Annotated in this window: 47 protein-coding genes, 1 pseudogene and 1 other annotated feature (1 of these 49 running past the window's edge); of the genes and pseudogenes, 34 read left to right on the top strand and 14 right to left on the bottom strand. The window is 53.8% G+C overall.

Features of this window, described 5'->3' with window-relative positions:
* The first annotated feature begins 157 nt into the window (after nt 1-157).
* Nucleotides 158-1,384, top strand: coding sequence for a DUF3748 domain-containing protein (locus ACLJQJ_RS19890; RefSeq protein ID WP_023231605.1), 1,227 nt, complete (start codon nt 158-160; stop codon nt 1,382-1,384).
* 1 nt (nt 1,385) lies between these two features.
* Here ACLJQJ_RS19890 and ACLJQJ_RS19885 read toward each other — a convergent pair whose 3' ends face one another.
* Nucleotides 1,386-1,718, bottom strand: a complete 333-nt coding sequence (locus tag ACLJQJ_RS19885; RefSeq protein ID WP_001675643.1) for a YceK/YidQ family lipoprotein — start codon at nt 1,716-1,718, stop codon at nt 1,386-1,388.
* A gap of 242 nt (nt 1,719-1,960) precedes the next feature.
* Nucleotides 1,961-2,034: a sequence feature (ROSE (Repression Of Heat Shock gene Expression) occurs in the 5'-region of heat shock genes and acts as an RNA thermometer to modulate expression.), on the top strand.
* Here ACLJQJ_RS19885 and ibpA point away from each other — a divergent pair.
* The 6 genes from ibpA to ACLJQJ_RS19855 all read left to right on the top strand — a co-directional run bounded on the left by ibpA (nt 2,028) and on the right by ACLJQJ_RS19855 (nt 6,498).
* Nucleotides 2,028-2,441: a small heat shock chaperone IbpA gene (ibpA, locus tag ACLJQJ_RS19880; protein ID WP_001532742.1), complete on the top strand. Its 414-nt coding sequence runs from the start codon at nt 2,028-2,030 to the stop codon at nt 2,439-2,441. Its footprint overlaps the feature before it by 7 nt.
* Nucleotides 2,442-2,549: 108 nt before the next feature.
* Nucleotides 2,550-2,978 (top strand): small heat shock chaperone IbpB, encoded by a 429-nt coding sequence (gene ibpB, locus ACLJQJ_RS19875; RefSeq protein WP_001246919.1) that lies wholly within the window; start codon nt 2,550-2,552, stop codon nt 2,976-2,978.
* Between the two features lie 188 nt (nt 2,979-3,166).
* Entirely contained in the window at nt 3,167-4,828 is a 1,662-nt protein-coding gene (locus tag ACLJQJ_RS19870; protein WP_001279793.1) for a putative transporter, read from the top strand.
* A gap of 443 nt (nt 4,829-5,271) precedes the next feature.
* Complete coding sequence (locus ACLJQJ_RS19865; RefSeq protein ID WP_000703964.1) at nt 5,272-5,619, top strand: YidH family protein; 348 nt, start codon at nt 5,272-5,274, stop codon at nt 5,617-5,619.
* Nucleotides 5,609-5,971: a DUF202 domain-containing protein gene (locus tag ACLJQJ_RS19860; RefSeq protein WP_001113452.1), complete on the top strand. Its 363-nt coding sequence runs from the start codon at nt 5,609-5,611 to the stop codon at nt 5,969-5,971. The genes ACLJQJ_RS19865 and ACLJQJ_RS19860 overlap by 11 nt, the downstream gene beginning before the upstream one ends.
* Nucleotides 5,968-6,498 carry a radical SAM protein gene (locus ACLJQJ_RS19855; RefSeq protein ID WP_000147833.1) on the top strand — a complete coding sequence of 177 codons (531 nt, stop codon included), beginning with the start codon at nt 5,968-5,970 and terminating at the stop codon, nt 6,496-6,498. Before ACLJQJ_RS19860 ends, ACLJQJ_RS19855 begins: the two co-directional genes overlap by 4 nt.
* An 81-nt stretch (nt 6,499-6,579) precedes the next feature.
* On the opposite strand, the gene dsdA is transcribed toward ACLJQJ_RS19855, so the two are convergent.
* Nucleotides 6,580-7,902, bottom strand: a complete 1,323-nt coding sequence (dsdA, locus tag ACLJQJ_RS19850) for a D-serine ammonia-lyase (protein ID WP_000427991.1) — start codon at nt 7,900-7,902, stop codon at nt 6,580-6,582.
* A gap of 17 nt (nt 7,903-7,919) precedes the next feature.
* Nucleotides 7,920-9,257 (bottom strand): D-serine transporter DsdX, encoded by a 1,338-nt coding sequence (gene dsdX / locus ACLJQJ_RS19845; RefSeq protein ID WP_000543314.1) that lies wholly within the window; start codon nt 9,255-9,257, stop codon nt 7,920-7,922.
* 225 nt (nt 9,258-9,482) lie between these two features.
* Here dsdX and dsdC point away from each other — a divergent pair, with 225 nt between their 5' ends.
* Entirely contained in the window at nt 9,483-10,406 is a 924-nt protein-coding gene (gene dsdC / locus ACLJQJ_RS19840) for a DNA-binding transcriptional regulator DsdC (protein ID WP_001541637.1), read from the top strand.
* 63 nt (nt 10,407-10,469) lie between these two features.
* The gene (locus ACLJQJ_RS19835) at nt 10,470-11,555 is read left to right on the top strand and encodes a cellulase family glycosylhydrolase (protein WP_063809625.1); all 1,086 of its coding nucleotides are present in this window, start codon (nt 10,470-10,472) and stop codon (nt 11,553-11,555) included.
* On the opposite strand, the gene emrD is transcribed toward ACLJQJ_RS19835, so the two are convergent.
* From emrD to ACLJQJ_RS19815, 4 genes and pseudogenes are all read right to left on the bottom strand, one after another.
* Nucleotides 11,482-12,666 (bottom strand): multidrug efflux MFS transporter EmrD, encoded by a 1,185-nt coding sequence (gene emrD / locus ACLJQJ_RS19830; protein ID WP_000828737.1) that lies wholly within the window; start codon nt 12,664-12,666, stop codon nt 11,482-11,484. The two genes, ACLJQJ_RS19835 and emrD, sit on opposite strands and share 74 nt — an antisense overlap.
* A gap of 202 nt (nt 12,667-12,868) precedes the next feature.
* Entirely contained in the window at nt 12,869-13,729 is an 861-nt protein-coding gene (locus ACLJQJ_RS19825) for a DMT family transporter (protein ID WP_020437762.1), read from the bottom strand.
* Between the two features lie 92 nt (nt 13,730-13,821).
* A complete protein-coding gene (gene tisB / locus ACLJQJ_RS19820) occupies nt 13,822-13,911 on the bottom strand; it encodes a type I toxin-antitoxin system toxin TisB (RefSeq protein ID WP_000117642.1) in 90 nt (29 codons plus the stop codon).
* A pseudogene (locus tag ACLJQJ_RS19815) lies at nt 13,908-14,022 on the bottom strand (hypothetical protein). The gene tisB and the pseudogene ACLJQJ_RS19815 overlap by 4 nt, the downstream one beginning before the upstream one ends.
* Nucleotides 14,023-14,544: 522 nt before the next feature.
* Here ACLJQJ_RS19815 and ivbL point away from each other — a divergent pair.
* From ivbL to ilvN, 3 genes are all read left to right on the top strand, one after another.
* A complete protein-coding gene (gene ivbL, locus ACLJQJ_RS19810; protein WP_001541152.1) occupies nt 14,545-14,643 on the top strand; it encodes an ilvB operon leader peptide IvbL in 99 nt (32 codons plus the stop codon).
* 106 nt (nt 14,644-14,749) lie between these two features.
* Nucleotides 14,750-16,438, top strand: coding sequence for an acetolactate synthase large subunit (gene ilvB / locus ACLJQJ_RS19805; protein ID WP_000168439.1), 1,689 nt, complete (start codon nt 14,750-14,752; stop codon nt 16,436-16,438).
* Between the two features lie 3 nt (nt 16,439-16,441).
* On the top strand, nt 16,442-16,732 hold the full coding sequence (ilvN, locus tag ACLJQJ_RS19800; RefSeq protein WP_001171826.1) for an acetolactate synthase small subunit: 291 nt from the start codon (nt 16,442-16,444) through the stop codon (nt 16,730-16,732).
* Between the two features lies 1 nt (nt 16,733).
* Here the strand turns inward: ilvN and ACLJQJ_RS19795 are convergent, their stop codons facing one another.
* Nucleotides 16,734-17,519: a DeoR family transcriptional regulator gene (locus tag ACLJQJ_RS19795; RefSeq protein WP_000448638.1), complete on the bottom strand. Its 786-nt coding sequence runs from the start codon at nt 17,517-17,519 to the stop codon at nt 16,734-16,736.
* A gap of 324 nt (nt 17,520-17,843) precedes the next feature.
* On the opposite strand from ACLJQJ_RS19795, the gene rbsK reads away from it, so the two are divergent.
* The 8 genes from rbsK to ACLJQJ_RS19755 all read left to right on the top strand — a co-directional run bounded on the left by rbsK (nt 17,844) and on the right by ACLJQJ_RS19755 (nt 26,899).
* Nucleotides 17,844-18,764: a ribokinase gene (rbsK, locus tag ACLJQJ_RS19790; protein ID WP_000350272.1), complete on the top strand. Its 921-nt coding sequence runs from the start codon at nt 17,844-17,846 to the stop codon at nt 18,762-18,764.
* A gap of 30 nt (nt 18,765-18,794) precedes the next feature.
* Complete coding sequence (fucP, locus tag ACLJQJ_RS19785) at nt 18,795-20,111, top strand: L-fucose:H+ symporter permease (protein WP_000998359.1); 1,317 nt, start codon at nt 18,795-18,797, stop codon at nt 20,109-20,111.
* A gap of 11 nt (nt 20,112-20,122) precedes the next feature.
* Complete coding sequence (locus tag ACLJQJ_RS19780) at nt 20,123-21,136, top strand: aldose 1-epimerase family protein (protein ID WP_000213203.1); 1,014 nt, start codon at nt 20,123-20,125, stop codon at nt 21,134-21,136.
* Between the two features lie 153 nt (nt 21,137-21,289).
* Nucleotides 21,290-21,880 carry a transcriptional regulator UhpA gene (gene uhpA / locus ACLJQJ_RS19775; RefSeq protein WP_000633672.1) on the top strand — a complete coding sequence of 197 codons (591 nt, stop codon included), beginning with the start codon at nt 21,290-21,292 and terminating at the stop codon, nt 21,878-21,880.
* The gene (gene uhpB / locus ACLJQJ_RS19770) at nt 21,880-23,382 is read left to right on the top strand and encodes a signal transduction histidine-protein kinase/phosphatase UhpB (RefSeq protein ID WP_001091262.1); all 1,503 of its coding nucleotides are present in this window, start codon (nt 21,880-21,882) and stop codon (nt 23,380-23,382) included. The genes uhpA and uhpB overlap by 1 nt, the downstream gene beginning before the upstream one ends.
* 9 nt (nt 23,383-23,391) lie before the next feature.
* A complete protein-coding gene (locus ACLJQJ_RS19765) occupies nt 23,392-24,720 on the top strand; it encodes an MFS transporter (protein ID WP_063809626.1) in 1,329 nt (442 codons plus the stop codon).
* Nucleotides 24,721-24,862: 142 nt separating this feature from the next.
* The gene (gene uhpT, locus ACLJQJ_RS19760; protein WP_063809627.1) at nt 24,863-26,254 is read left to right on the top strand and encodes a hexose-6-phosphate:phosphate antiporter; all 1,392 of its coding nucleotides are present in this window, start codon (nt 24,863-24,865) and stop codon (nt 26,252-26,254) included.
* A gap of 192 nt (nt 26,255-26,446) precedes the next feature.
* Nucleotides 26,447-26,899, top strand: a complete 453-nt coding sequence (locus tag ACLJQJ_RS19755) for a DUF1198 domain-containing protein (RefSeq protein WP_063809628.1) — start codon at nt 26,447-26,449, stop codon at nt 26,897-26,899.
* Between the two features lie 432 nt (nt 26,900-27,331).
* Here ACLJQJ_RS19755 and ACLJQJ_RS19750 read toward each other — a convergent pair whose 3' ends face one another.
* Complete coding sequence (locus tag ACLJQJ_RS19750; protein ID WP_001274842.1) at nt 27,332-27,655, bottom strand: helix-turn-helix domain-containing protein; 324 nt, start codon at nt 27,653-27,655, stop codon at nt 27,332-27,334.
* A complete protein-coding gene (locus tag ACLJQJ_RS19745) occupies nt 27,639-27,998 on the bottom strand; it encodes a type II toxin-antitoxin system RelE/ParE family toxin (RefSeq protein WP_063809629.1) in 360 nt (119 codons plus the stop codon). The genes ACLJQJ_RS19750 and ACLJQJ_RS19745 overlap by 17 nt, the downstream gene beginning before the upstream one ends.
* 215 nt (nt 27,999-28,213) lie before the next feature.
* Between ACLJQJ_RS19745 and nepI the strand changes: the two genes are divergently transcribed.
* On the top strand, nt 28,214-29,407 hold the full coding sequence (gene nepI, locus ACLJQJ_RS19740) for a purine ribonucleoside efflux pump NepI (RefSeq protein ID WP_063809630.1): 1,194 nt from the start codon (nt 28,214-28,216) through the stop codon (nt 29,405-29,407).
* 59 nt (nt 29,408-29,466) lie between these two features.
* Here nepI and ACLJQJ_RS19735 read toward each other — a convergent pair whose 3' ends face one another.
* A complete protein-coding gene (locus ACLJQJ_RS19735; protein ID WP_063809631.1) occupies nt 29,467-30,849 on the bottom strand; it encodes a glycoside hydrolase family 1 protein in 1,383 nt (460 codons plus the stop codon).
* 105 nt (nt 30,850-30,954) lie between these two features.
* Nucleotides 30,955-31,248: a YicS family protein gene (locus ACLJQJ_RS19730; RefSeq protein ID WP_000824217.1), complete on the bottom strand. Its 294-nt coding sequence runs from the start codon at nt 31,246-31,248 to the stop codon at nt 30,955-30,957.
* Nucleotides 31,249-31,444: 196 nt separating this feature from the next.
* Here ACLJQJ_RS19730 and dagR point away from each other — a divergent pair, with 196 nt between their 5' ends.
* The 8 genes from dagR to ACLJQJ_RS19690 all read left to right on the top strand — a co-directional run bounded on the left by dagR (nt 31,445) and on the right by ACLJQJ_RS19690 (nt 40,155).
* Nucleotides 31,445-34,243, top strand: a complete 2,799-nt coding sequence (dagR, locus tag ACLJQJ_RS19725; RefSeq protein ID WP_023137574.1) for a transcriptional regulator DagR — start codon at nt 31,445-31,447, stop codon at nt 34,241-34,243.
* A 218-nt stretch (nt 34,244-34,461) separates the two neighbouring features.
* A complete protein-coding gene (locus ACLJQJ_RS19720; RefSeq protein ID WP_000214106.1) occupies nt 34,462-34,887 on the top strand; it encodes a PTS sugar transporter subunit IIA in 426 nt (141 codons plus the stop codon).
* A gap of 10 nt (nt 34,888-34,897) precedes the next feature.
* The gene (locus ACLJQJ_RS19715; RefSeq protein ID WP_001284295.1) at nt 34,898-35,383 is read left to right on the top strand and encodes a PTS system mannose/fructose/N-acetylgalactosamine-transporter subunit IIB; all 486 of its coding nucleotides are present in this window, start codon (nt 34,898-34,900) and stop codon (nt 35,381-35,383) included.
* A gap of 145 nt (nt 35,384-35,528) precedes the next feature.
* Nucleotides 35,529-36,278, top strand: a complete 750-nt coding sequence (locus tag ACLJQJ_RS19710) for a PTS mannose/fructose/sorbose/N-acetylgalactosamine transporter subunit IIC (RefSeq protein ID WP_000380259.1) — start codon at nt 35,529-35,531, stop codon at nt 36,276-36,278.
* Nucleotides 36,275-37,135 carry a PTS system mannose/fructose/sorbose family transporter subunit IID gene (locus ACLJQJ_RS19705; RefSeq protein ID WP_001526325.1) on the top strand — a complete coding sequence of 287 codons (861 nt, stop codon included), beginning with the start codon at nt 36,275-36,277 and terminating at the stop codon, nt 37,133-37,135. Before ACLJQJ_RS19710 ends, ACLJQJ_RS19705 begins: the two co-directional genes overlap by 4 nt.
* Nucleotides 37,136-37,138: 3 nt before the next feature.
* On the top strand, nt 37,139-38,248 hold the full coding sequence (gene dgaE / locus ACLJQJ_RS19700; protein ID WP_063809632.1) for a D-glucosaminate-6-phosphate ammonia lyase: 1,110 nt from the start codon (nt 37,139-37,141) through the stop codon (nt 38,246-38,248).
* On the top strand, nt 38,235-38,978 hold the full coding sequence (dagF, locus tag ACLJQJ_RS19695; protein ID WP_063809633.1) for a 2-dehydro-3-deoxy-phosphogluconate aldolase: 744 nt from the start codon (nt 38,235-38,237) through the stop codon (nt 38,976-38,978). The genes dgaE and dagF overlap by 14 nt, the downstream gene beginning before the upstream one ends.
* 235 nt (nt 38,979-39,213) lie before the next feature.
* Entirely contained in the window at nt 39,214-40,155 is a 942-nt protein-coding gene (locus tag ACLJQJ_RS19690; protein WP_000749539.1) for an Rpn family recombination-promoting nuclease/putative transposase, read from the top strand.
* Between the two features lie 42 nt (nt 40,156-40,197).
* Here ACLJQJ_RS19690 and ACLJQJ_RS19685 read toward each other — a convergent pair whose 3' ends face one another.
* Complete coding sequence (locus tag ACLJQJ_RS19685; protein ID WP_074182085.1) at nt 40,198-41,100, bottom strand: EamA family transporter; 903 nt, start codon at nt 41,098-41,100, stop codon at nt 40,198-40,200.
* A 506-nt stretch (nt 41,101-41,606) separates the two neighbouring features.
* On the opposite strand from ACLJQJ_RS19685, the gene ACLJQJ_RS19680 reads away from it, so the two are divergent.
* The 5 genes from ACLJQJ_RS19680 to cigR all read left to right on the top strand — a co-directional run bounded on the left by ACLJQJ_RS19680 (nt 41,607) and on the right by cigR (nt 46,042).
* Nucleotides 41,607-42,302 (top strand): MgtC family protein, encoded by a 696-nt coding sequence (locus tag ACLJQJ_RS19680; protein ID WP_000392700.1) that lies wholly within the window; start codon nt 41,607-41,609, stop codon nt 42,300-42,302.
* 219 nt (nt 42,303-42,521) lie between these two features.
* The gene (gene mgtA / locus ACLJQJ_RS19675; protein WP_063809635.1) at nt 42,522-45,248 is read left to right on the top strand and encodes a magnesium-translocating P-type ATPase; all 2,727 of its coding nucleotides are present in this window, start codon (nt 42,522-42,524) and stop codon (nt 45,246-45,248) included.
* 21 nt (nt 45,249-45,269) lie between these two features.
* Nucleotides 45,270-45,362: a protein MgtR gene (gene mgtR / locus ACLJQJ_RS19670; protein ID WP_001082118.1), complete on the top strand. Its 93-nt coding sequence runs from the start codon at nt 45,270-45,272 to the stop codon at nt 45,360-45,362.
* A gap of 12 nt (nt 45,363-45,374) precedes the next feature.
* Nucleotides 45,375-45,461, top strand: coding sequence for a magnesium transporter protection protein MgtU (mgtU, locus tag ACLJQJ_RS19665; protein ID WP_252515021.1), 87 nt, complete (start codon nt 45,375-45,377; stop codon nt 45,459-45,461).
* Between the two features lie 101 nt (nt 45,462-45,562).
* Complete coding sequence (gene cigR / locus ACLJQJ_RS19660; protein WP_001065325.1) at nt 45,563-46,042, top strand: anti-virulence regulatory inner membrane protein CigR; 480 nt, start codon at nt 45,563-45,565, stop codon at nt 46,040-46,042.
* A gap of 228 nt (nt 46,043-46,270) precedes the next feature.
* Here the strand turns inward: cigR and ACLJQJ_RS19655 are convergent, their stop codons facing one another.
* A protein-coding gene (locus tag ACLJQJ_RS19655; protein WP_000106464.1) for an isochorismatase family protein crosses the window boundary here: on the bottom strand, nt 46,271-46,789 show its 3' portion. It continues 162 nt past the right edge of the window; 519 of the gene's 681 nt are visible here — the last part of the coding sequence; its start codon lies off the right edge, out of view — the gene reads right to left on this strand; the stop codon is at nt 46,271-46,273.

Genomic DNA, 46,789 nt, shown 5'->3' with positions numbered 1-46,789 from the left:
ATAGAGCGCAGTATCCGGCTGGCGCAGGAGAAATAAGACCCTGACGGCCCGGTGGCGTGGCGCCACCGGGCCTGGCTATCCCAACGATACGCTAAAGCCTGAAAGTGAAGCCCGTGTGCAGTATGATGACGAGCATCGTCTCTTATCAGGACATCCCATGAAACAAATCACCTTTACGCCGCGCCATCACCAGCTTACCAACACCAATACCTGGACACCTGACAGCCAGTGGCTGGTCTTTGATGTGCGGCCTTCAGGCGCGTCATTTACGGGCAAGACTATTGAGCGTGTCAATGTGCATACCGGCGACGTGGAGGTGATTTATCGCGCCGTGCAGGGCGCGCATGTCGGTGTGGTGACGGTGCATCCTGCCGACAATCACTATGTGTTTATTCATGGCCCTGAAAACCCTGATGAGACGTGGCATTACGATTTCCACCACCGTCGGGGCGTTATTGCAACGCCGGGGGGCGTGACTAACCTCGATGCGATGGATATTACTGCGCCGTATACTCCCGGCGCGCTGCGCGGCGGCAGCCACGTCCATGTGTTTAGCCCGAACGGCGAGCTGGTGAGTTTTACCTATAATGACCACGTTCTGCATGAGCGAGATCCGGCGCTGGATCTGCGTAATGTCGGCGTGGCCGTGCCGTATGGGCCGGTTACGGTGCCGGCTCAGCATCCGCGCGAATACAGCGGTAGCCACTGGTGCGTACTGGTTAGCCGCACGACGCCTGCGCCGAGACCTGGCAGCGATGACATTAACCGCGCCTATGAAGAGGGCTGGGTGGGCAACCGCCAGATCGCCTTTATTGGCGATACGCTGTCGCTGACGGGCAAAAAAGTCCCGGAGCTGTTTATTGTCGATTTACCGTGTCATGAAAACGGCTGGAAACAGGCAGGCGACACGCCGCTGACGGGAACCGAATCAACAATGCCATCGCCGCCGTTGGGCGTAGTTCAGCGGCGTCTTACCTTTACTCACCAGCGTGTTTATCCTGGACTCACTAACGAACCACGCCACTGGGTACGCAGTAATCCGCAGGCGACGGCGATCGCCTTTTTGATGCGGGACGATAACGGCGTAGCGCAACTGTGGCTGATATCGCCTCAGGGAGGCGAGCCCCGGCAGTTAACGCATCATGCGACCGGCGTACAGTCAGCGTTTAACTGGCATCCGTCGGGTAAATGGCTGGGACTGGTGCTGGAAAATCGGATTGCCTGCTGCGACGCACAAAGTGGGAAGATCGACTTCTTAACCGCCAGGCACGACAACCCGCCGTCTGCGGACGCCGTCGTTTTTTCACCGGATGGGCGACACGTCGCATGGATGGAAGAGGTGAAAGGGTTCCGTCAGCTATGGGTGACGGAAACCGGGCGATAAATCAGGGAGGAGGCATCTTCGCCGGGGGGATGACGGCATTGGTCATTTTCGTCTCCTCCTCGCTTTTCTCTACGCGCGATCTTACCGAACTGTCTTTGCGGAAGATGTCCCACGGCAGAAGGATCGTATCCATCACGGCGGTAAACGGCATATCCAGGATGGCCAACGATTTGGTGCCCCAGTTTGTCTCATCGTTACCGATCATCGTAGCGCTGGCGCGCGTGCCAGGATAAGTACCCTCTTTACCGCCGGTGTGCGACATGACGCTTGAACAACCGCCTAATAAAAGCATCCCATTCCATATTATCAGCGTTAACCACACGTTTTTTATCATCACTCATTCATCTGTTGGTTGTCGTTATTTGCATGATGAGTTATAGCGATCCGTTGCTAAAAATAACATCACCAGTACGTGGCACTGTGGCGGTAATCGCACTTTAACAATCAGTGCTGTCCCAACCAGTCTATGCAATAGCCAATAAACTGCAAAAAAAAGTCGGATTAAAATACTTGAAAAGTACGTATTCAGACCCATTTATAAGACGTAGTGAATAGAAGGGCACGCCTGATGGGTGTTCTGGCAATCCTGGCCTGTCCATGATGGAAGGTCTGACATTCTCGCTGATTTCAGGAGTTTATGATTATGCGTAACTTTGATTTATCCCCGCTGTACCGTTCTGCCATTGGTTTTGACCGTCTGTTTAACCTGCTTGAAAATAACCAAAGCCAAAGTAATGGCGGCTACCCTCCGTACAACGTTGAGCTGGTAGACGAAAACCACTACCGCATCGCCATTGCCGTTGCCGGTTTCGCGGAAAGCGAACTGGAGATTACTGCCCAGGATAATTTACTGGTGGTAAAAGGCGCTCATGCGGACGAGCAGAAAGAACGTACTTACCTGTATCAGGGCATTGCCGAGCGTAACTTTGAGCGTAAGTTCCAGTTAGCGGAGAACATTCACGTTCGCGGCGCAAACCTGGTCAACGGGCTGCTGTATATCGAACTGGAGCGCGTGATTCCGGAAGCGAACAAACCGCGCCGTATCGAAATTAACTGATTCCGTCGGGTCGCGTTGCGCGGCCTGTCATCCCATGCTCGCCGTCAGGGAGCATATTCGCACGTAAAGTGTGAAGGTAATACTCGCTTCTTAGAAGGAGAAATGATTATGCGTAACTACGATTTATCCCCACTGCTGCGTCAATGGATCGGTTTTGACAAGCTGGCCAATGCGCTGCAAAACAGCGGCGAAAGCCAGAGCTTCCCGCCCTATAACATCGAAAAAAGCGACGATAACCATTATCGCATTACCTTAGCGTTAGCCGGTTTCCGTCAGGAAGATCTGGATATTCAACTGGAAGGCACGCGCCTGACGGTGAAAGGCACGCCGGAACAGCCGGAAAACGAGCCCAAATGGTTACATCAGGGCCTGGTCATGCAGCCTTTTAGCCTGAGCTTTACGCTGGCTGAGAATATGGAAGTTTCCGGCGCGACGTTTACCAACGGCCTGCTGCATATTGATTTAACCCGCAACGAGCCGGAAACCATTGCGCCGCAGCGTATCGCCATTAACGAACGCTCCGCATTAAATAGCTAATGAGCTCCTTGCCTTGCCCCGCCAGAGATGGCGGGGCTTTTTTGTGCCACGAAAAAGGGTAAGACGCTGCCGAAGTCAGGACGTCTGGGCGGTTTTGTAACATGAGAATGTGCGCCATGCTGTATATATGCCTTAACGGTTCAGTCATAATCCCTATAAATTGAAATGTTACTCACAGGGAAGAAAAGATGAGTGATATCGCATTGACGGTCAGCGTTCTGGCGTTGGTGGCGGTTGTCGGTTTATGGATCGGCAACATTAAAGTGCGCGGTGTCGGCTTTGGTATTGGCGGCGTTCTGTTCGGCGGTATTATCGTCGGCCACTTCGTCGATCAGGCTGGGGTGACGCTGAGCGGCGATATGCTGCACTTTATCCAGGAATTCGGCCTGATCCTTTTTGTTTATACCATCGGCATACAGGTGGGGCCGGGGTTTTTCGCCTCGCTGCGCGTTTCCGGGCTGCGTCTCAATCTGTTTGCTGTTTTGATTGTGATTATGGGCGGGTTGGTCACCGCGATTCTGCATAAAATTTTCGCTATTCCGCTGCCGGTGGTGCTGGGGATTTTCTCCGGCGCAGTCACCAATACGCCTGCGTTAGGGGCGGGTCAGCAAATCCTGCGCGATCTGGGAACGCCAGTGGATCTGGTGGATCAGATGGGGATGAGCTATGCGATGGCGTATCCGTTTGGCATCTGCGGTATTTTGCTCACCATGTGGCTGATGCGGCTGATTTTTCGCGTTAACGTCGAGGCGGAGGCGCAGAAGCATGAATCCTCTCTCGCTAACGGTCATTCATTAATTCAAACAATGAATATCCGTGTCGAGAATCCGAACCTCAATAATATGGCTATTCAGGATGTGCCGATCCTGAACAGCGATAAAATCATTTGCTCACGCCTGAAACGCGACGACACGCTGATGGTGCCGTCGCCGGGGACGATTATCCAGGCAGGCGACCTGCTGCACCTCGTCGGCCAATCTACCGACCTGCATAACGCGCAACTGGTGATCGGCAAGGAAGTGGACACCTCGTTGTCGACGCGCGGCACGGATTTACGCGTCGAGCGTGTGGTCGTCACCAACGAAAAAGTGCTCGGCAAACGTATCCGCGATTTGCACTTTAAAGAGCGTTATGACGTGGTTATCTCCCGCCTTAACCGCGCGGGCGTTGAGCTGGTCGCCAGTAGTGACGCTAGCCTGCAGTTTGGCGACATTCTCAATCTGGTGGGGCGTCCAGCCTCGATTGATGCGGTAGCCAATGTGGTCGGCAACGCGCAGCAAAAACTCCAGCAGGTGCAGATGCTGCCGGTGTTTATCGGCATCGGATTAGGGGTTCTGCTTGGGTCAATCCCGTTGTTTGTGCCGGGATTCCCGGTCGCGTTAAAACTGGGGCTGGCCGGCGGGCCGCTGATCATGGCGCTAATTTTGGGGCGTATCGGCAGCATCGGTAAGCTGTACTGGTTTATGCCGCCGAGCGCCAACCTCGCGCTGCGTGAGTTAGGCATCGTTTTGTTTCTGGCGGTCGTTGGGCTGAAATCCGGCGGCGATTTTGTCGATACGCTGACGCAGGGCGAAGGATTAAGCTGGATTGGCTACGGTATTTTCATCACCGCTATTCCGCTGATTACCGTCGGTTTGCTGGCGCGGATTTTTGCCAAAATGAACTATCTGACGCTGTGCGGGATGCTGGCCGGTTCGATGACCGATCCGCCAGCGCTGGCATTTGCCAACAATCTGCACGCCACCAGCGGCGCGGCGGCGCTCTCTTACGCGACCGTCTATCCGTTAGTGATGTTCCTGCGTATTATCACGCCACAACTGCTGGCGGTGATTTTTTGGGGAATGGGTTAGCGCCTGATGGCGCGTTGCTTATCCAGCCTACGCACTGTGTTAAATCCAGGCTGGATAACGCGCGCCGCACCGGCCACACTTCTGCTCTTCTTCTTATCTCTTTCCTCAATGAACGCGCTAATCAGCGTAATGCCAACGAACATAATTCCAATTTTTTTCAGTTAGTTATCAATCTTCTTCGCCTTTTTTTTCGTCGCGACGGGTAGTTTTTCAGCTTTTAATTCGGCAATAATGCCTTTCCTGGCGGTGGCGTTGAAAAAGGTCGCAACTGAAATGAAAAATAGCGGCAATGAGCGCGGTTGCGCCAAAACGCATCACCAGTGAACTACAGTTATTTTGCAATAAGATTCCCTTGCTGCGGGATAATGTGAAGCATATCAGCAACAACGTGAGTGGTATTCTGAAAACGAACGGGAATACATAAGAACGTAAAAGGAGTCGTCATGAAGATTTCCCGCCTCGGAGAAGCGCCGGATTATCGCTTCTCACTGGCAAATGAGCGCACCTTTCTGGCGTGGATTCGCACCTCGCTGGGATTTCTGGCGGCAGGCGTCGGTCTTGATCAGCTCGCCCCGGATTTTGCCACGCCGGTGATCCGTGAACTGCTGGCGCTACTGTTGTGTCTGTTTGCGGGCGGCCTGGCGATTTATGGCTATCTACGCTGGTTACGTAATGAAAAAGCGATGCGTCTGAAAGAGGATTTGCCCTATACCCATAGCCTGTTGATCATCAGCGTTATTTTGATGATTGTCGCGGTGATAGTGATGGGGCTGGTACTGTATGCCGGATAGTCGTAAAGCCCGTCGGCAGAACGATCCGGGACTGCAACCGGAGCGTACGTCGCTGGCCTGGTTTCGCACGCTGCTGGGATACGGGGCGTTAATGGCGTTAGCCGTCAGGCACCACTGGCATCAGGCGGGGTTCTTGTTCTGGGTGTCAATCAGCGTTCTGGCGATAGTGGCGGTGATTCTTTGGCGTTATACCCTGAGTCGTAATTTGATGGATGTCGCGCATAGCGATTTTTCCGAAACTCATGTCATGCGTGACAAATTTTTGATCTCCCTCGCGGTGTTGTCGCTCGCAATCCTGTTTGCTGTTACCCATATTCGCCAACTTATTGCATTTATCGGGAATTTTATATGACAGGACGTCAGGACATTGTCGTGAGTGATGACCAGATTCAGGTCGTCGTAAATCGCCAGAATAGCCAGCGCCCTCAGCAACTGTACCGTAACTTACAACGGCTCGGCATTCGCAATGTCCATTTTATCCCATTGTTGGAACATGACCGGAACGGAATGTTGACCGAGGATTCATTGTGTTCAGCAGACTGGGGGCGGTTTTTAAATAGCGTATTTGATATTTGGGTACGTGAAGATATTCAGCGTATCTCGGTCCGCCTTTTTGATGAGACGCTACAGCAGTGGTGCGGCGGCAGGAATGGTGCTAAAACGCCGGACAAGGCGCCGCTAAGCGCTGAATGTCAGAAGTGTTCTTTATTACGATTTTGCGGCGGCGGATGCCCTGAGCATCGTGATAGCCAGGGGAAAAATCAGCTTTGCGAGGGCTACCAGACCTTTTTTAACTACTCCTCGCCGCATATGCGGGTGATGCGGGATTTACTGAAACAGCATCGCTCGCCTGAGGAGTTGATGGCGATGCTGCGTTAACGTTACAGGCCTGATAAGCGTAGCGCCATCAGGCGATGGCGTGCCGGATGGCGCAGCCGTCTTTCCGGCACTGAGCGAGTATTAGCGTCCTTTCGCCAGGTATTGTTCCATTTCATCCTCCGGCACCATGCCGCCCCCGGTTGCCCATACCAGATGCGTCGCGTTGCCGAGCTGCGTCTGACTGAATCCATGCCTTTGCTGATACGCGACGGAGGCGCAAATGCGCTGTGGCCCGGCCATCCCCGCCAGAGCTGATGGCTCCAGTCGAATTCCTTCCTCCTGCGCCAGCCAGCCCAGCATGTCATACATTGTTTGATCGTCTAAGGTATAGAGGCCGTCAAGCAGACGCTCCATTGCCCGACCAACAAAGCCCGAAGCGCGACCTACCGCCAGGCCGTCAGCCGCCGTCAGGTTATCAATACCGATATCTTGTACTGAGATGGCATCGTGCAGACCGGTATAAACGCCGAGTAACATGCAGGGTGAATGGGTCGGTTCGGCAAAGAAACAGTGGACGTTGTCGCCAAACGCCAGTTTCAGGCCAAAGGCGACGCCGCCAGGGCCGCCGCCAACGCCGCACGGTAGATAAACAAACAGTGGGTGACTGGCGTCAACGACGCGTCCCTGTTGAGCGAATTGCGCTTTCAGACGCTGACCCGCTACCGCATAGCCCAGAAATAGCGTGCGAGAGTTTTCATCGTCGATAAAGAAACAGTTTGGATCGGATTGCGCTGCTTTACGGCCCTGCTCAACCGCCACGCCGTAATCATCTTCGTATTCCACGACCGTCACGCCGTGGCTACGCAGCTTCGCTTTTTTCCAGGCGCGGGCGTCGGCAGACATATGTACCGTCACTTTAAAACCGATGCAGGCGCTCATGATACCGATCGATAGCCCCAGATTGCCGGTTGAACCGACGGCGATACTGTACTGGCTGAAGAATTGTTTAAATTCCGGCGAAAGCAACACGCTATAGTCATCGTCGGTGGTTAACAGACCCGCCTCCAGCGCCAGTTTTTCCGCGTGCGTTAGCACCTCGTAGATGCCGCCGCGCGCTTTAATGGAACCAGAGATTGCCAGGTGACTGTCTTTTTTTAACAGCATTTCACCGTCGATCGTTTGCCCATACTCTTTTTCCAGCCGCTTTTGCATGGCCGGAATAGCGACCACGTCAGATTCGATCATGCCGCCAGCGGCGGCGGTTTGCGGAAACGCTTTCGCCAGATACGGCGCAAAGCGCGCCAGACGGTCATGGGCGGCGTTTACGTCCTGCTCCGTCAGGCCGACATACGGTAGACCTTGTGCAAGAGAGGTGGCGCCCGGGTTAAACCAGGTGGTTTCTTTGAGGGCGACCAGATCCTCGACCAAAGGATACCGGGCGATGAGCTTTTGTATGTTTTCCATAGTACGTCTCTTTACGATCAGATGATAAAGGAAAGCAGGAATGTGCCAGCCAGTGCAACGACAGATGCGATAAACGTGGCCGTCGTATAGTATTTAAACGTTTCATTCAGCGTAGCGCCGCAATACTGCTTGACCAGCCAGAACAGGGAATCGGTCACGATCGTGCAGCCAATGGCGCCGGAACCAATGGCAATCGCAATGATCTCCGGGCTGACGTCAGGATAGAGCGGCAGCATGGGCGCAACAATCGCGGTGGCGCCCATCATCGCCACCGTCGCAGATCCGACCGCCGCGTGCAGAATCAGCGCTACCAGCCATGCCAGCAGAATCGGGTGCATATGCATATTTGAGAGGATCACCGCCAGCGTGTCCGCCAGCCCGCTACTTTTGAGAATGGCGTTGAACGCGCCGCCCGCGCCGATAATCAGCAGGATGTTCGCAATGGCGCCAAAGCCGTTTTCGGTGTGGGTAAGTAGTGTGCCCATACCCATATGCTGGCGCAGACCGAGTATGTAATACGCCACAAAGACAGCGATAAACATTGCGGTGATCGGATTACCGATAAACTCCAGCAGCGTATACAACGTGCCGTCTTTCGCCATATTCAGTTCAGCGACGGTTTTCACCAGCATCAGGCCAATCGGCAGCAGAACGGTAAACAGCGTTGCGCCCAGCGACGGCAGGGTGTTTTCGGCGCGCACTTCAAGATCCGCAAACTCTGTCGGTACGGGCTTGAACGGCAGACGATTACCCAGAAACTTTAAGAACAGCGGGCCGCCGACCAATGAGGCCATCAGTCCGACCAGCAGACCGTAGACAATCACCGAGCCGATATCCGCCCCCAGTTTATTTGCGACAAACAGCGCAGCCGGATGCGGCGGTACCACGCAATGGACGGCCATCAGCGCGGTACACAGCGGAATGGCCAGCTTCAGCAGCGAGGTATGGGTCTTTTTAGCGATAGAAAACGCCAGTGGGATGAGCAACACGACGCCCACTTCCACGAACAACGTGATACCGCAAATCAGCCCCACCAGTACCATGATCACGTCAGCAGAGAGCCAGCGGCAGCGCTGGAGCGTAAGCCCGATGCGTTCCGCCGCGCCGGAAACCTCCATCATTTTGCCGAGGATGGTGCCAAGACCGATAACGGCGGCCAGAAAACCGAGCGTACCGCCTATTCCGTTTTCTATCGCCGTGACCATCTCCAGCGGCCCCATGCCCATCATCGCGCCGACAAAGAAACTGGCGAGCAGTAACGCCAGGAAGGGGTGGAATTTAAACTTCACGATGGTCAATACGATTAACACGATGCTGATCAGCAGCGTGCTCACTACCCAGATTTGAGCGTGCATATCTCACCTACCCTGTGATTAATCTGTTCTTATTGGACAGAAAAACAGCACCCCCTGACAAACGATATAATTTGCCATTCACATGATGTAAATTGAATCAACTATGTGATTTCCATCTAATATTGCTTTTATTTTGCGATATGGTTCATTTTGCTTCATCTATGTGCGGATTTTTTCAGCGTGTTTTTTTACACTTCGGGAAATTAAAAGATGACTGAGGTTGCCATGGAACCCCTTCGCGATACCCGAAACCGCTTACTCAACGGCTGGCAGTTATCCAAACTCTATACTTTTGAAGTCGCGGCCAGACACCAGTCCTTTGCTCTGGCGGCAGATGAGCTGTCGTTAAGCCCCAGTGCGGTAAGCCATCGTATCAATCAACTGGAAGCCGAGTTGGGAATCCAGCTATTTGTCCGCTCTCACCGTAAAGTGGAGCTTACCCATGAAGGCAAACGGGTATTCTGGGCGCTGAAATCGTCGCTGGATACGTTGAATCAGGAAATCCTCGATATCAAAAATCAGGAACTGTCCGGCACGCTGACCGTGTATTCACGTCCCTCTATCGCCCAGTGCTGGCTGGTGCCTGCGCTGGGGGACTTTACCCGTCGCTATCCGTCAATTTCTCTCACTATGCTGACCGGCAACGATAACGTTAACCTACAGCGTGCCGGCATTGACCTGGCTATCTATTTTGACGATGCGCCGTCGGCGCAGCTCACGCACCATTTTTTAATGGATGAGGCAATTTTACCCGTTTGCAGCCCGGATTATGCCCGTCGTTTCGCCTTGCAGGATAACCTGAATAACCTACGGCACTGTACGCTCTTACACGACAGACAGGCGTGGAGTAACGATTCGGGCACCGATGAGTGGCACAGTTGGGCGCAGCATTTTGCAGTAAATTTGCCGGATTCATCCGGCATTGGCTTCGATCGTTCTGATTTAGCGGTGATTGCCGCGATGAACCACATTGGCGTGGCGATGGGGCGTAAACGGCTGGTGCAAAAGCGTCTCGACAGCGGAGAACTGATTGCGCCTTTTGGTGACATGAGGCTGAAATGTCATCAGCATTATTATGTCACCACTCTGCCTGGCAGGCAGTGGCCGAAAATCGAGGCATTTATTCGCTGGTTGCAGGAACAGGTGTGAAGATTTATTACGCTTTGTCGCTACACCTGCCGGGAGTGAATATGCTAAATACGTGCTATCACCGTGGTAAAAATTTTAGGGGGCGTCGTGTTTAAACCGCTTATTGCCTCTCTCATGCTGACCAGCGCGGTCGTCTATGCGAAACCGATGCCTTTGACGGCGGCGCGCTATGCGCAGCAGCTTGGCGTTGGGATGGATGTTGACTGGGCGCGAACGGAACGGGGTATCCGCGAGTTTGATCCGCTGGTCGTGCGGGATTTTAAGGCAAAAGGGTTAACGCATGTCCGTATTCGTGTGGCAGGCGCGCCGACGGAAGCGCGCCTCATCCATTTGCGTAAGCTGGTAGAAGCCTGCGAATACTATGGCGTCATACCCATTATTGCCTATCAGGCGGATGCGTATAAAACCGATCCCAGCGCCAGCCATGAAAAGGAGCTGATCAACTGGTGGAGCGTGGTCGCGCGCTATTTTGGTCAGACATCCCCGCTTCTGGGGTTCGATCTCATTTATGAGCCTGCCGACAAACTCAATCATAATATGGCGTCGCTGAATCGCGTATATGACAAAACCATCCGCCTGATTCACGCCATTGACCCACAGCGGATGATTTTCGTTGCCCCCCGCATGCGCGCCGCGCCGGAGGATTTGTCGGCGCTTAAACTGCCGGCGCAAAGCCAGAACTATGTACTGGCGGAGTGGCACATCTTCCCGTGGGGGCCCCTGAAAAGCGGCGGTAAATATCCGTGGACGTCAGGCACGACGGCGGAAAAAGCGGCGATTCGGGCACGGATTAACGCTGCGGTTCGCTGGCAGCATAAGACCGGCCATGCAAGCTGGGTGGGAGGATGGGCGCCGGGAGAGTCGATAAAAATGACGCCGGTCGCTTCACAGTTCGCGTTTGCCCGTTTTATGGCCTGCGAGCTGAAAAAAGCGCATATCCCGTATGCGATAAACGCGGATACTCAGTTTTATGACGGCGAAGAAGGAGCGTGGCGTCCGGCGCAGGAGCCCCTGCTCAATGCGATGATCGCGCCGGAATGTGAAACGCCCGGCAAAAAGCCGGGCGAGGGGAACGTTAAACCGTCTGTCCCTGATGCGATATCCGTGACGCCAGCGGCAGCCAGCACGCCAGGATCAGCAATCCCATAAGGGTCATCAACAGTCCCAGACTGCCCTGACCGGTTTGCGGCAGCATTGCCGAAAGCCACGCCAGTACGCCGGAACCAATATTTTGCAGCCCGCCGACCAGCGCGCCAGCGGTGCCTGCGAGGAACGGAAACGGCTCCATCGCGCCGCTGGTGGCCAGTGGAAATAACATCCCGGCGCCGAAGAAAAACAGCGCAGCGGGGATGAGTAGCGTCCAGACGTTCATCACGCCAAACCAGCCGGGAATCCACATCATAAGGCCTGCCAGCAGACAGCAAATAACTGACTGCCACATCAGGGTTGAGAAGCGTTTATTTGGGCGTCCGGCAAACCAGGCGCCGAAGAACGCCGCCGGAATCGGCAGAATAAACAGAATGCTTACCACCATACTGCTGAGACCTAATACTGCCCCCATCAGCACGCCGGAACAGGCTTCAAAGACCGCAATGCCAGCCAGCCCGCCGATTAGCATCAGCAGGTAACAGTTAAATGCGCCGTTGCCAAACAGCGTTTTATAGCTGGCGATCAGCCGTGTGCGCGGCGCGCCGGCGGGGCGGGTTTCCGGCATCCAGCGCGCCATGCTGAAGGTGACGCCAGCGCAAAGCACCAGCAGGAAAGCGTAACACGCGCGCCAGTTCCATAGGGTATCCAGCAGGCCGCCAATCAGCGGCGCTAACAGCGGGCTGACCAGAATCCCCATATTTAACAGGCTATTGGCGTGACGAAGTTGCGTTCCTTCATACAGATCGCGCGGGAGCGTTCTCGCCATTACTCCGCCAACGCCGGTTCCCATCCCTTGCATGGCGCTGGCGGCAATCAACACCGTCAAACTATGCGTGGTCATGGCGAACAGGGTCGCTACCATAAAAATAGACATGCCGACGAGGATTACCGGGCGGCGCCCAACCCGGTCGGAAAGCGGGCCGTAAAACAGTTGCGAGACGCCGTAGGTCAGGAGGTAAGCAGCCATTACGCTCTGGACGGCGCCTTCCCGGACGTTTAGCGCTTGTGCCATATCGGCGATGGCGGGAATATAAATGGTTTGCGCCATCTGCCCTACGGCCACCAGTAACACCAACATCAACAACAAATTGACGTTTCTCTGCCTTTTCATTTCGCTGATTACTTTTCAAAAAAAGAAAAAATAAGAATAACTTGCTGCGCATTCCCATAAATGCGAGAGGAATCTATCACACCAGAAAAAGAAGGCCAGACAGCAACCAGCAATGGCAGACGAAGGAACGGCAGGATATGTAAACAAAAGCGGCAACAAATGTTGCCGAGAATGTGTTACGTCTGCGGCTGTCATTGGGCGATCATGACAGACGGAGTAAAATCGCCCCGAGGGCAATCCCGCCAGCCGCCACCAGACGTAGCCCGGCCACTTTCTCTTTAAGCAACAGCCAGGCTATCAGCGCGCCGAATAAAATCGACGTCTCACGCAGCGCGGCGACCACCGCCAGCGGCGCCTGGGTCATGGCCCATAGCGCCAGCCCATAAGATCCCATAGTGCCAATCCCGCCCAAAATGCCTTTTTTCCACTGTTGCGCCAGATAACGCGACGCTTCCCGCCGCCGCGCAATCATCGCCCAGGTTAACAGGCAGGCGCCGTTGAGAAAAAATGACCATAGCGTATAGCCCAGCGCCGTTTCGGAGAGTCTTACGCCGGTCCCGTCCACCAGCGTATATCCGGCAATAAAACAGGCGTTAGTTAATGCCAGCACGACACCACGTTGAGAACTGGCGCGGCCATTACAGGCCATCCCAAGTATCGCCATGCAGATCACTGCGATGCCGACCCAGGCCATCGACGACAGGCTGTCGCCAAGAAACAGAACGCTAATGAGCGCCACCAGCAGCGGCGCGGTGCCGCGCATAAGAGGATAGGTCTGGCTCATGTCCGAGACCTGATAGGTTTTCGCCACCAGGACGGTATACACCACCTGGAGCGCGGTAGAGGCCGCTAAAAAAGGGATACTGGCGTGAGCTGGCTGCGGCGAGAAGGGCAAAAGGATCAATGCCATGACCGCCGCGGAACCGCTGACGCCGATCGCGGCGTAGAGCTTATCGTTTCCCGCTTTGACAATGGCGTTCCAGCTGGCATGTAGCAGCGCGGCGAACAGCAAAATGCAGAAAACGGAAAGGGTCATAGCGTCAGGCGTCGTTGAGGGTGTCATAAAAACGTAACATACCCGGGAAGCGAAAGACCAGCGGATAAGGTGAAAGGGGAGCGGTTGCCCGCTCCCCTTCGGTGCGGCTTGAATCTGAATTACTTAAGGTATTTCAGAACAGCATCAAGCAGTTGCAGTGCTGCAACAATGAGTTTCAGGATAAGAATGGTGATATCCACTACGCTCATACGCGTCTCCTGTGGTTAAGGAGCACTGCCAGCCGACGTACCTTTCCGCTGCCTGTTGCCAGCTGTTGCGCACGCGATCCCTTTTGCGAGGAATAGTGTGCGTGTTGACATAACACAGTGTGCTCACGAGGGGGTTAAGGCGCTGACGGCACCACCCGTTTCAGCCAGGACTTCGTTGCGCCGGTTTACGATGCGGCCCCCGCATAACACATTGTGTCAAAGACATTATAGTTAAGTACTGTATAAATGAACAGTAATTTATAGACAGAACGGAGCTTCTGATCCATACTCAAATTCATCAAAATTCGCGCCGAAATTGCGCGTTCTGCACAGAACGCGTATACTTCTGCTGTTGACATAACACAGTGTGCTTCGCGGCTACCACCCGCATTACGCTGTAAGAACCTCGCTTCGGCGAGGTTTTTTGTTTTCCGGCATTGTGAAACGCGTAATCATCAATCCCGGCGATTACCGGAGGGCGCTACGCTTATTACGCCTATACTCAAAACGTGTAAATTCGTAGAAAAATGTGATCGCTGACGCATTTTTGTGCAGATGAAAATTTTTCCGTTGTCATGCTGAAAGCGCTGTGCTTGTATAAAACGTGTTAATAACAAACAGACAAGGCCCCTAATGAACCCTTCCATGCTGAACGCGACCCTACTAACAACTGCGCCATCTCGCGCAGTGGTCGTCGTGCGTGTGGTGGTGGTCGTCGGCAATGCGCCGTAGGGTCCGGAACACACACGATTCCAAAACCCCGCCGGCGCAAACCGGGCGGGGTTTTTTGTTTAAGACACCTTCCCGGAACGTCGGCTCAGAATAAAAGGAATGGAGCATGGCAAGTTCGGGCACAACATCTACACCTCAGCGCTTTACGGGCGCGGAATTTATTGTTCATTTTCTGGAGCGCCAGGGGATTCGTATCGTCACCGGCATTCCTGGTGGTTCGATCCTCCCCGTTTACGACGCGTTAAGCCAAAGCACGCAAATTCGTCATATTCTGGCGCGCCACGAACAAGGCGCGGGGTTTATTGCGCAGGGGATGGCGCGAACGGAGGGTAAACCTGCTGTTTGTATGGCCTGTAGCGGGCCGGGCGCGACCAATCTGGTCACGGCCATTGCCGATGCGCGCCTGGATTCCATTCCGTTAATCTGCATTACCGGGCAGGTTCCGGCGTCCATGATCGGTACTGACGCGTTTCAGGAAGTGGATACCTACGGTATCTCTATCCCCATCACCAAGCACAACTATCTGGTCAGAAATATCAATGAGTTGCCTCAGGTGATGAGCGATGCTTTTCGTCTGGCGCAGTCGGGGCGTCCCGGCCCGGTGTGGATAGACGTTCCTAAAGATGTGCAGACGGCGACAATTGAGCTGGATGCGTTGCCGTCGCCGGCGGAAAAATCACCCCCGCCGGAGTTTAGCGCGGAGAGTATCCGCGAGGCCGCCGCAATGATTAACGCGGCGAAGCGTCCGGTGCTGTATCTGGGCGGCGGCGTGATCAATGCGCCGACACGCGTGCGCGAACTGGCGGAAAAAGCGCAACTGCCGACGACAATGACCTTAATGGCGCTGGGAATGCTGCCTAAGGCGCATCCGCTGTCGTTAGGAATGCTGGGGATGCACGGCGCGCGCAGTACCAATTTTATTCTGCAAGAGGCCGATTTACTGATTGTCCTGGGCGCGCGTTTTGATGACCGGGCGATTGGCAAAACGGAGCAGTTTTGTCCGAACGCCAAAATCATCCATGTGGATATCGATCGCGCCGAGTTAGGCAAAATCAAGCAGCCGCATGTGGCTATTCAGGCGGATGTCGATGATGTACTGGCACAGTTAATTCCCCATATCGAGGCACAGCCGCGGGAAGCATGGCATCAGTTGGTGGCGGACTTGCAGCAAGAATTCCCTTGCAGTATTCCCCAGGAAAATAACCCGCTTAGTCACTATGGGCTGATTAATGCGGTCGCCGCCTGTGTAGACGACAACGCGATTATTACCACTGACGTAGGTCAGCATCAGATGTGGACCGCGCAGGCTTATCCACTCAACCGTCCGCGTCAGTGGCTGACTTCCGGCGGGCTGGGCACCATGGGGTTTGGTCTGCCCGCGGCGATTGGCGCGGCGCTGGCGAATCCGGGCAACAAGGTGCTGTGTTTTTCCGGTGACGGTAGTTTGATGATGAATATTCAGGAGATGGCTACCGCCAGTGAAAACCAGTTGGATGTGAAAATTATCCTGATGAATAACGACGCGCTGGGACTGGTACATCAGCAACAGAGTCTGTTCTATAAACAGGGCGTTTTTGCGGCAACCTATCCGGGAAGCATCAACTTTATGCAGATTGCCGCCGGGTTTGGTCTGGATACCTGTGATTTGAATAACGAAGCCGATCCGCAGGCGGCGTTGCAGGCTATCATTCGTCGTCCTGGACCGGCGTTGATCCATGTGCGCATTGATGCAGAAGAAAAAGTGTATCCGATGGTGCCGCCGGGCGCGGCAAATACAGAGATGGTGGGGGAATAAGCCATGCAGAAACAATCACATGATAACGTTATTCTGGAGCTGACCGTTCGCAACCACCCTGGCGTGATGACCCACGTCTGCGGGCTGTTCGCCCGACGCGCTTTCAACGTTGAGGGTATTCTCTGTTTACCGATTCAGGGCAGCGATCAGAGCCGCATCTGGCTTCTGGTCAATGACGATCAGCGGCTTGAACAGATGATCAGTCAGATCGATAAACTGGAAGACGTGGCGAAGGTGGTACGAAACCAGTCCGATCCCACCATGTTCAATAAAATTGCCGTCTTTTTTGAGTAAGTTATTCACTTTCCGAATCAGGCGTGATGACTTTGACGGAACCATTCCGACAGTGAACGGCATAATCTGTCGGTAATGGGCGATCGCTAATCAGGACATCAAAGGCAGAAAGCGGACCAATGCTGGCAGGAGCGACCTCATCAAACAGGGCGTGACGCGCCAGCAAAATTTTGCGCAGACCGCGCTCCATCGCTTTACGTTTGGCGGCAAGATCATCCGGGTTAAACCAGCTCACGCCAAAATGTTCATGTACGCCGCTGGCGGAAATAAACACTTTGCGCGGATTGAGCGAATCCAGCGCCGAAGGATTATTGGCATCATAAAAGGCATCGCTCTTGGCCCGATAGGTGCCGCCGCACAGAATCGCCGTGGCATTAGGCTTTTCATTCAGCGCGATAAATACCCGATGCGAGTAGCAAATCCCGGTAAAGGTAATATCATCCGGTATCATGCTGATAACTAATGGCATTTCCGGACCGTTATCAAAAAAAACCAGATCGTTTTCACGCACCAGTCCGGCGGCCAGGATCGCAACGGGAAGGTCGTCCCGATGATGCGTCTTTTTCGCCGGCAGCGGCATATTGGTTGAAGACGCAGGCTTATTTACCATGACGATATAGCCGCCGAGCAGCGTCAGCGGTAAAGGGTCATCATCCTGGCTGAGATCGCGGCGAATGGTCATCACCGAAACTTCCAGCATCCGCGCGGCGTCTTTCAGATGGATTCGATCGGTCTTTTTCAGTAACTCCATCAAGCGTCGGATACGTTCTTTTTGCTTGGTCTCCATTCACCCTCTCCGCAAATCATGTTGTTATGTTCCATCAGTAACATTTATGTGTTTCTGAGAACATTACAGTGTGGCACTACTATACGTCCGGCCGTCAGGAAATAAAAGTGGGTTTATTCGCGTTTTATAACAATAAATAGTTAATTTTCAGTAAATTGTAACCCTAAAAATGATTTAATGCGCGTATGTTCCGCCAGGGATTGTTCACGCAGTAAATGGCAAAATGATCCTCTAATCGCGATCATAGTCACAAATGATACAGAAGTAACATGATAATGTTATTTTAATATCATTGTCGTGTGACGATTTCTGAGAGGGAGTAAAATGGATATCGCGGTTATTGGCTCTAACATGGTGGACCTTATCACCTACACCAACCAGATGCCCAAAGAAGGGGAAACTCTGGAAGCGCCGGCGTTTAAAATCGGCTGCGGCGGAAAAGGGGCGAACCAGGCCGTGGCGGCCGCTAAGCTCAATTCAAAAGTATTGATGTTGACCAAAGTGGGCGACGATATTTTTGCCGACAACACCATTCGTAATCTCGAATCCTGGGGGATCAATACGACGTATGTAGAAAAAGTACCGTGTACCAGCAGTGGCGTAGCGCCGATTTTCGTCAACGCCAACTCCAGCAACAGCATTCTGATCATCAAAGGCGCTAACAAGTTTCTCTCGCCGGAAGATATCGATCGCGCGGCGGAAGATTTAAAAAAATGCCAGCTTATTGTTCTGCAACTGGAAGTTCAGCTGGAAACGGTTTATCACGCAATAGAATTTGGCAAGAAACACGGGATTGAAGTGTTATTAAACCCTGCGCCAGCATTACGGGAATTAGATATGTCTTATGCCTGTAAATGCGATTTCTTTGTACCCAATGAAACCGAGCTGGAAATATTAACCGGTATGCCAGTGGATACCTATGACCATATTCGCGCAGCGGCACGTTCGCTGGTGGATAAAGGGCTGAACAATATTATCGTCACCATGGGTGAGAAAGGCGCGCTGTGGATGACGCGTGACCAGGAAGTCCATGTCCCGGCGTTTAGAGTGAACGCTGTCGATACCAGCGGCGCGGGCGATGCCTTTATCGGCTGTTTCGCGCATTACTACGTCCAGAGCGGGGATGTGGAAGCCGCCATGAAAAAAGCCGTCCTCTTTGCCGCTTTCAGCGTCACCGGGAAAGGCACCCAATCCTCTTATCCAAGCATTGAGCAATTTAATGAGTATCTTTCGTTGAACGAATAACAATCACCCTGCACTGTTAAAGGTAGCACTATGAACGATAAAAACATCGTTCAGATGCCCGACGGGTATCTGAATAAGACACCTCTGTTCCAGTTTATTTTGTTATCCTGTTTATTCCCATTATGGGGATGCGCAGCCGCGTTAAATGATATTCTGATTACGCAATTTAAAAGTGTATTTTCGCTGAGCAACTTTGCTTCGGCATTAGTACAAAGCGCCTTTTATGGCGGTTATTTTTTAATTGCTATTCCGGCCTCGCTGGTCATTAAAAAAACCAGTTATAAAGTGGCGATACTTATCGGCCTGACGCTATACATTGTCGGCTGTACGCTCTTTTTCCCGGCGTCGCACATGGCGACCTACACCATGTTCCTCGCGGCGATTTTCGCCATTGCGATTGGCCTGAGTTTCCTGGAAACGGCGGCGAATACCTACAGTTCGATGATCGGGCCGAAAGCCTACGCCACGCTGCGGCTGAATATCAGCCAGACCTTTTATCCAATCGGCGCGGCGGCAGGCATTTTATTGGGTAAATATCTGGTCTTTTCCGAAGGGGAAAGCCTGGAAAAACAGATGGCGGGCATGAATGCCGAGCAAGTCCACAACTTCAAGGTGCTGATGCTGGAAAACACTCTGGAACCCTATAAGTACATGATTATGGTTCTGGTAGTGGTGATGGTACTGTTCCTGCTGACGCGTTTCCCGACCTGTAAAGTCGCGCAAACCGCGAGTCATAAACGTCCCTCGGCGCTGGATACGTTACGCTATCTCGCCAGCAACGCCCGTTTCCGTCGCGGTATTGTGGCGCAGTTCCTGTATGTGGGAATGCAGGTGGCGGTCTGGTCGTTCACTATCCGTCTGGCGCTGGAGTTAGGCGATATCAATGAGCGCGATGCCTCAACCTTTATGGTCTACAGCTTCGCCTGCTTTTTTATCGGCAAGTTTATCGCCAACATTCTGATGACACGCTTTAACCCGGAAAAAGTCCTGATCCTTTACTCTGTGATCGGCGCGCTGTTCCTTGCCTATGTGGCGCTGGCGCCCAGCTTTAGCGCGGTATACGTGGCGGTGCTGGTCAGTGTTCTGTTTGGCCCCTGCTGGGCGACCATTTATGCCGGAACGCTCGATACCGTCGATAACGAGCATACCGAAATGGCGGGGGCGGTCATCGTGATGGCGATTGTCGGCGCGGCGGTGGTTCCCGCGATTCAGGGCTACGTGGCGGACATGTTCCACTCGCTACAGCTCTCATTCCTGGTTTCCATGCTGTGCTTTGTTTACGTTGGCGTTTACTTCTGGCGCGAAAGCAAAGTGCGCGGCAACCTGGCTGAAGTCGCCGCGTCCTGAGGAGATCAACCATGACAACACGTATTACATTATGGCGGGAGCTTTTTAGCGAGCAGCCGCGTATCTTGCTGGAAAATGATGATTTTACGGTTACGGCGTTTCGTTACGCCAGCGGCGTGGAAGGACTGAAAATACAAAACAGCCGCGGTCATCTGGTGATTCTGCCCTGGATGGGGCAGATGATTTGGGACGCGCAGTTTGACGGTCATGATCTGACTATGCGCAACATGTTCCGCCAGCCGAAGCCGGCTGCGGAAGTGGTGGCAACGTATGGTTGCTTTGCTTTCCATTCCGGACTATTGGCGAATGGCTGCCCGTCGCCGGAAGATACACATCCGCTGCACGGCGAGATGCCCTGCGCTGCCATGGACGACGCCTGGCTGGAGTTAGAGGGCGACAGTCTGCGCGTGACCGGGCGCTACGAGTATGTGATGGGGTTCGGTCATCATTATCAGGCGCAACCTGCGGTGGTAATGCGTAAAGCAAGCGCGCTGTTTGATATTCAGATGACCGTGACTAACCTGGCTTCAGTCGCCATGCCGCTACAGTACATGTGCCACATGAACTATGCCTATGTGCCGAACGCCACGTTCCGCCAGAATATCCCGGATACCGCGCTGAAGCTACGCGAGTCGGTGCCGGCGCATGTCAAACCCACGGCGCAGTGGCTGGCGTTTAATCAACGACTTTTGCAGGGTGAAGCCTCGCTGGCAACGCTCAACGCGCCTGGCTTTTACGACCCGGAAATCGTGTTCTTCGCCGATGAACTGGACAGGTACACGGATACCCCGGAATTCAGTATGATCGCCCCGGATGGCACCACGTTCGTGACACGTTTCGCCAGCGCGGAGCTAAATTACGTGACCCGCTGGATTCTTTATAACGGCGATCAGCAGGTTGCCGCCTTTGCCCTGCCCGCGACCTGTCGGCCTGAAGGTTTTCTCGCGGCGCAGCGAAATGGAACCTTGCTTCAACTGGAACCGCAGCAAACCCGGACGTTCACCGTCACGACAGGCATTGTCTGACAGCTCAAGGCTTGAACAGCTGCGCGCTTATCGTTAAGGTAAGTGCTTTTGCCGGATGGCGGCATTAATGCCTTATCCGGCCTACAACGGCACCTGCCCGTAGGCCTGATAAGCGCAGCGCCATCAGGCATGCCTTAGCGCCAGGATGAACCCATGATTACCGTTGCCCTTATCGACGACCACCTTATCGTCCGCTCCGGCTTTGCACAGCTACTGGGGCTGGAACCTGATTTGCAGGTGGTCGCCGAATTTGGTTCCGGGCGCGAAGCGTTGGCAGGCTTGCCGGGGCGCGGCGTACAGGTGTGTATCTGCGATATCTCAATGCCGGATATTTCCGGACTGGAGCTGCTAAGCCAACTGCCAAAAGGGATGGCGACGATCATGCTCTCGGTTCACGATAGCCCGGCGCTGGTGGAACAGGCGTTGAACGCCGGCGCGCGCGGTTTTCTCTCTAAACGCTGTAGTCCGGATGAACTGATCGCCGCGGTGCATACGGTGGCGACGGGCGGCTGCTATTTGACCCCCGATATTGCCGTGAAACTGGCGGCGGGTCGGCAAGATCCGCTGACCAAACGCGAGCGTCAAGTGGCGGAAAAACTCGCCCAGGGTATGGCGGTAAAAGAGATTGCCGCCGAGCTGGGGCTGTCGCCAAAAACGGTGCATGTCCATCGCGCGAATCTGCTGGAAAAATTAGGCGTCAGCAATGACGTTGAACTGGCGCATCGCATGTTTGACGGTTGGTAATGAACACCTTTTTTTCCCGTTTAATCACCGTTGTTGCCTGCTTTTTTATCTTCTCCGCCGCGTGGTTCTGCCTGTGGAGTATCAGCCTGCATCTGGTAGAGCGCCCGGAGCTGGCGGCGCTGCTCTTTCCCTTCGGCCTGCGCCTGGGGCTTATGCTGCAATGTCCGCGCGGATACTGGCCAGTATTGCTGGGCGCGGAGTGGCTGCTGGTGTACTGGTTAGCGCAGGAGGTTGCGCTGGCCCATCTGCCGCTTTTGATGATCGGTAGTGTGTTGACGCTACTGCCCGTGGCGCTGACTTCGCGTTACCGCCATCAGCGCGACTGGCGCACGTTATTGCTTCAGGGCGCGGCCCTCACCGCCGCGGCGCTACTGCAATCTCTGCCCTGGCTGGGGCAGGGGGAAGCGGCATGGAACGCGCTACTGCTGACCCTCACGGGTGGTCTGACGCTGGCCCCCATCTGCCTGGTTTTCTGGCACTATCTCACCAGCACTACCTGGCTGCCGCTGGGACCATCGCTGGTATCGCAGCCGGTAAACTGGCGCGGGCGGCATCTGATCTGGTATCTGCTGCTGTTTATCGTCAGTCTGTGGCTGCAACTGGGTTTACCTGCTGAACTTTCGCGCTTCACGCCGTTCTGCCTGGCGTTGCCGATTATCGCGCTCGCCTGGCATTATGGCTGGCAGGGCGCGCTCATTGCCACACTGATGAATGCTATCGCGCTGATCGCCAGCCAGACCTGGCACGATCATCCCGTCGATTTATTGCTTTCGCTATTGGCGCAAAGCCTGACCGGGCTACTGCTTGGCGCGGGCATTCAGCGCCTGCGCGAGCTGAACCAGTCGTTGCAAAAGGAGCTGGCGCGCAACCATCGGCTGGCGGAGCGTCTTCTGGAGACCGAAGAGAGCGTGCGGCGCGATGTTGCGCGTGAGCTGCACGATGACATCGGGCAGACCATCACCGCGATTCGAACCCAGGCGGGCATTGTGCAACGACTGGCGGCGGATAACGGCGGCGTGAAGCAGAGCGGGCAACTTATCGAGCAGCTTTCGCTGGGCGTGTATGACGCCGTGCGTCGCCTGCTGGGGCGCTTGCGCCCGCGCCAGTTAGACGACTTAACGCTGGCGCAGGCCATCCGTTCGCTGCTACGCGAAATGGAGCTGGAAAGCCGCGGTATTGTCAGCCACCTCGACTGGCGAATTGACGAAACGGCGCTGAGTGAAAGTCAGCGCGTGACGCTGTTTCGCGTCTGTCAGGAAGGGCTGAATAACATCGTAAAACATGCCAATGCCAGCGCGGTGACGCTCCAGGGCTGGCAGCAGGATGAGCGGCTGATGCTGGTGATTGAGGATGACGGCAGCGGCCTGCCGCCGGGCTCTCACCAGCAGGGCTTCGGCCTGACCGGAATGCGCGAACGCGTGTCGGCGCTCGGCGGGACGCTAACCATCTCTTGTACCCACGGTACGCGGGTGAGCGTCTCGTTGCCCCAGCGTTACGTTTAAGGAAGGATAATGCTTTCGTTTTTAAAAGCCCCGGCCAACGCGCCGCTCATCACCGATAAGCACGAGGTTGACGCCCGCTATCGCTACTGGCGGCGGCATATCCTGATCACCATTTGGTTGGGTTACGCGCTGTTCTATTTCACCCGTAAAAGCTTTAACGCCGCCGCGCCGGAAATCCTTGCCAGCGGCATTCTGACCCGCAGCGATATCGGCCTGCTGGCGACGCTGTTTTACATCACCTACGGGGTGTCGAAATTTGTCTCCGGCATCGTTAGCGATCGCTCTAACGCTCGCTATTTTATGGGCATCGGGCTGATTGCGACCGGCGTAGTGAATATTCTGTTCGGCTTCTCGACCTCGCTGTGGGCCTTTGCTCTGCTATGGGCGCTGAACGCCTTTTTCCAGGGGTTTGGATCGCCGGTTTGCGCCCGTTTGCTGACTGCCTGGTACTCGCGTACCGAGCGCGGCGGCTGGTGGGCGTTATGGAACACCGCGCACAATGTCGGCGGGGCGCTGATCCCTCTCGTTATGGCCGCTGTCGCCCTGCATTATGGCTGGCGCGTCGGGATGATGGTGGCCGGATTGCTTGCCATCGGGGTGGGCATGGTCCTCTGCTGGCGGCTGCGCGACCGTCCGCAGGCGATTGGTTTACCGCCGGTAGGCGACTGGCGGCACGATGTGCTGGAGGTCGCACAACAGCAAGAGGGCGCGGGGCTAAGTCGCAAAGAAATCCTCGCTAAATATGTGCTGTTGAATCCCTATATCTGGCTGCTTTCGCTATGTTATGTCTTAGTGTACGTGGTGCGCGCGGCGATCAACGACTGGGGCAACCTGTATATGTCCGAGACGCTGGGCGTAGATTTGGTCACGGCCAACACGGCAGTATCGATGTTTGAGCTGGGTGGATTTATCGGCGCGCTGGTGGCGGGCTGGGGCTCGGACAAACTCTTCAACGGCAACCGCGGACCGATGAATTTAATCTTCGCCGCCGGGATTTTGCTCTCTGTGGGTTCGCTGTGGCTGATGCCGTTCGCCAGCTACGTGATGCAGGCGGCCTGTTTCTTCACCACCGGTTTCTTTGTCTTCGGCCCGCAGATGCTCATTGGCATGGCGGCGGCGGAGTGCTCGCATAAAGAGGCGGCGGGCGCGGCCACCGGCTTTGTCGGCCTGTTCGCCTATCTCGGCGCGTCGCTTTCCGGCTGGCCGTTAGCGAAAGTGCTGGAGATCTGGCACTGGACCGGTTTTTTTGCGGTCATCGCCATCGCGGCGGGGATCTCTGCGCTATTGCTGCTGCCATTTCTGAACGCTCAGGCCCCGCGCGAGACCAGCGAAGCGTGATGCACCTCACCTTTTTGCGCTGAATGGGGCAAAACTAAGAAATTTTCCCGGTTTTGCCTGGACGCTGTCGCAGGCCACTTTTCCTGTGGATTTTTACAATGCCTGCCATTCGCAGGTATAAAAATTAGCTCAGGAGTAATCCATGCTGGCCTTCTTAAACCAGGTGCGCAAGCCGACCCTGGATCTGCCGCTCGATGTGCGGCGTAAAATGTGGTTCAAGCCGTTCATGCAGTCCTATCTGGTGGTTTTTATAGGCTACCTGACCATGTACCTGATCCGCAAAAACTTTAACATCGCGCAGAACGACATGATCTCTACCTACGGGTTGAGCATGACCGAGCTGGGGATGATTGGCCTGGGCTTCTCGATCACCTATGGCGTGGGGAAAACGCTGGTTTCCTACTACGCTGACGGTAAAAATACCAAGCAGTTTCTACCGTTTATGTTGATCCTCTCCGCTATCTGTATGCTCGGCTTCAGCGCCAGCATGGGCGCGGGGTCAACCAGTCTGTTTCTGATGATCGCTTTCTATGCCCTGAGCGGTTTCTTCCAGAGTACCGGCGGATCGTGCAGCTACTCGACCATCACCAAATGGACTCCGCGTCGTAAACGCGGCACCTTTCTCGGCTTCTGGAATATCTCCCACAACCTCGGCGGCGCGGGCGCGGCAGGCGTGGCGCTGTTCGGCGCCAACTACCTGTTCGACGGTCACGTCATCGGCATGTTTATCTTCCCGTCGATTATCGCGCTGATTGTTGGCTTTATCGGTCTGCGTTTTGGCAGCGACTCCCCAGAGTCTTACGGTCTGGGTAAAGCTGAAGAACTGTTCGGCGAAGAGATCAGCGAAGAGGATAAAGAGACTGAAGAAAACGAAATGACCAAGTGGCAGATCTTTGTTGAATATGTGTTGAAAAACAAAGTGATCTGGCTGCTGTGCTTCTCCAATATCTTCCTGTATGTGGTACGTATTGGTATCGACCAGTGGTCAACCGTCTACGCCTTCCAGGAACTGAAACTTTCTAAAGAGGTGGCGATTCAGGGCTTTACCTTGTTTGAAGTGGGCGCGCTGGTCGGCACGTTGCTGTGGGGCTGGCTCTCTGACCTGGCGAACGGTCGTCGTGCGCTGGTAGCCTGTGTGGCGCTGGCGTTAATCATCGCCACCCTCGGCGTCTACCAGCACGCCAGCAACCAGTATGTCTATCTGGCCTCGCTGTTCGCGCTCGGTTTCCTGGTGTTTGGGCCGCAACTGTTAATTGGCGTGGCGGCAGTCGGTTTCGTACCGAAAAAAGCCATCGGCGCTGCGGACGGTATCAAGGGCACCTTCGCTTATCTTATCGGCGATAGCTTTGCCAAGCTGGGTCTGGGCATGATTGCCGACGGCACCCCCGTTTTTGGTCTGACCGGCTGGGCGGGCACCTTCGCCGCGCTGGACGCCGCCGCGATCGGCTGTATCTGCCTGATGGCGATAGTCGCCGTGATGGAAGAGCGCAAAATCCGCCGTGAGAAAAAAATTCAGCAAGTCAATATCGCTTAAATGTGTGCATTTGGTAACGTTTTGCCCGGCTTAACGCCGGGCTTTTTTATGCCTTGCGTTCGTCAGACAGGACATCCGGCGTCTGGCGTAAATGAAGACAGGCGTTAATAAATCACATCCTGACAGGCCAGAACGTCGACAGTTATAAATTTACCGTTATGATGGGCATCCTGTTTGGTGACGGATGTGCGCATGATTTGGTTGATTCTGGCCACGTTTGTGGTGGTGTTTATTGTGGGTTTTCGGGTGCTGACATCGGATACCCGCCAGGCGATTCGCCGCCTGAGCGAACGGCTGAATATTGATGTAGTGCCGATAGAATCGATGATTGATCAGATGGGTAAAACAGCGGGCGGTGAATTTTTACAGTATCTGCATCGCCCTTATGAGTCGCATTTGCAAAATGCCGCTCAGGTGTTACTGATCTGGCAAATGGTGATTGTCGATGGCGGCGATCAGAATTTGCAGCGGTGGCATCGGTTGCTGCAAAAAGCGCGTTTAGCCGCGCCGATCACCGATACACAGGTACGGCTGGCGCTGGGCTTTTTGCGCGAAATGGAACCCGATATGCAGGAGATCAACGCGTTTCAACTGCGCTATAACGCCTTTTTTCAGCCGGAAGAGGGTGTCCACTGGCTGCATTGATACTCTTCACTATCTCGTTAACAAAAGACGAGATGAATGAGGCTGGCAAGGGCGGAGAGCCACGATTAACGGCCAGATGGCGCGATTCATCGTTAGCCAAATAAAGCGTAGCCGCCATCGTATTTGCTAAGGGTGAACCACAGAAGTAACGCACCGAATAATCGCTGACGACGCCAAAACATCAGAGACTTATAGCTCATCATTTCCGTGACATATATCACGGAAATGTGATCTTGTTTTGAACACTAAAACTGTGACTCCTTGCCATACCTCCTGTCTCAAAATTTCTTATCATAAACTCGAAGTTGTACATGATTGTCTATAGACAACTCTAAATGTTTAGGCGCGCACCATGAAAACATTGTAGTGGCACACTGAATTTGCCCAGCCCCAGACATCCGACTTAGCCTTAACAGACCATCGGTAAAACCCTCATACCAGCACCTTTAGCCCGTGTTTTTGGACAACATTAAGTAGTTTCAGTGACATCCCGCTGGGACGCTTGGCGCCGCTTTCCCACTTTTGAACCGTTGATACGCTGGTATTCAGGTACCGAGCGAAAACCGACTGGCTAACGTTGAGTTCTTCTCGTAACGCTTTTATTTCAAGTGGCTGCAGGTCTTTGATGCTGCTTAAGCAGGCCGTGTCAAAACTGCGCATTGTCTCCTGGGGAATGGCATCCACGCTAAATAATCCAGATGCCGCGCTATGAATCGCTTCAAAGGCAGGGCTTTTGAATTTAGTTTTTGCTGACATGGCGCACCTCTACCAGTTCTTTGTTATTAATGAGTGCCGTTATCCGATCTTCGGTCAGGCAAGCATAGTGTTTTGCTAACTCACGGAAACCCGCGAGTTCGCGATAGCTAATGTTGGCCATATCCTGTTTGGCATACAGGAAGGTGTAAAACCAATGTTCGCCTCCCTTTGCCAACACGATTGCGCGATCGCGGTTTTGATTGAGACGTTTTTTATAAACTCCGCCGCCAAGATTATCTGCTTTTCCTTGCAGTACGGCGTTGATGGCCTCGCTTAACTCGTCGTCTTTTATCGTGTGGGACTTCGCTTCTCTGTTAAACCACCTGGTTTTGAAGATTCGCATCAGGTTGACATCCTGTAATCTAAAGTATAGCACCAGGTGATACACTATGTCTTACCTTTTGGTTTTACACGCAGCGAGAGAAGATAATTCTCAACGCTCGACCAGCCTCGCAAAATGCAGCGCAACAATGTCAGTTGCTAAAACGTTAATCAGATCACATTTTGTAATGTTACACTGCGTGGATTTTCCGCACTAAAACGACGCAGGTGACCACAATGAATGAAAATATCGCAGAAAAATTCCGCGCTGATGGGGTTGCCAGGCCTAACTGGTCAGCCGTTTTTGCCGTGGCGTTTTGTGTCGCCTGCCTGATTACCGTTGAGTTTTTGCCCGTTAGTCTGTTGACGCCGATGGCGCAGGATCTGGGGATCTCCGAGGGCGTCGCCGGTCAGTCGGTCACCGTTACGGCGTTTGTCGCGATGTTTTCCAGCCTGTTCATTACCCAGCTTATTCAGGCGACCGACAGGCGTTATATCGTTATTCTGTTCGCCGTTTTGCTGACGGCTTCTTGTCTGATGGTCTCCTTTGCCAACAGCTTTACGCTGCTATTGCTGGGCCGCGCCTGTCTTGGGTTGGCGCTGGGCGGATTCTGGGCGATGTCGGCGTCGCTGACCATGCGACTGGTTCCCGCGCGTACCGTGCCGAAAGCGCTGTCGGTGATTTTTGGCGCGGTTTCCATCGCGTTAGTGATCGCCGCGCCGCTGGGCAGTTTTTTGGGCGGTATTATTGGCTGGCGTAATGTCTTTAACGCCGCTGCGGTGATGGGCGTACTGTGCGTCATCTGGGTGGTGAAATCACTGCCGTCGCTGCCGGGCGAACCTTCTCACCAGAAACAGAATATGTTTAGCCTGTTGCAACGCCCTGGCGTGATGGCCGGGATGATCGCCATCTTTATGTCTTTTGCCGGGCAGTTTGCTTTCTTTACCTATATTCGCCCGGTCTATATGAATCTGGCGGGCTTTGACGTTGATGGTCTGACGCTGGTGTTGCTAAGTTTTGGTATTGCCAGCTTCGTTGGCACTTCTTTCTCCTCCTACGTACTGAAACGTTCGGTAAAACTGGCGCTGGCCGGTGCGCCGCTGCTACTGGCGCTGAGCGCGCTGACGCTCATTGTGTGGGGAAGCGACAAAACCGTGGCGGCGGCAATAGCGATTGTCTGGGGACTGGCGTTTGCGCTGGTGCCGGTGGGATGGTCAACGTGGATCACTCGTTCCCTTGCCGATCAGGCGGAAAAAGCCGGTTCCATCCAGGTCGCGGTGATTCAACTGGCAAATACCTGTGGCGCGGCGGTGGGCGGTTATGCGCTCGACAATTTCGGGCTGCTTTCGCCGCTGGCGCTTTCCGGCGGACTGATGCTGTTGACGGCGTTAGTCGTGGCGGCGAAAGTCCGTATTACGCCAATGAGTTGATATTGCTACCATTTTTAGGCCGGATACGACGTTAGTCGTTATCCGGCAATAATAAACGCTTAATCAAAACCGTTATGCTCTGCGGTGGCGGCAAACCATTCTCCGCTTTTTTTCACCGTGCGCGTTTGGGTGGCTAAATCCAGTTGTACAAAACCATAGCGATTTTTATAGCCGTTCAGCCATGACCAGTTATCGATAAAGGTCCACATGTGGTAGCCAAGACAGTGACAGTCCTCGCTAATGCCTTTATGCAGCCATTTAAGATGCTCAGAAATAAAGTCAATCCGGTAATCATCGTGAATCTGTCCCGCTTGCACAAAACGCTGCTCGTTCTCAACGCCCATCCCGTTTTCGGAGATAAAACAGCGCGGATTGCCGTAATTATCCCGTAGGTTGGTAATGATGTCGTAAATTCCTGGCGCGTAAATTTCCCAGCCGCGGTAAGGGTTCATCTTGCGCCCCGGCATGTCGTAATAGTCAAATAACCATTCCGGCATAAACGGCGCTTGCGGATTCACCGCCGTATCACGGCATTTCACGCGGCGCGGCTGATAATAGTTAATCCCCAGTAAATCGATTTTGCCGTCGGCAATAAGCTGACGGTCGCCTGGCTGACAGGCAGGCAGCTGGTCATAGGTTTTCAGCAGCGCCACCAAGTCCGCCGGGTATTCTCCCTTTAATACCGGGTCAAGAAAACTGCGGTTGAATAACAGATCCGCATGATGCGCGGCTTGCACATCGGCGGGATGCTGCGAGCGTGGGTAGGACGGCGTCAGATTCAGCACTACGCCGATTTCACCGTCGTAGCGCCCGGCGCGCCAGGCGCGCACGGCGGTCGAGTGCGCCAGCACGGTATGGTACGCCACGGTGGCCGCACGTTTAAAATCCACCACATTGGGATAGTGGAAGTCGTACAAATAGCCGCCTTCCACCGGCACAATCGGCTCGTTAAAGGTAAACCAGTGCTTCACGCGGTCGCCAAACAAGGTAAAACACGTTTGCGCGTACCGACCAAACGCCTCTACGACGTCGCGATTTTCCCAGCCGCCTTTCTCCTGCATGACCATCGGCATATCAAAATGGAACAGCGTAATAAACGGCGTGATGCCCTGCGCCAGTAGCTCGTCGATGACGTGATTGTAGAAGCTCACCGCTTGTGGATTCACCTCGCCTACGCCGTCTGGAATGAGCCGCGCCCAGCTTAGTGAGGTGCGAAAACTGTTATGTTTTAACTGTTTCAGTAGCGCGATGTCTTGCTTCCAGTGGCGATAGAACGTTGAGGTTTCCGCTGGACCGACGCCCTGATGAAAACGACCCGGCTGGCGCTCGAACCACACATCCCACGTGGTCTGGCTTTTACCGCCATTCAGACTATCCCCTTCGGTTTGCAACGCTGAGCAGGCGCTGCCCCACCAGAAGTTATCGGGAAAACGATATCGCATTGTCGTGCTCCTTGATCGCGTAAATTCGCTCCAGAATACGCGCTTTTGGCGAACAGAAACCGGTTACAGTCCGCACTTTCGCGACCAAAAAACGGAAAAGGTGTGCTACATCTCCGGGCATTCCACCTTACCGAGAGCCTGCCAGTAGTTATGCTGATTGTTGCGCTCTATCGCGATCATCGCCTCCCGAATATGCTGCTGGTTCCCCTCGCTCGCCATGATTTTTTTCTCCCAGGCTTCATCGGTTAGCGCGCCTTTGGGCGTACACATTTTGCGCAAATCCTTTAAAATCGTATTTTTTTCATGCGCCGACTGGAGTGAGCTAAACGGAGAGTCGGCATACGTGACGCCCGGTAGCGCGACAAGTGTGGCAATAAGCAGAAGCGTTTTTCGTTTCATAAACGGTATCCTTATCGGTTTGCACTTTTTCAAGAGTAAGTGTAGACCGTGCGACGTTCACTCATCGGGGCGTGCTATCCGTTGGCGTTGAAGTCAGGCAAAAGTGGGAAGGCGGTTTCTCGCTGCGCCTTCACTTTCTTGCGTGGCAGAATAGTGTATGTTCTGACTACTCTTTTATTTCGTAAGCGGTAGTGTAATGAGACGTATTGAGATCGTACTGGGAGAGCTGGAACGGCTGACGCGCGGGCTATGTCTTGCCGATTTGGCGCAGGAGACGGCGTTTACGGCGGAGGCGATAGGTTTCAATCTTGGGCTGGCGCGTAACTCCGTCAGCAAAGATCTCAATCAGTTATGGAATGACGGCCTGGCAATCAAAAGCCGTGGCCGCCCGGTCTATTTTCTGCATCGCCAGGCGCTGGAAACGTTGCTGGGACGACAGCTGGAAGAGTCTGAACGCGAGGTGCGGTCGGTGGCGGATGTGCTGCCGCATGAAGAGCATTACGCGCCCGACGATCCGTTTACCAGCCTGATTGGTTACGATCGCAGCCTGCGCGATGCGGTAGAAAAAGGCCGTGCGGCGGTGCTCTATCCGCACGGTTTACACGTTCTGCTTACCGGGCCGTCCGGCGTCGGTAAAACCTTTTTTGCGGAACTGATGCACCGTTTCGCCTGTGAACAGGCGAGCGGCGCTATCCCGCCGCTGGTCTACTTTAACTGCGCGGAATACGCCCATAACCCGGAACTGCTCTCCTCGCATCTGTTTGGTCATCGGCAGGGGGCGTTTACCGGCGCGAATGAACATAAAACAGGCCTCGTGGAGCAGGCGGACGGTGGTTATCTGCTGCTGGACGAGGTGCACCGTCTGTCTTATGAAGGGCAGGAAAAGCTGTTCTCTATTCTGGATAAAGGCGAGTACCGTCCGCTTGGCGTGAGCAGCCAGCCGCGATCAATTTCGGTACGTCTGATTTGCGCCACTACCGAGCCGGTCGGGTCGGCGCTGTTACGTACTTTCCAGCGGCGTATTCAGGTATGCATTGATTTGCCGGGCATTCGCCAGCGCTCCGTTGAAGAACAGATCGAACTGATCGTGGGGTTCTTACAGCGGGAAAGCCGCAAAATAGAACGCACGGTCAGCATTGATAAACCGTTGTTGCTCTGGTTGCTGAATAAACCCCTGGAAGGCAATATCGGTCAGCTAAAAAGCGATATTCAGTTTCTCTGCGCTCAGGCGTGGGCATCGGGAATGACCGAGCATAACGACACGCTACAGCTGGATAAGCGGCTGGCGGAGATGTCGGTTAACCCGACGCCGGAACAGCGTCTATTGGTGGATACTCTGTTTGACGGTAAAGCGCGGCTAAATATAGACGCGCGCACGCTGCCCGCATTGAAGACGTCGCTGGCGACCGGGGCGGAAATTGAAGAGAGCGACCTCTTTTACAGCTTCCTGACGCGCGAATATGTTAATTTGCGCAACAGTAACGTCCCCCCGGCGGAGACGCTGGCGATCCTGAAAAATAAACTCAGCTCGATTTTTGAATACGGTCTCTACAGCCGCGACAGCGTGGCGCATCCGCCGCGCTATGGCGACCAGATTGAAGAGCGCGTGACGCTGCTGATTGGCTGCGTAGAGCAGGTGTTGGGCTTTTCGCTGCCGGAAAATCTGGTTAACCCACTGCGTAAACACTTCCTGGCGCTGATAGGCTACGTGCAGCGCGGCCTGATCCCGCAGCTTTACTCTTCCAGTTTGATCCTGGATCGCTGCAAAGACGAATATGACAACGCCACGCTGCTGTGTCGGAAAATCAACGAACTGTTGCATATTCAGTGTCCGGCGACGGAAGTGGTCTGGCTATGCCTGTTCCTGAAAGAGTGCCGCCATTATCGTCAGCGTATCGATGCCAGCCCCGACTGCGGGGTCATTTTGATCGCCCACGGCGCGACCACCGCCACCAGTCAGGCGCAATATGTAAACCGCGTGCTGGAGCGCGAGCTGTTCAGCGCCATCGACATGCCGTTTGAACAGTCGGTGCATGACACGCTGGAAACGCTGACCCAAATGATTCAAACCCGCCAATATCGGCGGCTTATCCTGTTGGTGGACATCGGTTCATTGATCCATTTCGGCAGTACGATCAGTAAGTTATTCCAGATAGATGTTTTGCTCATGCCGAATATCACGCTGACCAGTCTGCTGGAAGTCGGGCTGGATTTAAGCTATGAAACCAGCGACTTACCACAGTTGACGGCGCTCCTGCAGAGTAAAAATATCCCCTGCCAGCTTTGTACGCCGCAGCAGGAGAACGGCGGCAAAGTGCTGGTCATCTCCTGTATTACCGGCATGGGAACGGCGGAAAAAATCAAAAAGGTGCTGGAGGAGAGCTTTGGCGAACTGATGTCGCAGGACACCAGGATGGTGATCCTTGATTATAACGAGGTACGTAGCCTGGAGCGCGTTCAGCAGGCATTGAATGCCAGCGAGCGGCTGGCGGGGATTGTCGGCACTTTCCAGCCGGGGCTGCCGGATATTCCGTTTATTTCGCTGGAAGAGCTTTTCTCCGAACAAGGGCCGGAACTGGTGTTGAGCCTGTTAACGCCCGATCTGTCCAACGCTGAACGCCGTCTGGAGATGGAGCGCAGCGCCATGCGCTTTATCAGCGCGCTAACGATGGAGAGCATCATCAACCATATTTCCGTGCTTAACCCGCAGCGTATTCTGAAAGAGATGGAGGGCGTTTTTAACCATCTGACGTCTTCGCTTTCCCTGAAACCAAGCCGCCAGGTGACACTGCGCTTCCTGATCCACTGCTGCTGTATGGTAGAGCGTATTGTGATTAACCGAAAACCGTTACAGATGGCGCTGGAACGTCAGCCGAATCTGGACGCGCGCGCGTTTAGTGTCATCAAATCCGCTTTTCTGCCGATCGAAGACGCCTACGCCATCCGTTTATCGGATGCGGAATATTTTTATATCTACGAACTGCTCTATAGCTAATCCTTTTACTGGCGGGGCTTCGCGCCTCGCCAGACCTTTCTTCTTCCTCGCGTGACACAAATTCTGGCACAACCTTTGCTCTTCTGATGATGCGTTATGCCGGATAGCGGCGTAAACGCCTTATCCGGCCTACCGGGAGCGTCCTGTAGGCCCGGTAAGCGCAGTGCCACCGGGCAATATATGCCGGTGTTCTCATGTAATTGCGCCAGGAGGCCATTTTGACTACCACACAACCGTTGCCCCACATCCTGCTGCTGACGCATGGCGGCTGGGGACAACCGCTTTGCAACAGCCTGCGTATGGTCACGGGCGAAATTAAAGGCGTGACGGAAATCGCGCTAATGCCTGTCGATACGCTGGGCGAGTTTTATCAACGCGTCGAGGCCGTGGTGAAAACGCTGCCGGAAGGCTCGCTGATCCTGACGGATTTTGTCGGCGGCACGACGTCCAACGTCGCGGCGCGGCTAAGCGCCGATTATCCGGTGGCGGTGATTGCCGGATTGAATGCGTCGCTACTGCTGGAGGCGCTGGACAGGCGCGAACAAGGGATGCTAACCGCCTGCGTGGATGAGTTAGTTGAGGCCGGGCGTAGTAGCTGCCTGGATGTGGTCGCCCATGTACGTCAGCTACAACAATCACTCTAAGGAAAACATCATGGCCAATATCGTTTTATGCCGCATCGACAGCCGTCTCATTCATGGACAGGTTGTCACGAAGTGGGTCGGACAATCTCAGGCGAACCGGATAGCCGTTGTGAGTGATGAACTGGACGCCGATCCGTTTATGAAAAATATCTACCTGATGGCCGCGCCGCCAAATATCAAAGTGGATTGCTTCGGCAACCAGAGTTTTGCCGCCGCATGGAAAGAAAATCAGCTTGGCGACGGTAACGTGCTGGTGCTTTTTCCCTCACTGGCGGCGGTGCAGGACGCCATACAACTGGGCTTTGACGTCACCCGCATTCAGGTTGGCGGTCTCGGCGGCGGGCCAAACCGCAAAGCGGTTTTTCAGAATATTACGCTGGATGAAAAAGACGTCGGCATTCTTAACGACCTGAAAAACCGTGGCGTTCAGGTATTTTTCCAGACCATTCCGGAAGATAAGCCGCAGCCGCTCGACGATATCCTGAAAAAATTCTAACCCTTTAATAGACACAAAATCATTCTGGATGCATCGAGGCGGCAACTGAGTGAATCCCCTGGAGCTTACTAAAGTAAGTGACTGGGGTGAGCGAAGGCAGCCAACAAAGAGGCAGCCTGAAGGATGAAGTGTATAGGATAACACTATGGATACCTTACTCTTTGCAAGCCTGATGGGGTTGTATTACTGGTTTGCCCGTTTACGCCTCGGCTACACCTTCTCCGCGATGCTGTTACAACCGGTGGTGATCGCGGTATTTGTCGGGCTTTTGCTTGGCAATATGCAGACTGCGATGATCATCGGCGCAGGGATGCAGCTCGTTTATTTGGGCGTGACCTCAACGCCGGGCGGCAACGTGCCGTCGGACCCGGCGCTGGCGGCCTGTATCTCCATTCCTATCGCGGTGAAGGCCGGTATGGACCCAAACCTGGCGATCGCGCTGGCAATCCCGTTTGGCGTGATTGGCGTGTTTCTCGATCAGCTTAGGCGCACGCTGAACGCCGCCTGGGTGCATATGGCGGATAAACACGCGGAAACGGCAAACATGGCGGGCATCATGCGTTGCGCCTTTCTTTACCCGGCATTGCTGGGGCTGGTGCTGCGCTTCCCGGTGGTCTTTGCCGCTAACTACTTTGGCCAGGATGTGGTGGAAAGTTTCCTTAAACTGATGCCGCACTGGTTAACCCACTCCTTTGAAATCATGGGCGGCATTCTGCCGGCGCTGGGCTTTGCCATCACCATTATGGTGATCGGTAAAAAGAGCCTGTTGCCGTGGTTTATCGGCGGGTTCTTCGCGGTGTTATACCTCAAGGTCGACATCATGGCGATGGCCATCTTCGGCACCTGTGTCGCCTTCCTGATTAAAGGCCTGGCGAAAAATGAAGGAGCAGCATGATGAGCAGTGACGTAATGCAACATGAACTGGTTGAGCGTGCGCGGGAAAGCGGGGCGCTGACCAAAGCAGATATCACCAAAGCCTGGTTTATCTACTGGCTGGGCGCCGAGGTTTCCAGCTCCTATGAGCGCTTACAAAGCCTGATTTTCTGCGCCTCGATGACGCCGATCATCAAAAAACTTTACCCACAAAAAGAGGAGCAGGTAGAAGCGCTAAAACGCCACCTTAACTTCTTTAACTCCGAGCAGACCTTCGGCGCGGTGATTCAGGGCATCTCTATTGCCATGGAAGAACAAAAAACGCGCGGCGAGCCGATTAACGACTCGTCTATCACCGGCATTAAAACGGGCCTGATGGGGCCGCTTGCCGGGATGGGCGACTCGATTATCTGGGCGGCGGTGATGCCGCTGTTGATAGCGATCTTTATTCCGTTCGCGGCAAATGGCAGCGCGATGGGCGGTATTATCCCGCTGATTCTCTACCCGGCGATCACCCTGGCGATCAGCTACGGCATGGTCCACAAGGGATATACGCTGGGGCGTGATTCGATTATCGGCCTGCTGCAAGGGGGGCGAATCAAAGAACTGATCTACGGGGCCAACGTGCTGGGTTTGATCATGATGGGCGCGCTTTCCGCCAGCTACGTCAAAATCACCACGCCGTTAAAAATTAGCGCTTTGAAAGGATCTGAAGTGGTGGTTCAGCAGATCCTCGACTCTATCGCGCCGGGCTTACTGCCACTGGCGGCGGTATTCGCCATCTACTTCTATCTGGTAAAAAAAGGGCCGCGCTACACCACCATTTTGCTGTCGATTGTCGCACTGAGCATAGTCTGTTCGTTGTTGGGAGTGCTGTAAATCATGACGCCGAATATCTATCAACAACTGGGGTTGAAAAAGGTCATTAACGCCTGCGGCAAAATGACCATTCTGGGCGTCTCAAGCGTCGCGCCGGAGGTCATGCAGGCCACCGCGCGCGCGGCTTCCGCTTTCGTCGAGATTGATGCGCTGGTGGAAAAAAACGGCGAACTGGTATCGCGCTATACGGGTGCTGAAGATAGCTATATCACCTCGTGCGCCTCGGCGGGTATTGCCATTGCCGTCGCTGCCGCTATCACCCACGGCGATCGGGCGCGCGTCGCCCTGATGCCGGACAGTACCGGTATGGCCAATGAGGTAGTGATGCTGCGCGGGCATAATGTGGACTACGGCGCGCCAGTCACCAGCGCCATTCGTCTTGGCGGCGGGCGCATAGTGGAAGTGGGGTCGAGCAATCTGGCGGCCCGCTGGCAGCTGGAAAGCGCCATTAACGAAAAGACCGCCGCGCTACTGTATGTGAAATCACACCATTGCGTACAGAAAGGCATGTTGAGCATTGACGATTTTGTACAGGTGGCGCAGGCCAACCACCTGCCGTTGATTGTCGATGCCGCGGCGGAAGAGGATTTGCGCGGCTGGGTGGCGAGCGGCGCGGATATGGTTATCTATAGCGGCGCGAAAGCCTTTAATGCGCCAACCTCCGGCTTTATCACTGGTAAGAAAACGTGGATTGCCGCCTGCAAAGCGCAGCACCAGGGGATTGCCAGGGCAATGAAAATCGGCAAGGAAAACATGGTTGGGCTGGTGTATGCGCTGGAGAATTACCACCAGGGCCAGACGACCGTGACCGCAGCACAGTTACAGCCGGTCGCGGAAGCGATTTCCGCCATCCATGGACTTTATGCCGATATCGAACAGGATGAGGCCGGGCGTGCAATCTGGCGTATTCGTGTGCGGGTGAACGCATCTGAATTGGGGCTGAACGCGCAGGACGTCGAAGCGCAGTTGCGCGGCGGCGAGATAGCGATTTACGCCCGCAAATATCAGCTTCATCAGGGGGTTTTTAGCCTCGATCCACGCACGGTAGCCGAAGGGGAAATGGCATTGATTGTGGCGCGACTCAGGGAGATTGCAGAACATGCAGCAGATTAATTTTTATCGTCAGCGGGTAGCGATTAACGTGCTGGCAAAGGATATCGCCAACGCGAAGGCTATCTATGAAGCCGCCGAAGGCCATGCGGTCATTGGCGTACTTTCCGCGCAGTTCGCTACGGTAGAAGAGGGCGTGCCGGAGGTGAAACGCTGGATGGCGGAGGTGCCGTCAATTTCTGTCGGCCTGGGCGCAGGCGACCCGGCGCAGTACTACAAAGCGGCGATGATTGCCGCCCATACTCACCCGGCCCATGTCAACCAGACCTTTACCGGCAGCGGCTTCGCAGCGGGCGCACTGGCGGCGACAGGCGGCGAGCAAACACATATTAATGCCCTGGTCAGCCCGACGGGAACGCCTGGCGAGGTGGTGATTTCTACCGGCATCAGCAGCAGCCAGGGAACGCCAGCCCGCGTTTCCTGTGAAGCGGCGGTACGCATGATGCAGGATATGGGCGCACATGCGGCGAAGTTTTTCCCGATGGGCGGCGAAAAGTCGTTACCGGAACTCTATGCGCTGGCGACAACCGCCGCCCGCCACGGCATGACGCTCATCGAGCCGACCGGCGGTATCTCACTGGATAATTTCGGTATTATCCTGCAAACCTGCCTGGAAGCAGGCGTGCCGCGCGTCATGCCGCATGTTTACAGCTCGATTATCGATCCGCAAACCGGCAATACGCGCCCCGAAGACGTCATTCGGTTGATGGAGATAGTCAAAGCGCTGGTGTGAGATTTATCGCCGAAGAGCGCTACGTTTACCGGGCCTACAGATGACGTGTATTTGTAGGCCCGGTTAGCGTTACGCTACCGGGCGATAATGCGTAGCAGGCTGGGCAAAAATGTACGTATTGCAGCCGTCAGTGATTCCCTTTCGAGCCTCCTCGCAGGGTTAAATTTTCCTGAATGCTGTCTGTATTTTTGGCGAGTACAGTGGCGTCATCTTATTCCTCAGGTGGCGGATCGCCATGAAAAAAAGCCCCACGTCCACGCCTCATGATGCGGTATTCAAAACGTTTTTACGCCATCCGGATACCGCGCGGGATTTTCTCAATATTCATCTTCCCCATTCGCTAAGAATACGTTGCGATCTGACGACGTTAAAACTGGCGCCGGACAGTTTTATCGAGAAAAATTTACGCGCGTTTTATTCCGACGTCCTTTGGTCGCTAAAAACGTGTGAAGGCGACGGTTATATCTATGTCGTTATAGAGCATCAGAGTACGCCGGACGCGCATATGGCGTTTCGGTTAATGCGTTACGCGACTGCCGCGATGCAGCGCCATCTGGATGCTGGCCATAAAACGTTACCGCTGGTGATTCCCATGCTGTTTTACCATGGCGCGAAAAGCCCGTATCCCTTTTCGCTGTGCTGGCTGGATGAGTTTGACGATCCTGCACTGGCGCGTCAGCTTTATGCGACGGCATTTCCACTGGTAGACATTACGGTGGTGCCGGATAACGAGATTATGCAGCATCGACGTATCGCGATGCTGGAGCTGGTACAAAAGCATATACGTCAGCGCGACCTGATGGGATTGGTCGAGCGCTTAGCGGTACTTCTGATTACGGGAAACGCTAATGACAGTCAGCTAAAAGCGCTGTTTAATTATTTGCTAATACAGCATGGCAGCACGCCTCGTTTTGGCAAGTTTATCCGCGAGGTGGCGCGTCGTGTTCCCCAACACAAGGAGAGATTAATGACGATCGTAGACAGAATACGTGAATCGGGGCGCAGAAAAGGTAAGCGTGAAGGCGTGCAACAAGGCATACAGCAAGGTATACATCAAGGTAAGCAGGAGGAAGCCTTGCGTATTGCGCATACGATGCTGGAACAGGGGATCGATCGGCAGATGGTGCTGATGATTACCGGGCTTTCTGACGAAGAGATTAAGGCAAAGCGCCATTAAACTTTTCCCTCTTCCGCCCGGTCATCGTGATTATCAACAGCGTTAAGCGGCCCGCGCGCGTCGACGGGAATCGAGGGAGATCAGAATCACTGACGAGAGAATGAGCAGCGTGCCCAGCCAGTCCGGCAAGGTAAAACTAATCCCCAACAGCAGCAGCGACAGCAGGGCGCTGCTTAACGGTTCCGCGCAGCTTAAAATGCTGGCTTTGGGGCCACCAATCAGTTGCGCGCCTTTCAAATACAGGCTGAACGTCAGCGACGTACCGATCACCACAAGGTAGAAAAAGGCCAGAATCAGGCTGCCGCTCACCGCAAAGTGCGTTCCTTCTTTAGCGTAGAAGGGCAGCAGAATAAGGCCGCCAAAGGACATACTCCAGCCGACCACTGGCAGTGTGCCGTATTGGGCGATTAGCCTGGAAGGCCAGGTCGTATAAAAGGCGGCGGCAAATGCGGAGGCGATACCCCAGAACAGCGCGCCTGAAGAGATCGACAGCGATGTTGGATTGCCGTGAGTCACCAGTAAAAAGGTGCCGATAAGCGATGTAAGAATGGCGGTTAAGACCAGAATGCCTGGTCGTGTTCTTCGCGCTAATGCAAACCACGCGACAATAATGGTCGGCGATAAAAATTGCAGCACTGTCGCGGTGGCGGCATTGGATTTTTCTATCGTGAGCAGGAAGGTTAGCTGAACGGTGAGCGCGCCCACCACGGAGAAAACCAGCAGACTCAGTGCATCTTTGCGGTTTTTAAGAATTGAAAATATCTTATCGCCGTGCATAAAGGAGAAGGTCACCAGTATCAGCCCGGCGAATAACAAACGTATCATCGTCAGGAACTGTGACGACATACGGCTTTGCTCCATGATGTACTGCGCGCAAACGCCTGAACTCCCCCACAATACGGCGGCAATCAGGACGTTTAGCATCCCTTTTCTGGTGGAACCCATTTTTTCCTCGTCATGTTGTTTTATTTTTTTACGTGCAGGCATCATAACAGAGCTATCGCCAGCATTAAGCAGGAATTTATTGTTTAATGATTTCAGACGAGCCTGTTATTGACATAATATTGTCATTTTTTTGTCATAGGAAAATATCAAACAAACTTAAACAAATCGTCACTATCCCCGCCTTTGCACTTTACAGAACATATTGACTGACTATAATAAGCGCAAATTCATGCAGGAGTAATATGTTGGACAGTCACTTTTACGTAAATCATCTGGCAAGTTAACGCACGCTATTCCTGCGCTGCTTGCCGAACCGGTGGGCAGCAATCTCCCCTTGTGACGATTGTCATCCCAATAATGTTACAACACGCGCATTGTCGCGAGGTAATCGTCATGTTCATGTTTAAACACGCTTTATTTCCTCCGCCGTTAACACGACGCTAATTGCCTCAGGGCAGAAATTTGTCGTGTGCTAAATATAGCACGTACTTATTCTTCCAGAAAAAATGGAGGAACGTATGTTAATGTTTCCTTATATTTTAAATTTACTGGCCGCTATGCTGTTGGGCGCGCTGATTGGCGCGGAAAGACAATGGCGTCAACGTATGGCGGGATTACGCACTAATGCGCTGGTGGCGACAGGCGCCGCCGTTTTTATTCTGAGCTCCATGACGACATCGCCAGACAGCCCCGGGCGAATTGCGGCGCAGATTGTCTCTGGGATTGGCTTTCTGGGGGCGGGCGTCATCATGCGCGAAGGGATGAATGTGCGCGGGCTGAACACTGCGGCAACGCTATGGTGTTCGGCGGGCATCGGCGTGTTATGCGGCTTAGGGCAGTTCAAAAATGCGCTGGCGGCGACGATCATTATTCTTTGTGCCAATATTTTACTGCGTGAAGCGGCGCAGCGTATAAATCAACTCCCGGTATCCGCCGAGGGAGAAAAACGTTATATCCTGAAAGTAACCTGTAATAAAGAAGATGAGAGCGAGGTTCGTCAGTGGTTACTGAATATCGTAAAAGAGGCCGCGATCTGTTTACAAGGGTTAGGTTCGGTCCCCGCTCAGGAACAGGGCTATAAAGAAATTCGTGCCGAGCTCGTGGGTCATGCTGATTATCGTAAAACGCGAGAACTGATTATATCCAGAATAGGTGATAACGATAATATCACCGCAATTCACTGGAGCATTGATAGTCAATAATAGTTTTTTATTCAATTGCAACATTACGCCAGGCGTATAAGGAGGGAATGATGGATATTCCCGAGTCGATAAAATAAAACCCACTCAAAATAGTGAGTAAGCAATAACCTTTTTTATGCATAGATAATTCTCCCGGGGCATTCACCTTCAAATCGTGAGTTTACTATTCCCTGGGCGTGATATGCAGGAAACACTACACCTTAATTTTGGGGATTCATCATGACTGACATGAACATTGAAAACCGGAAACTCAATCGCCCGGCGTCAGAAAATGATAAGCAGCATAAAAAAGTATTTCCGATCGAAGCGGAAGCTTTTCATAGCCCGGAGGAGACACTGGCGCGGCTGAACAGCCATCGTCAGGGCCTCACGATAGAAGAGGCCAGCGAACGGTTGAAAGTGTATGGGCGCAATGAAGTGGCGCATGAGCAAGTTCCTCCGGTGCTGGTTCAGCTTCTGCAGGCATTCAATAACCCGTTTATTTACGTTCTGATGGCACTGGCAGGGGTCAGTTTCATCACGGATTACTGGCTCCCGTTACGCCGTGGCGAAGAGACCGATCTCACCGGCGTGCTGATTATTCTGACGATGGTCAGTTTGAGCGGGTTATTGCGTTTCTGGCAGGAGTTTCGCACTAACAGAGCAGCACAGGCGCTGAAAAAGATGGTTCGCACCACCGCCACGGTGTTGCGTCGTGGGCCGGGCAATATAGGCGCGGTGCAGGAAGAGATTCCCATTGAAGAACTGGTGCCGGGCGATGTGGTTTTTCTGGCCGCAGGCGATCTGGTGCCCGCCGACGTTCGACTGCTGGCGTCGCGCGATCTCTTTATCAGCCAGTCAATTCTTAGTGGTGAATCATTACCCGTAGAAAAATACGATGTTATGGCTGATGTGGCAGGTAAAGACAGCGAGCAATTGCCTGATAAAGATAAAAGCCTGCTAGATTTGGGCAATATCTGTCTGATGGGAACCAATGTAACCAGCGGCAGAGCGCAAGCGGTCGTGGTCGCGACGGGAAGCCGTACCTGGTTCGGCTCGCTGGCGAAATCCATTGTGGGTACGCGTACCCAGACGGCTTTCGATCGCGGAGTCAACAGCGTGAGCTGGCTGTTGATACGCTTTATGCTGATCATGGTACCGGTTGTCCTGCTGATCAATGGTTTCAGTAAGGGAGACTGGGTAGAGGCTTCGCTGTTCGCGCTGGCGGTTGCGGTGGGGTTGACGCCGGAAATGTTGCCCATGATTGTCAGTTCCAACCTGGCAAAAGGCGCGATTGCGATGTCGCGGCGCAAAGTGATCGTCAAGCGCCTGAACGCTATTCAAAACTTCGGCGCGATGGATGTGCTGTGTACAGATAAAACCGGCACCTTAACCCAGGACAATATTTTTCTGGAGCATCATCTGGATGTGAGCGGTGTAAAAAGCAGCCGGGTATTGATGCTGGCCTGGCTGAATAGTAGCAGCCAGAGCGGCGCCCGGAATGTGATGGATCGCGCCATACTGCGTTTTGGCGAGGGGCGAATTGCACCATCGACAAAAGCGCGCTTCATTAAACGCGATGAACTGCCATTCGACTTTGTACGTCGCCGGGTATCGGTCCTGGTGGAGGATACGCAGCATGGAGACAGATGCCTGATCTGCAAAGGCGCTGTTGAAGAGATGATGATGGTAGCCACCCATCTTCGCGAAGGCGATCGTGTGGTGGCGCTGACGGAAACACGCCGCGAGCTGCTGCTGGCGAAAACCGAAGATTACAATGCTCAGGGATTCCGTGTATTGCTGATAGCGACACGTAAGCTGGATGGTTCCGGGAACAATCCGACATTAAGTGTGGAGGATGAGACCGAACTTACCATCGAAGGGATGCTCACTTTTCTCGATCCGCCGAAAGAGAGCGCCGGAAAAGCTATTGCCGCGTTGCGGGATAACGGCGTGGCGGTCAAAGTCCTCACCGGCGATAATCCGGTCGTGACGGCGCGTATCTGTCTGGAAGTGGGTATTGATACGCACGATATCCTGACCGGAACCCAGGTTGAGGCGATGTCGGATGCCGAACTGGTGTCTGAAGTGGAGAAACGCGCAGTATTCGCCCGGCTGACGCCGTTACAAAAAACGCGTATTTTGCAAGCGCTACAGAAAAATGGTCATACCGTTGGTTTTCTTGGAGATGGGATCAACGACGCGCCCGCGCTTCGTGATGCGGATGTGGGAATTTCCGTCGATAGCGCCGCCGATATTGCTAAAGAGTCATCAGATATTATTCTGCTGGAAAAAGATCTCATGGTGCTTGAGGAAGGCGTTATCAAAGGGCGGGAAACCTTTGGCAATATCATTAAATATCTGAATATGACCGCCAGCTCTAATTTCGGCAATGTTTTTTCGGTACTGGTAGCCAGCGCGTTTATTCCGTTTCTGCCGATGCTGGCGATTCATCTGTTGATCCAGAATTTGATGTACGATATTTCGCAGTTGTCGTTGCCGTGGGACAAAATGGATAAAGAGTTCCTGCGTAAGCCGCGGAAATGGGACGCGAAAAATATTGGTCGTTTTATGCTATGGATTGGCCCAACGTCTTCTATTTTCGATATCACAACCTTTGCGTTGATGTGGTACGTCTTTGCGGCTAATAACGTAGAGGCGCAGGCGCTCTTCCAGTCCGGCTGGTTTATTGAGGGGCTACTCTCGCAGACACTGGTCGTGCATATGCTAAGGACGCAGAAAATACCGTTTATCCAAAGTCGGGCGACGTTGCCGGTATTATTGACGACCGGCTTGATTATGGCGATAGGCATTTATATTCCATTCTCACCTCTGGGCGCGATGGTTGGACTGGAGCCGCTGCCACTGAGCTACTTCCCGTGGTTGGTGGCGACATTATTGAGCTACTGTCTGGTGGCGCAAGGCATGAAGCGCTTTTATATCAAACGCTTTGGCCAGTGGTTTTAATGATGTTTGAGGATCGCCCAGATGAATCGCTCACCCGATAAAATCATCGCGCTGATATTTTTACTGATTAGCCTGTTGGTGTTGTGTTTAGCCCTCTGGCAAATCGTTTTATAACGAGGTGACGCCATGCAAAAAAGAGGGTTGGACAAAATTTTTTATCAGGTTGTCCTGATAGCAATCATCCTGATTTTACTGACTATCTGGATACGATAAGCTGCTGTTGGCGAGCCCCGCTTAAAATAAGAATCAATGTAGTTGTTCTTTTTATGGCGGGGCGCTATTTTCATGGTATCCCACATCAGAAGGGCAATATCATGAATAATCGTCGTGGTTTAACCGCCGTCCTGGCGACGTTGATTACGTTTTCCCTGAGCGCTACGCCTGTGCTGGCGAATCCGGGAAATGGCAATGGCGGCGGACATGGTAATAACGCGGCTAATCAGGGTAATAACGGTAACGGACATAAAGGAAATGCCGGGCAAAAAACGGAACACCGTAAAAATGGCGGTAAACCGGATCACGTCGAGTCGGACATTAGCTATGCTGTCGCCAGGCAACTGGCAGTGAATTTAGGGCTGACGGGTTATCAGTCTTTACCTCCGGGGATTGCGAAAAATCTGGCGAGAGGAAAACCGCTGCCGCCGGGAATCGCTAAAAAAACGGTGCCGACGTCTATGCTGGGACAATTACCTTATTATCCGGGCTATGAGTGGAAAATCGTTGGGGATAATCTGGTGCTGATCGCGCTCAGTACCGCGGTGGTCACGGCGATTATTAATGGCGTATTTGATTAAGAGCCTATCCCACCAGGCGTTATTGGCGCAGCCAGTTTGGACACGGACAGCGCGCAAAAACCGGAGCGTACACGTAGTACGTGAGGTTTGACTCGCTACGCTCGCCCTTCGGGCCGCCGCAAGCGGCGTTCAAAACGCTAATGCGTTTTGGCGAGCACTGCCCAGGTCCAAAATGGCAAGTAAAATAGCCCCATTAAATGGGGCTATTTAGTCTCTTCAGGGCGTTATTTATGCGCGTTGAGAATCCAGCAGTTCATTATTTTTTACTACTTCCTGCGCTTTGGTATAACTTTCAATCAGTAGCTGATAGGCCGGGAATATTTTGGTATATACATCCGCCCATTCTGCGGCATCTTCCCTATTCCAGGTACGTTGCAGCTCAGAGGCTACCGCCGCGGTATCCATTGGTACTACGCCCGCCTGCACCACGCGGGCCATCGTAATTTCCTGCGCCATTTTACTGTACGTGCCGGAGGCATCAATTACCGCAAATACCTTGTACCCTTCCGCGACGGCGCTGATGGCTGGAAAAGCCATGCAGACACTGGTAATAGTACCGGCGACGATCAGCGTTTTACGGCCTGTCGCTTTTACCGCTTGTACAAAATCGGCATTATCCCAGGCATTAATTTCCCCTTTACGCGCGACATATTGCGCGTGGGGCGCATTCGCATGGATTTCCGGAATCAGCGGACCATTCGGTCCCTGTGGTACGGATGCGGTAGTAATGACCGGCATATTGCATAA

Source organism: Salmonella sp. SAL04202 (genome assembly GCF_046550775.1).
GTDB lineage: Bacteria > Pseudomonadota > Gammaproteobacteria > Enterobacterales > Enterobacteriaceae > Salmonella > Salmonella enterica.
This window is presented reverse-complemented; position numbering and strand designations above follow the sequence as displayed.

Bases quoted from the DNA above. Each gene is read 5' to 3' on its own strand.
- ACLJQJ_RS19890 (WP_023231605.1), top strand. From the start codon at position 158: ATGAAACAAATCACCTTTACGCCGCGCCATCACCAGCTTACCAACACC.
- ACLJQJ_RS19885 (WP_001675643.1), bottom strand. From the start codon at position 1,718: ATGATAAAAAACGTGTGGTTAACGCTGATAATATGGAATGGGATGCTT.
- ibpA (WP_001532742.1), top strand. From the start codon at position 2,028: ATGCGTAACTTTGATTTATCCCCGCTGTACCGTTCTGCCATTGGTTTT.
- ibpB (WP_001246919.1), top strand. From the start codon at position 2,550: ATGCGTAACTACGATTTATCCCCACTGCTGCGTCAATGGATCGGTTTT.
- ACLJQJ_RS19870 (WP_001279793.1), top strand. From the start codon at position 3,167: ATGAGTGATATCGCATTGACGGTCAGCGTTCTGGCGTTGGTGGCGGTT.
- ACLJQJ_RS19865 (WP_000703964.1), top strand. From the start codon at position 5,272: ATGAAGATTTCCCGCCTCGGAGAAGCGCCGGATTATCGCTTCTCACTG.
- ACLJQJ_RS19860 (WP_001113452.1), top strand. From the start codon at position 5,609: ATGCCGGATAGTCGTAAAGCCCGTCGGCAGAACGATCCGGGACTGCAA.
- ACLJQJ_RS19855 (WP_000147833.1), top strand. From the start codon at position 5,968: ATGACAGGACGTCAGGACATTGTCGTGAGTGATGACCAGATTCAGGTC.
- dsdA (WP_000427991.1), bottom strand. From the start codon at position 7,902: ATGGAAAACATACAAAAGCTCATCGCCCGGTATCCTTTGGTCGAGGAT.
- dsdX (WP_000543314.1), bottom strand. From the start codon at position 9,257: ATGCACGCTCAAATCTGGGTAGTGAGCACGCTGCTGATCAGCATCGTG.
- dsdC (WP_001541637.1), top strand. From the start codon at position 9,483: ATGGAACCCCTTCGCGATACCCGAAACCGCTTACTCAACGGCTGGCAG.
- emrD (WP_000828737.1), bottom strand. From the start codon at position 12,666: ATGAAAAGGCAGAGAAACGTCAATTTGTTGTTGATGTTGGTGTTACTG.
- ACLJQJ_RS19825 (WP_020437762.1), bottom strand. From the start codon at position 13,729: ATGACACCCTCAACGACGCCTGACGCTATGACCCTTTCCGTTTTCTGC.
- tisB (WP_000117642.1), bottom strand. From the start codon at position 13,911: ATGAGCGTAGTGGATATCACCATTCTTATCCTGAAACTCATTGTTGCA.
- ivbL (WP_001541152.1), top strand. From the start codon at position 14,545: ATGAACCCTTCCATGCTGAACGCGACCCTACTAACAACTGCGCCATCT.
- ilvB (WP_000168439.1), top strand. From the start codon at position 14,750: ATGGCAAGTTCGGGCACAACATCTACACCTCAGCGCTTTACGGGCGCG.
- ilvN (WP_001171826.1), top strand. From the start codon at position 16,442: ATGCAGAAACAATCACATGATAACGTTATTCTGGAGCTGACCGTTCGC.
- ACLJQJ_RS19795 (WP_000448638.1), bottom strand. From the start codon at position 17,519: ATGGAGACCAAGCAAAAAGAACGTATCCGACGCTTGATGGAGTTACTG.
- rbsK (WP_000350272.1), top strand. From the start codon at position 17,844: ATGGATATCGCGGTTATTGGCTCTAACATGGTGGACCTTATCACCTAC.
- fucP (WP_000998359.1), top strand. From the start codon at position 18,795: ATGAACGATAAAAACATCGTTCAGATGCCCGACGGGTATCTGAATAAG.
- ACLJQJ_RS19780 (WP_000213203.1), top strand. From the start codon at position 20,123: ATGACAACACGTATTACATTATGGCGGGAGCTTTTTAGCGAGCAGCCG.
- uhpA (WP_000633672.1), top strand. From the start codon at position 21,290: ATGATTACCGTTGCCCTTATCGACGACCACCTTATCGTCCGCTCCGGC.
- uhpB (WP_001091262.1), top strand. From the start codon at position 21,880: ATGAACACCTTTTTTTCCCGTTTAATCACCGTTGTTGCCTGCTTTTTT.
- ACLJQJ_RS19765 (WP_063809626.1), top strand. From the start codon at position 23,392: ATGCTTTCGTTTTTAAAAGCCCCGGCCAACGCGCCGCTCATCACCGAT.
- uhpT (WP_063809627.1), top strand. From the start codon at position 24,863: ATGCTGGCCTTCTTAAACCAGGTGCGCAAGCCGACCCTGGATCTGCCG.
- ACLJQJ_RS19755 (WP_063809628.1), top strand. From the start codon at position 26,447: ATGATTTGGTTGATTCTGGCCACGTTTGTGGTGGTGTTTATTGTGGGT.
- ACLJQJ_RS19750 (WP_001274842.1), bottom strand. From the start codon at position 27,655: ATGTCAGCAAAAACTAAATTCAAAAGCCCTGCCTTTGAAGCGATTCAT.
- ACLJQJ_RS19745 (WP_063809629.1), bottom strand. From the start codon at position 27,998: ATGCGAATCTTCAAAACCAGGTGGTTTAACAGAGAAGCGAAGTCCCAC.
- nepI (WP_063809630.1), top strand. From the start codon at position 28,214: ATGAATGAAAATATCGCAGAAAAATTCCGCGCTGATGGGGTTGCCAGG.
- ACLJQJ_RS19735 (WP_063809631.1), bottom strand. From the start codon at position 30,849: ATGCGATATCGTTTTCCCGATAACTTCTGGTGGGGCAGCGCCTGCTCA.
- ACLJQJ_RS19730 (WP_000824217.1), bottom strand. From the start codon at position 31,248: ATGAAACGAAAAACGCTTCTGCTTATTGCCACACTTGTCGCGCTACCG.
- dagR (WP_023137574.1), top strand. From the start codon at position 31,445: ATGAGACGTATTGAGATCGTACTGGGAGAGCTGGAACGGCTGACGCGC.
- ACLJQJ_RS19715 (WP_001284295.1), top strand. From the start codon at position 34,898: ATGGCCAATATCGTTTTATGCCGCATCGACAGCCGTCTCATTCATGGA.
- ACLJQJ_RS19710 (WP_000380259.1), top strand. From the start codon at position 35,529: ATGGATACCTTACTCTTTGCAAGCCTGATGGGGTTGTATTACTGGTTT.
- ACLJQJ_RS19705 (WP_001526325.1), top strand. From the start codon at position 36,275: ATGATGAGCAGTGACGTAATGCAACATGAACTGGTTGAGCGTGCGCGG.
- dgaE (WP_063809632.1), top strand. From the start codon at position 37,139: ATGACGCCGAATATCTATCAACAACTGGGGTTGAAAAAGGTCATTAAC.
- dagF (WP_063809633.1), top strand. From the start codon at position 38,235: ATGCAGCAGATTAATTTTTATCGTCAGCGGGTAGCGATTAACGTGCTG.
- ACLJQJ_RS19690 (WP_000749539.1), top strand. From the start codon at position 39,214: ATGAAAAAAAGCCCCACGTCCACGCCTCATGATGCGGTATTCAAAACG.
- ACLJQJ_RS19685 (WP_074182085.1), bottom strand. From the start codon at position 41,100: ATGGGTTCCACCAGAAAAGGGATGCTAAACGTCCTGATTGCCGCCGTA.
- ACLJQJ_RS19680 (WP_000392700.1), top strand. From the start codon at position 41,607: ATGGAGGAACGTATGTTAATGTTTCCTTATATTTTAAATTTACTGGCC.
- mgtA (WP_063809635.1), top strand. From the start codon at position 42,522: ATGACTGACATGAACATTGAAAACCGGAAACTCAATCGCCCGGCGTCA.
- mgtR (WP_001082118.1), top strand. From the start codon at position 45,270: ATGAATCGCTCACCCGATAAAATCATCGCGCTGATATTTTTACTGATT.
- mgtU (WP_252515021.1), top strand. From the start codon at position 45,375: ATGCAAAAAAGAGGGTTGGACAAAATTTTTTATCAGGTTGTCCTGATA.
- cigR (WP_001065325.1), top strand. From the start codon at position 45,563: ATGAATAATCGTCGTGGTTTAACCGCCGTCCTGGCGACGTTGATTACG.